The sequence below is a fragment of the Chryseobacterium sp. 14P4.3.2 genome (assembly GCF_057799275.1).
In genome coordinates this window covers 230,686-288,356 of record NZ_JBYOKO010000005.1, presented here as the reverse complement: position 1 = coordinate 288,356, position 57,671 = coordinate 230,686, and the positions used below count along the sequence as shown (strand labels likewise).

The following is a 57,671-nucleotide window of genomic DNA, read 5'->3' as shown; positions in this document are numbered from 1 at the left end:
CGGAAATGAGAACTATTATGCTCAGCAGGCAGGTAATGTCCTTTTTATTAGTTTAAGTTCTGAACATACCGGATCAGCTCAGCAGACCTGGCTTCAACAGATATTAACTGAAGCAAATAACGATCCTACAGTAGACTGGATCATTTCCCTGAGCCACAGACCTTATCAGGCTGAGCAGTATGTAGGAGATATTTCTACTTGGGTAAGAGAAAATGCAGTACCACTTCTGGTAACTTCAGAGAAATATTTAATGCACGTAGGTGCCCATCACCATCTCTATCACAGAGGGCAGCTGAAAAACAGCCCGGCTTACCAGATCATTTCGGGAGGAACTGCCTGGGATCAGTATTGGGGAATGTCGAACGAGCAGGATTTTGATGATGTTCAGAAAACACTGACAGACTGGACCTATCAGATCGTAGAAGTAGATGTGCCAACGGGAAAAGTAGACATTGAATGCTATTCTATTGGTGGTGTATATAATAAGAAAAATAATGTACTGGTAGATTCTTTTCACCGGTATAAAAATCAGCCCAAACCTGCAAAACCATCCATTACAAATACTTTCTCAGGGGCAACTACCTTACCTATTACCTTAAATGGTAGTGCATTTTCGTCTTCTAATGGTGAACTCTTAAATACAACACAATTCCTTATCAGTAAAACAGCCAATTTTTCTGTCATTGAAAAAGAGCTTTACCGTGACTTTGAAAACTGGTTCGGAAAAGAGGGAAACGGAACTCCGGATAAGACCAAAAATTTGAATGAAGGAGTAGATATCACAAAAGTTACCCTGGCACAGAATTCTATTCCAAACGGTATTTATTATGTAAAAACCCGCTACAGAGACAGAAACCTGGAGTGGAGTGACTGGAGTGATGTGAAACAGTTCGAAATTACCGGAAGCGTTGTTTCTAACCCTACATTTGCTTTAGATAAAGTAGAATATGCCCAAAATGAACCCATCACGGCTACCTTTACAGGAGGTCCTGGAAATCAGCAGGATTGGGTAGGGATCTATAAAAAAGGACAGACTCCGGCTTCGGCAACTTCTCAGGGATACCTATATACCACCGGGCAGACTGCAGGAACTGTTACTTTCAACAATGGTTTGGCAAATAAAGGACAGTATTTTGCAGGATTTTTTGCTAACGGCGGATATACGGAAATTACAGCAAGAAAAAATTTCTACGTAGGACCTAAAGTTCAGTTACAGGCGACTGCAGATACTTATCCTGTAGGCGGAACTGTGGTTATTAATTTTACAGATGGCCCTAATTTGCAGAAAGACTGGATCGGAATTTATAAAATGGGGCAAACTCCGGGAACAACAAATTCTATTAAATGGAGCTATGTGACCACTTCAGCAGGAACCCTTAATTTTACAGGTCTTCCGAAAGGATACTACTATGCTCACTATTTACTGGAAGATGGTTATAACGGAGTGGGAGAGAAGGTTTTCTTTAAAGTAGGAGATATTGTTACAGATTTATGGATCAATAAACCGGTGTATACATTAGGTGAAAATATCACTGCTTCCTGGACGGATTCCCCGGGAATTATCAAAGACTGGCTGGGTATTTATCCTCAAAATATTCAGACACCTGATGATAATTTTGTTTCTTATACTTATTTTGACGGAGTGACACAGGGAACGAAAACAATACAGGGAACAGCGGTACCAGCTACACCTGGAAATTATTATATGGTAATGTTTACCAACGATTCTTATACAGAAGTTTCAAACAGAGTACAGTTTCAGGTGGCTTCACCCACTTTAGGAACTGAAGAAACCAAAAGTACAGAGAAAAATGTAGTATTATACCCTAATCCAACCAAACCGGGTGAACCTACTTTCATTAAAAGTGACTATCCGATTGAGAAAATCGAATTGATTTCTGCATCAGGAGAGCTGCTTTATGTATCAAAAAATATTAATAACCAGCGTTTCTCTTTAGTAAATGAGAACCTTCCGAAAGGAGTCTATTTTGTAAAAGTACACGGGAGAAAACTTTTTACTTTAAAATTAATCATTCAATAAGATAATATAAAGGAAAGCCCTGAATAAAAAGGAATAAACATATATCTTTATATAATTCAGTTAATAAAGAATCGGGAAAAATGAAATTTTTCCCGATTCTTTATTTCAGTCATCCGTAGATTTAAGCGCCCAGACAATCAGGGGAGCCTGCATAAAAAGCCTGGCACATCTCCTGTTATCCGTATTCAGACCAAAAGAATCTCTTCTGTTTTTATATTGGGCAATATTACCTGGTAGAACGGCGGCGAAAAAGCCAGCCACAATTTTTCCCATTGTTTTTCTGTACTTTTTAGGCGTTGCTATTACCATGGTTCCTAATACTATTTCAGCAATCCCGGAATAGACAACTGTATCATCTTTTTTCAAAGGAACCCAGTCCGGAACCTGAGCCTGAAACTCCTTCCTGGCAAAAGTTAAATGGCCTATCCCTGCTGTGATAAGAAATGTACCAAGGGCAATTCTTGAAATGTCTTTTGTTTCCATATTATTTACTTTAAAGGTAATAGTATTATTTAACCAAAATTCAGACCAGATAAAAAACGCTTTTAAATATCAGGTTAATCAAAATACCATAGATATGATAAAATTTATTAAATTTAGCCAACAGAAAAATCTAATATTTCATGATAGATAAAAGAGTAAAAAATGCAAAGGAAGCCATCGACGGAATCAAGGATGGAATGACACTGATGCTTGGTGGATTTGGACTTTGCGGGATCCCTGAAAACTCAATTAATGCTTTGGTAGAAAGTGATGTGAAAGATCTGACATGTATTTCAAACAATGCAGGAGTAGACGATTTCGGATTAGGATTACTGCTTCATAAAAGACAGATTAAGAAAATGATCTCTTCTTATGTAGGTGAAAATGCAGAATTCGAAAGACAGATGCTTTCAGGAGAACTGGATGTGGAACTTACACCGCAAGGTACTTTAGCTGAAAAATGCAGAGCTGCTCAGGCAGGAATCCCGGCATTCTATACACCGGCAGGCTATGGAACCGAAATAGCAGAAGGAAAAGAAGTTAAAGATTTCAAAGGGAAACCACATATTCTGGAGAATGCTTACGAAGCAGACTTTTCTATCGTAAAAGCATGGAAAGGAGATCATGCCGGAAACCTTATTTTTAAAGGATCAGCAAGAAATTTCAATCATCCCATGGCAGGTGCTGCTACCATTACCATTGCTGAAGTAGAAGAATTGGTAGAACCTGGACAATTGGACCCAAATGAGATTCATATTCCGGGAATTATGATCCAGAGAATTTTTCAGGGAGAAAAATTTGAAAAGAGAATAGAGCAAAGAACCGTTAGAACTAAAGAATAAGCTTCTTAAAAGACAGTTGACAATAAAAAAAAGCGCTGAAAATAAATTCAGCGCTTTTTTTATGCTTCAGGAGTAAGTGTTTTTCTTTCCCCGATTTGCTGGCGCCACATGGCGTAATAGAGTCCTTTTTCGGCAATCAGGTTATTGTGAGAACCTGTTTCTACCACTTGTCCGCGTTCAAGCACATAGATTTTGTCCGCATGCATGATCGTACTTAGACGGTGGGCAATGAGTACCGTAATTTGTTCTTTTTCTTTTGAAATATCTTTTATCGTAGAAGTTATTTCCTCTTCCGTAATACTGTCCAGTGCTGAAGTCGCTTCATCAAAAATCAGCAAATGAGGTTTTCTTAAAAGAGCACGTGCGATAGCAATTCTTTGCTTTTCACCGCCACTCAGTTTCAGGCCGCCTTCTCCGATCACGGTTTCTATCCCTTTTTCAGCTCTTTCCAGCAGTGCAGTACAGCTCGATTTTTGCAGAGCAACAGCCAATTCCTGTTCGGTAGCCTTAGGGTTTACAAAAAGAAGATTTTCTTTAATTGTTCCTGCAAACAGCTGAGTATCCTGAGTTACAAAACCAATCTGATTTCTCAGTTCATCAAAATCAAACTCTTTACCATTAATTGAATTATATAAAATATCTCCTTCCTGAGGTCTGTAAAGTCCTACCAGTAATTTTACCAGCGTACTTTTTCCGGAACCGCTGGGTCCTACAAAGGCGATAGTTTCCCCATTTTTAAGATCAAAAGAAATGTGATTTAATGCTTTATATTGAGCAGACTGATGTTTGAAAGAAACATTTTTAAATTCTAATTCTTCAATAGCACCAATCTGTTTGGGATGTAGAGGTTTTTCTTCCACTTCTTTTTTCATTAACCGGTCGAAGTTTTGAAGAGAAGCTTCAGCTTCACGGTAAGAAATAATGATGTTTCCGATTTCCTGCATCGGCCCGAAAATGAAGAAACCATAAAACATAAGAGACAGATACTGCCCCGGAGTAACAATGCTTTTAAAAATTAAAAATAAAAGAGTCAGGGTGATCATCTGCTGAAGAAAATTAACCATTGTCCCCTGAATAAAACTTAAAGAACGGATACTTTTAACCTTTCTGAGCTCAAGTCCGAGAATCTTGTAGGTATTATTATTTAAACGGAGAACTTCCTGATTGGTTAATCCTAAACTTTTAACAATTTCTATATTTCTTAAACTTTCTGTGGTGCTTCCGGCCAGAGCAGTTGTTTCTGAAACAATATTTTTCTGAATCACTTTTATTCTTTTACTCAATAAATTCGTGATAAAGGCAATCAGGAAAATTCCACAGATATATACCGGCATAATAGACCAATGAAGGCGGATGGCATATACAGAAACGAAAATAATGCTTACTAAAATTCCAAAGAAAATATTGATAAAATTGGTAATGAATTTTACAGAATCCTCTCTTACTTTCGTTAATATAGACAAGGTTTCACCACTTCTCTGATCCTCAAACTCCTGAAATGGCAGTGCCATTGAATGACGCAGCCCGTCTGTGAATATTTTAGCACCAAACTTCTGGGTAATAACACTTACCACATAATCCTGAAAAGCCTTGGCAATTCTGCTTACCATTGCCGTTCCGATAAGTAGTCCCAAAAAATAAAACGCACCGTGGTAAATAGAAGTCCCGTATAAATATTCATCCAGATTTCTGGGTAAAAGTTTTTCCTTATCAAAAAAATTAGGATGAGTTACCAATTGATCAAGAATATTTCCTGTAATGGCTGGGGCAAATAAAGAAAAAACCTGATTTACAGTAGCAAGAAACAAGGAAATGGCAATCAGCCATTGGTAAGGTTTAAGATATTTTAAGAGTATTTTCATTCTAATAAATAATGTTGCAAAATTACAGATATTATTTTAACTAACAGTGTTAATTGTTAAGTGGGAATAAAGCCCTTTTGTATTCAAGTGAAAATAATTAAATTGCACTCTAAGTTTTTATTATGCTTACAAAAGAACAAATTGCCAAAAGAATTTCAAAAGAACTGAAAGATCGTTATTATGTAAACCTGGGAATCGGAATTCCTACTTTAGTTGCCAACTACGTTCCGGATGGGATTTCCGTAGAATTCCAGAGTGAGAACGGAGTTTTGGGAATGGGGCCTTTCCCTTTCGAAGGTGAAGAAGATGCTGATATCATCAATGCCGGAAAACAAACAATTACTATTTTAGAAGGAGGCTCATTCTTCGATTCTGCTTTCAGTTTCGGGATGATCCGCGGTCAGAAAGTAGACCTTACCATTCTTGGAGCAATGGAAGTTTCAGAAAACGGAGATATTGCCAACTGGAAAATCCCCGGAAAAATGGTGAAAGGAATGGGTGGTGCCATGGATTTGGTAGCTTCTGCTGAAAATATCATTGTTGCTATGATGCACGTGAATAAAGCCGGAGAAAGCAAAATCCTGAAAAAATGTACACTTCCTCTAACAGGAGTAAACTGTGTGAAAAAAGTTGTAACTGAATTAGCGGTACTGGATGTTACTCCAAATGGATTTAAACTGGTAGAAAGAGCACCAGGCGTTTCAGTAGAAGACATTATCAAAGCTACAGAAGCAGAACTTATTATTGAAGGAGAAATTCCTGAAATGCAATTCTAATCAGACTATAATAAATAAAATATCCGGCCTCACAAAGTGAGGCCGGATATTTTATATGACATAGGAAATGGGAGCGTTAAGAAAATTCTCCTGTCCGAAGCGCGAGACCAGCTTAGAACAGATTAACCCATACAGAATTCGCGCAAGTTTAGAATTTTTAGGGAACAGAATTTAATTTTAGCGGAGAGGTCCAGATCTTGAATTTTTGTTTCTTTTGTTTCAAGACAAAAGAATTTAAAACAAAAAAAGGAACTGTTTCATCAATGAAACAGCTCCTTTTATACTTTAACGGTTAGTATGTCATCTAACTTCTAACGTTTTATTTATTTCCTATCCTGAGCTCCAAAAACCTTCTGTAAAATACTTGTCGTTCTCATCGCAGGTGTATTTCTGATTCCGCTCTCTTTGTCTGCTACCATTTTGAAAACCCCATTGATGGTCTCCGTTGTAACATATTCATTCAGATCTGTGGTAACAGATTGTCCTGTAAAAGTATTGTATTTTGAGATCAGGTTCTTCCATACCGTGTCAGCACCTACTTTTCCTAAAGAAGCCTTTACTTTAGGCTGAAAAGCATTAAACAGCTGAGTCTGGGTTTTCCCCTGAAGATAGCTGGTTGCAGCATTATCATTTCCCAGCAGGATATTTTTAGCATCAGTAATCGTCATAGAAGTAATAGCGCTTGTAAAAATAGGGGCAGCTTGTGTTACTGCATCTTCAGCGGCTCTGTTCAAAAGCTTTACCCCTTCATCAGCAAGACTTCCCATGCCGATAGAACGTAAGGTGGTATCAATTTTTCTTAGTTTTTCAGGCATTAAGATTTTTACCGCCTCATTTTTAAAAAAGCCATCCGTTACGGCCAGTTTCTTTACACCATCTGTTACTCCAATATTTAAAGCTTCCTTCAATCCGGATGAAATCTGTGTTGAGGTAAGACTTCCAAGGTTTATAGGAGAACCTGTAGAATGGGCGGACGGAGTAGTGGCTGTTGCAGATGCTGTATTACCCGTTGTTTTTGCCGGAGTATTAAGATCTACACCAGTTTTGTCTTTAACCGTAGATTTTATCATATCTAAAAGCTGTGCCTGGGTAGACATTGAGAATAACAAACCGGCTGCCACAAAAATGTTTTTTTTCATCATATTTTTTTACAAATTTAAACGTTTTATTTTTTTAAGTCATCTATACTTATCAAAAAATAAACCATATAATTTAATACAGTGTAAAAAATTTAAAAGCTTTTGTGACTTTAATGATTAAAAACTTATAAAGAGTTTTAGAAAATAATTATCTTAGCTAAAACCTTTAACTGCATCCAATGATAAGAGCCTTGTCAGTTTTTTTCGCATTAATTTCAACCCTAATGTTTGCTCAGAATAAATTGAACTTAATTCCTTATCCTCAAAATATAAAGCTCAATGAAGGAAATTTTACGATTCCTAATGTTTTGCTTGTAAGTAGTGAACTTCCTAAAAATGAAACAGACTATTTCAAAAAAAGGATAGCCTCAGTATTACAGTCTAAGGATTCAAAGAATGCTGATGCTCAACTGGTCTATTCGCAACTGCCAAAAGGAGCTGCAGGAGAAGAAGAGTTTTATATTCTGGAAGTTTCACCTAAGCAGATTCGTATTCAGTCTTATACCCGGCAGGGATATTTTCTTGCCCTTCAGACACTGAGTCAGCTGCTTGAAGAATATAAAGATGTAAAGAAGATTCCGGCTTTAAAAATTGAAGACCAGCCGAATTTTGCATGGAGAGGAATGCATTTAGATGTATGCCGTCATTTTTTTACAGTAGATGAGGTGAAGCAGTATATTGATTATCTGGCGATGTACAAACTGAATACTTTTCACTGGCACTTGACAGATGATCAGGGATGGAGAATTGAAATAAAAAAATATCCGAAACTGACTCAGATCGGTTCAAAACGTAAAGAATCAATGATCGGGGCATATGTAGACAATACTTTTGACGGGAAACCTTACGGCCCTTATTTTTATACCCAGCAGCAGATCAAAGAGGTTGTAAAATATGCTCAGGACAGACATATCACCGTTGTTCCGGAAATAGAAATGCCGGGACATGCTTTGGCCGCTCTGTCAGCATATCCGGAGCTGGCCTGTACAAAAGGGCCTTTTGAAGCTGCAACAAAATGGGGCGTTTTTGATGATGTATTCTGTCCGAAAGATGAAACATTTACATTTTTAGAAAATGTTCTGGATGAGGTTATACAGCTTTTTCCATCTCAATACATCCATATTGGAGGTGATGAATGCCCGAAAACCAGATGGAAAGAATGTGCTCACTGTCAGGATCTGATCAGGAAAAATAATTTAAAAGATGAACATGGCTTACAGAGCTATTTTATCCATAGAATTGAAAAATATGTAAACAGCAAAGGCCGGAAAATAATCGGATGGGATGAGATCCTGGAAGGAGGTTTAGCTCCTAATGCAGCCGTAATGAGCTGGACGGGAGTGAACGGAGGTATTGAAGCCGCAAAATCTAAACATTTTGCCGTCATGACTCCGGGGGCTTACTGTTATTTTGATCACTATCAGGGAGATCCTCAATCCGAACCTAATGCTTTTGGAGGCTTTACCCCTTTGGATAAAGTATACTCTTATAACCCTGTTCCTTCTGAATTGAATGCAGAGCAGGCAAAATATATCATGGGGGTTCAGGCCAACTTGTGGACAGAATATATTTTAGACTTTAAGCAGGTACAATATATGATCTTTCCAAGATTAATGGCACTTTCTGAAGTAGGATGGGGAACCTCAGACCCTGAGAATTATAAAGACTTTGAAAACAGAGTCATCACCCAATTCAAAGTTCTGGATAAAATGAAGGTAAACTATGCGAAAAGTATTTACAATATCTCCGGAAAAGTAATCCCTGCAAATAATGGTATTGATTATGAGCTGTCAACTTCTCAGAGTTCGAGCGGAATAAGATATACGCTGGATGGAACCGCTCCTTCTCTGAATTCTAAAATATATCAGGGCCCAGTTCCGATTCCCAGCTCCTTAACAATTAAGTCAGCTTATTTTGAAGACGGGCAGTTGAAAAGCGCTGTTTCTTCCCAGAAATTTACAATTTCAAAAACGACCGGAAAAAATATAAGCCTTGAACAGCAACCAAGTGAAAATTATTCCTTTGGTGGTGCTTTTACCCTTGTAGACGGAATAATCGGCAATACCAGACAACTGGGCAAAACATGGCTTGGCTTTCAGGGGAAAGATGTGATCGCAACAATAGATTTCGGACAGAAAACAGTTTTTTCAGAAGTTTATTTTAATACTTTAGAGAATAAAGGAAGCTGGATTCATCTCGCAAAATCTGCGAAAATTTTTGTTTCCGATGATAATAAAAACTTTAAATTGATCAAGGAGATCAGCAAAGAGGAAATTCAGAATGCTAAAGGAAAGATCAGGCTGAATGTAGGAACTCAGAATGCAAAATATCTGAAAGTAAACATAGAAAACGCAGGAATTATTCCCCCAGGAAACCCGGGAGCAGATTCCAACGCATGGCTTTTTGTTGATGAAATTGGCGTTAATTAAGTAAGATTACAGTAAAAAATGAAGGATACTATACTTTCTTCAGAGTTTTCTTCGTCACCGGAGCTGGTAGAGAAGCTGTACCAGTATGGTACAACAAAGAGCTATCACGAGGGAGACATTATTTTAGACGAAAATGCTTCTATCCGTTCCATTCCTATCGTGATGAAAGGAATGCTAAAAGTCATCAGGACAGAAGAATACGGACGTGAAATTCTGCTCTATTACATCAAAGCGGGGGAAAGCTGTATTATGTCTTTTCTGGGTGGAATGCACAACGAAAAAAGTATTGTAAGAGCTGAAATAGAAGAAGATGCTGAAATCCTTTTTTTACCGGTAGACAAGGTTTCTTTATTTATTAAAGAACATCCGGAGTGGCTGGATTATATTTTCAGACTCTATCATAAACGATTCGAAGAACTGCTGGATATTATTAATGCCATTGCTTTCAAAAAGGTAGATGAAAGACTCCTGAACCTTCTTCAAAAAAAATCTGAGCTCTCCGGCTCTGAAACTATTCACACAACCCATGAGCAGCTTGCCGGCGAGTTGGGAACTGCCAGAGTAGTCGTATCCAGACTCCTTAAACAACTGGAAACAGTAGGAAAGCTGAAACTGGGAAGAAATAAAATTATTATTCTGAAAAATATCAATTCATAATACAGTTTTTTCATTAAAGCTACTCATATTACACCTTGTGGCGGTAAACCCAAGATTTAGCGGGATGGTTTAGCTATGCGAATTCTTATCATAAACATTTTTATAGGGTTATTATCATGAACCTCCATGCATCATTGATAGGTCCATATTTTTCTTATGTAACAAAAGTAGCAGTATCAGAAAAAAGAAAACAGGAACTTTACAAAAAGTTCAGGACCATTTTCTGATGTGTAAGATCAAAGTTTTAAATAAATTTATATAAAAAAAATGTTGGAGATCATAAAAGAACCATGGCCCTGGTATATTGCAGGTCCGTTGATTGGCCTTACCGTTCCCGCTTTGCTGATTATGGGAAACAAATCCTTTGGAATCAGTTCCTCGCTTAGGCATATCTGTGCCTCCTGTATACCGGCTGATGTGCCCTTTTTTAAATACGATTGGAAAAAAGAATCCTGGAACCTATTCTTTGTGCTCGGGATTTTTTTCGGTGGAATGATTGCCGCCAGTTTTATGCTTAATCCGGCTGAAATAAAAATTAATCCCAATCTGAAAACCGAACTGGCAGGCTATGGAATTACAGACTACAGCAATCTGGTTCCGGTCCAACTGATGAATTTTGAAAGTCTGCTGACCCTCAGAGGGTTTATTACGATGGTCGTCGGTGGGTTTTTGGTGGGCTTTGGAACCCGGTATGGAGGAGGATGCACCAGTGGACACGCAATCATGGGACTTTCCAATCTGCAATGGCCTTCCCTGGTCGCAACGATCTGTTTTATGATCGGAGGTTTTTTTATGGCAAATATTATTCTGCCGGTGATTTTATCCCTATAAGTATAATTTTAAAGAGCATTTGAAATAATGATAAAAGAAAATGATAAAAGCTGTCAGAATACTGCTGGTATGAATGAAAGTAATACTAACCGTCAATGGTACTATAACCTGAAATATCTTGTTGCGGGTATCTTGTTCGGAATTATTTTTGTGAAAGCAGAAGTGATCAGCTGGTTCAGAATACAGGAAATGTTCCGGCTGCAGTCCTTCCACATGTACGGAATCATTGGAAGCGCAGTGCTGGTAGGAATGGCTTCCGTATGGATTATTAAAAAGTTTAATATAAAAACAATAGATGGCGAACCTATTACACTCACTCCTAAAAAATTTAATAAGGGCCAAATTTATGGCGGATTAATATTTGGCTTTGGATGGGCTGTTACAGGAGCATGTCCGGGTCCGCTCTTCGCTCAGATAGGGACAGGAGCGTTGGCTGTATCGGTTACACTTTTGAGTGCCATTGCAGGAACCTGGGTATATGGATATTTTAAAGATAAACTGCCCCATTGATCATAATAAACGGATTTCATATTCAGGTGTAATTTTGTGCTTCATAGAATGTCAGTTTCCTGGTCACAGGACATAAAAAAGCCTGTTTTTTTATTCTAAAATTCTAAAAAGACTGTAGATGATTCTTCTACAGTCTTTTTAGCTTTTGTACCCGCTGGAAAATTGCTAATTTGTAAGCCTAATAAACCTGACATGCAAAGTAGACGAAACTTTATAAAAAGAACAGCAGCAGCTTCTCTTGCACTTGCTGTAAACCCTTTAGAATTAATAGCTTCTGAATTTCCGGAAAACAATAAATTTGAAAATAAACCCATTGTACTTTCTACCTGGAATTTTGGATTAAAAGCCAATGAAGAAGCATGGACTATTCTCGGAAAGGGAGGAAAAGCCTTAGATGCCGTTGAAAAAGGTGTTCGTCTTGTAGAATTAGACCCCAAAGAAAGAAGTGTCGGTTATGGCGGCCGGCCGGACAGAGACGGCAGAGTCACTCTGGACGCCTGTATCATGGATGAAAATTATAACATAGGTTCAGTAGCATGTCTGGAACATGTGAAAAATCCAATTTCTGTAGCCAGAGCCGTCATGGAAAAAACGCCTCACGTTATGCTGGTAGGAGATGGAGCCTTACAGTTTGCCCTTTCACAAGGCTTTAAAAAAGAAAATCTTCTTACCGCCGAATCAGAAAAAGAATGGAAAGAATGGCTGAAAACCAGTCAGTATAAGCCCATTGCCAATATTGAGAATCACGATACCATAGGAATGATAGCTTTAGATGCCCAGGGTAACCTTTCCGGAGCCTGTACAACCAGCGGAATGGCCTTTAAAATGCACGGCAGAGTAGGTGATTCCCCGATAATCGGAGCAGGACTGTTTGTAGATAATGAAGTAGGGGCGGCTACGGCAACCGGTCATGGCGAAGAAGTGATAAGAACAGTAGGAACACATCTTGTTGTTGAGTTGATGAGGCAAGGCAGAAACCCGCAGGAGGCTTGTAAAGAAGCGGTAGACAGAATTGTAAAAATTACTCAAAGAAGAAACAAAAATTTAAAAGATATTCAGGTTGGTTTCATTGCCATCAATAAAAAAGGAGAATATGGTTCTTACTGTATTCAGGACGGGTTTAATTTTGCCGTTTATGATCAGAAAGGGAACCGCCTTGAAAAACCGGAATTTGCTTTGAAATAAGCTGAGATCAAAATAATAATATTCTTATAACCAATTCATAACAAATATTAGAATAAATAGAACGGACTTTAGCCCGGGTACCCATTTACATCAGAATATATGAAAAAAACGATAATAGCTTCCTTATTTTTAATTGTAGCATGCAAGCAGGAAAACAAGGAGAAAGCAGTACAAACCAAGCCTCAGGTGAAAGAAAATGTAGTTGTAGAAAATAAATCCAGGGATTCTGAAGAAGCAAAAAACTGGCTGGAGAAAAACATTGAAGAGTATTTCAAAGATGACCTTGGAAATGAGGAAAAGAATATGCAGAAAATGACAACCAGAGATTATTTTGATTATAAAACAGATGCAATGAACGTTGATCTGGATGTAGATGGCAGTCTCACTGAAAAGGAGTTTCAGGATAAATGGAAAGATAAGTTTGATACGTCAAAAGCCGGAACAGGCGTTGGATTCTTAATCACAGGACAGGATTGGAATGAGATAAAGGTAACAAAATGCCAGCTGATTTCTGACGGTGATAACAGTTATTTATTTGACGTTATACTTACCGATAAAGAACTAAAAGCTGAATATCCGGTTAAAGTGAAGATTATAAAAGAAAACAGTTCCTTTTTAATTGCAGACGTAGTACAGTAAGAGCCGAAATAGAATTAAAATATACAGAAATTAAAATGCCAAAAATAGAAATAGCCTGCTTTAATCCTGAGTCAGCGATTATTGCTTTCGAAAATGGAGCAGACAGAATAGAATTATGTGCTGGTCTCAGTGAAGGAGGAACCACTCCGGAATTTGAAACCACAAAGAAACTTCGTGACAAAATAGATATCCCGATTTTTGTAATGATTCGTCCACGGGGAGGTGATTTTACCTATTCAGAAACAGAATTTGAAAAGATGAAAAACGATCTGGTTCATTTAAAGACTCTTGGTGTTGATGGTTTTGTTTTCGGCATTCTGGATGAGAATGATGAGGTCAGTATGCAACAGAATAAAGCTTTGATAGAGCTTGCTGCACCGCTTCCCTGTACCTTTCATCGTGCTTTTGACAGAGCTAAAACACTGGAAGATTCCTTAGAAAAAGTCATAGAATGTGGTTTTAAAACAATTCTTACGTCAGGTCAGAAACCCAATGTATCTGAGGGAAAAGGAAACCTGAAAAAACTGGTTGAACTAGCCGGTGGAAGAATAGAAATTCTTGTAGGAGGCGGTCTCCGTTCCTCAAATATTGAAGAATTAAGAGCGTTTACAAAAGCGGATTATTTCCACTCTTCTGCTATTACAGATGGCGGTGCTTTTGCCAATCCTGATGAGGTGGTTGCCCTTAAGAATAAATCATAAAACAAAACATACGATTGGAATTCAATCCGGTTTTTTCATTCACAGACATTAGCCTATCTGAAACGAAGTGACATACTGCATAATTTTAACGGTAAACCAATAAGGACGGAGTCCACAGCATTGTAAACAAACTATTGATGAATAAAATACTACTTTTTGCGTTGCTTTTCAGTCAGAATATCATTTTTGCACAATTTTCAGAAAGAAGCTTATCCTCTGAAAACTGGCAGTTCAGAAACCCGAAGCAGAAAAACTGGTTTCCGGCCAAAATACCGGGAACTGTTCATCTGGACCTGATGAATAATAAACTGATTCCTGATCCTTTTAAAGATGAAAATGAAAAGAAAGTACAATGGGTAGAAAATGAAGACTGGGAATATCAGACTACCTTCAGCATTTCGTCACAGGAACTAAAGAAGGAAAATATAGATTTGATTTTTAACGGACTTGATACCTTCGCAGAAATTTACCTGAATGGAAAACTGTTGAAAAAAACAGATAATATGTTTAGGAAATGGAAGGTTCCGGTAAAAAACTATCTGATAAAGGGAGATAATCTATTGCAAATCAATTTTAAATCTGCTGTCAGTACCGGAAAAGAGCTGGCAAAAGCAGTTCCCTTTACAGTGCCTGAGTCACCAAGAAGTTTTGTAAGAAAAGCACAATACCAGTTTGGCTGGGACTGGGGACCAAGGCTTGTAACAGCAGGAATATGGAAAGATATTAAGATTGAATACTGGAATACCGCGAAAATAGAAACCCTGAAGATTGAGCAGAAGAATATAGCCGATAAAAAAGCAGACCTGGCTCTTCATACTTCAATTGTGGCAGGCAAAGCAGGGAGATATAACCTTATCTTGAACGGTAAAGAGAATACCATTTCATTGAAAAAAGGACAAAACAGGATAGATATCCCTTTTACCATTCATAATCCAAAACTTTGGCAGCCAAACGGAAGAGGTGAACCCTATTTGTATGATATACAGGTTTCCTTACTCAAAGAGGCAAAAGTACTTTCAGAAAAGAACCAAAAGATGGGTTTAAGAACAGTAGAACTGATTCAGAAAAAAGATTCAAACGGAAAATCCTTTTCCTTTAAGGTGAATGGAAGCCCACTCTATATCAAAGGGACAAACTGGATTCCTGCAGATAGTTTTTTACCAAGAATTACGAAAGAAAAATACCAAAAGGTGATCAAAGATACCAAAGATGCCAATATGAATATGATTCGTATTTGGGGAGGCGGGATTTATGAAGATGATGAATTTTACAAAGCCTGCGATGAAAACGGAATTTTGGTGTGGCAGGATTTTATGTTTGCAGGAAGCTTTTATCCCTCAGATGAAGCATTTTTAAACAATGTAAAAGAAGAAGTGAAAGATCAGGTGAACAGACTTCAGAACCATCCGTCCATAGCCTTGTGGTGTGGAAATAATGAGATTGATGAAGCGATTGTCAACTGGGGATATCAGAAGCAGTTCAGGTATTCAAAGAACGATTCACTACAGGTTTGGAAGGATTATAAAAAGCTGTTTCATGATGTTATTCCTGCTGCCTTAAAAGAAAATCTTACCGCAGATAAAAATATCTATTGGCCAAGTTCTCCATCAATCGGGTGGGGGCATAAAGAAAGCCTTACAGAAGGAGATTCTCACTATTGGGGAGTCTGGTGGGGAGAACAGCCCTTTGAGATTTATAACGAGAAAGTAGGACGCTTCATGTCTGAATATGGCTTTCAGGGAATGCCTACCCTTGAAACTGCCAAATCAATGTTTTCCGGTACTCCGGAATTAAGGGTGGAAAACTCAACGGTCAAAGCTCATGAAAAACATTCCAGAGGCTGGGATATTATTAATGAATACTTAAAGCGTGATTACAAAATCCCCACTGACTTTGTGAAATACAATTATGTTTCCCAGCTGCTGCAGGCCCGCGGAATGCAGATTGCCATTGAAGCTCACCGCCGTGCAAAGCCTTATAATATGGGAACTTTATATTGGCAGCTCAATGACTGCTGGCCCGTGGTTTCATGGTCTTCCATTGATTATCTTGGGAACTGGAAGGCATTTCACTATCAGGCTAAAAGAAGTTTTGAACCTATATTGATATCCGTAGCAGAGACTGATAAAAACTATGATATTTACTTTATAAGTGATTTGCTTAAAGATTTGAAGTTTAGTTTAAAAATAGAATTGATTGATTTTGAAGGGAAAAAGCTTTGGGAGAGCAGGAAGTCCGGTGACCTGAAGGCAGATGCCAGTGAAAAAATATCGAGCATTACAAAATCACAGTTAGTCCAATTTGACACATCAAAAGCTGTTTTAAAAATCACCTCTGAAAATGATTTAAAATATGAAAAACTGTTCTTTTTTAATAGACCAAAAGATTTAAAACTTTCAAAACCTGACATTACAATCAGAAAAATATCTCCGGTGGAGATAGAAGTATCTGCAGATGTTCTGGCAAAAGATGTTTATCTGATTGGAAATACTCATTTCAGTGATAATTTTTTCGATCTCCTGCCTGGATCATCCAGGAGAATTATCCTTTCAAAACCTTTAGAAAAAGTTGAAGTCATGAGCCTCTGGGAAGTCATGAACAACTAAAATTATTTCCGGATTTTAGGCTTCTGGAAATCTGGAAGGGTTGATATGTAAAAGAAACTTTTACTAACCCCCTATTATTCCTGCTTTAATAGAAATCATACCCGAGAAAATATAAATTTTACTCTTCCAACTCAAAAATCAGCCGTAAATTTGCATCATATTTCTTTATAGTTATGGTAAATTTTGTTCTGATTGCAGTTTGCATTATTGCAGGAATGATATTCAAAGCAACAAAATCTATCCACCCTGATGCCCACAAGGGGATCAATACCTGGATTCTTTATCTTGCTCTTCCGGCAGTTTCTTTTAAATACCTGCCTAAAGTAAAATGGACAACGGAAATGCTGTTTCCTATTGCAGCTACTTTTTTAATTTCTGTATTTTGTTTCTTCTTTATGATGTTTTACAGCAAGCGCAAGGGGTACTCAAGGCGTTCAAGAAGCAGTTTAGAACTGGCAAGTGGTTATAGTAATACTTCTTTCATCGGATTTCCTCTGATCAGTGCTTTTTATGGAGAAGGGCTGCTGAGTATTGCCATTATCTGTGACCAGACTATGTTTTTTGCCCTTTCTACATTAGGAATTATAGCAGCTGTAAAAGGAGGAAGCAGATCAGGTAAGGTAAGTGCTGTATTTATTTTAAAAAGACTGGTAACCTTTCCACCGTTAGTGGGCTGTATCTCTGCTTTAGTGTTGTCACAATTTATAGATTTTACAGCTGCAGAGCCTTTCTTTGATAAGCTAGCTGCCACAGTAAGCCCCTTAGCTTTATTTTCAGTTGGACTGCAGCTAAAATTTAACGGATGGAAAAAACTGATCCCGCAAATGTCTATGTCTATGCTTTATAAATTGATTCTGGCTCCGGCAATCGTTGTGGGACTGGCTTTATTATTTGGCATCAAAGGGGATATTGCAAAAATTACCATCTTTGAAGCAGCAATGCCTACCCTGATTACTTCAAGTATCATAGCAGAGCAGTTCAGACTCAATACAAAACTTATCAACCTGATCATTGGTGTCAGTATTATTGTAGGATTTTTTACTTCTGCGTTTTGGTATGAGATGACTCAGCTTTTATTTTAGCTTAAAGTCATAAAGGAAAATGGAGTCAATATTATTCTGCCACTGTTCAAGAGAAAGACTGTTGCTTCCAACGGGCATAATGGAGGTTGAAGAATATAAAGGAGATCCTTTTAACCTGATTTTAGCTTTAAAAGTCATTTGCTTTCCGGTTTTTTGTACTGTTTTAAGTATGAAATACGGATTATTCATCATTTGTGCTTCACAAAAGGTAAATTCAATACTGTTATCAGTTATTTTATCTTTTTCAAAATTTTTCAGAACTTTCATCATATCCGGTTTATCACTGATACTTTGTTCATCAGTAATTTCAAAACCATTGATAGTATTACCTTCTATATGAGTTTTTAGGAGCAGTTTTTTTCCAATTGGAATTGTTATCTCAGTCTTTTTTATAGCTGTTTTTTCCTGTGCCTGAATAATTAATAAAAGAAACAGGAAGAACAGAGACAATACTTTTTTCATGGTTATAAAGTTTTAATTGAAAATATTGGTTTTTAAAAGAACGATAAAAATATAAATAATTGCAATTCTGTGAAGAAAAATCTAATTTTACACTTTAAAAAATTCCCTTGCAATACGCTCAAATTGTTTTACCACTGAACCTGAAAGGATCTTTTACCTATAAAGTTCCTGAAGAACTGATATCTGAAATACAACCCGGAATGCGGGTATTGGTACCGTTTGGAGGAAAGAAGATTTATACAGGAATTATATTTGAACTTCATAACAATGCCCCTGAGAATTTTGTCGCAAAGGATGTGATCAGTATGCTGGATGATAAGCCAATCCTTCCTGAGGAACAGATTCGTTTCTGGAACTGGCTTTCGGACTATTATCTGTGTAGTCTTGGGGAAATTTACAGGTTTGCTTTTCCTTCCTCATTAAAGCTGGAAAGTGAAACCTATCTAAAACTGAAACCAGGTGCTGTTATTGATTTTGAAAATCTGGATGTGAGTGAAATGTACCTTATTCAGGCACTGGAAGTTCGGCAGCTGATTAACCTTACAGATATTGAGGCTTTTATTCCTAAAAAAGAGATTATTAAAACCATCAACTCACTTATTGACATGCAGTATATTGAGATTGATGAAAAAATTGCTGAAAAATATAAAGCGAAAGAGGTTTCCTATGTAAAAATTAATGATGAGGTTTTGAGGAACCAGAATCTTACAGAAATTCTTTTAAAACTTAATAAAGCTCCCAAACAGAAAGATCTTTTCCTTTTGATTCTGGAAAAACAAACAGAACATCCGGATATTCATATTAAGAAAGCCGGACTTTTTGAAGATGGTTACTTTGGAAGTTCTCACTTCAAAGCGCTTGCAGATAAAGGCTTTGTGGAGGAATATTATATGCAGAAGGACCGTATAGAAAGCTATGAAGGAGAGATTGAAGAACTTGAAGAACTTTCCGAACAGCAGAAAATAGCTAAATCCGAAATTGATGAAGCCTTTGAAGAGGGGAAAAATGTTCTGCTTCATGGAGTCACTTCGTCTGGAAAAACCCATATTTATTTAGAGAAAATAGAAGAATGTATACAACAGGGAAACAATGTACTGTTTTTACTTCCCGAAATATCTCTTACTAAACAGATCACCCAGAGATTAGAAAAAAAATATGGCAGGCAGTTGGGATTCTACCATCAGAAGCTGACTGATTTTGAAAAGGTGGAAGTATGGAGAAGAATTAAGCAGAATGATATCCGTGTTCTGATTGCTACCCGTAATGCTTTGTTTTTACCTTATCAGAATTTAGGTTTGATTGTTGTAGATGAAGAACACGATTCTGCATACAAACCAAAAGAAGTATCTCCTTATTTTAATGCTAAAGATGCAGCATTGGTATTGGGAGGGCTTTATAAGGCGGGAGTGATCCTTGGATCTGCAACCCCTTCTGTGGAAAGTTATTACAGAGCCCGAAAAGATAAGATAAAATACGTATTTCTGAATGAAAGGTTCGGGGAGGTCAGTCTGCCGGAATATGAACTTATCAATTTCAAGGAAGCTCACGAGTCTAAAAAAGTTTCCGGAAATTTCTCTTTAAGGCTTATTGAAGAAATAAAGAAGACAGTAGACGAAAAAAACCAGGCTATTGTCCTTCACAACCGTCGTGGCTATTCTAATGTAATAGAATGTGAAAGCTGTGGATATGTGAACTATTGCTCCAATTGTGATGTGGTGATGACTTACCATAAGGCAGCTAACGAGATGAAATGCCACTACTGTGGACAAAAAGCTTCAAAACCTAAGACATGCCCTAAATGCCAATCCGAAAATTTAAATGAAAGAGGCGTTGGAGTAGAGCAGATTCATGAAGAAGTTTCTAAACTTTTCCCCGAAAATGAAGTGGATAGAATGGACGTAGATTCTATGCGTAAAAAATTTGCTTACGAAAAGCTGTATGAAAAGATAGAAGATAGAGAGACCGATATCATTGTAGGAACACAAATGATATCTAAAGGACTGGATTTTGACCATATTGAACTGGTAGCGATTCCAAAAGCAGATTCTATGCTGTATGTACAGGATTTCAGGGCAGAGGAAAGGGCCTATCAGCTGATCACACAGGTTTCCGGAAGAGCAGGAAGAGTATCCGGAAAGGGAAAAATTCTGATTCAGACTTATAATCCTGAACATTCCGTATTTCAGCTTATTAAGATGAACAATCCGGCGAAGATCTATAAATACATTCTTACAGAGCGCCAGAAATTTCACTATCCGCCATTTACTAAGCTTATTATGATTGAGCTGAAGCATATCAGAGATGAAAAGGTAGACCGTGCTTCTCAGTTTCTGGGATCTATCTTAAGAAAATATCTGCCGGAAGATTGTATTTTGGGACCGGAAAGGGCCCAGATTGCAAGACTGAATAATTTATATCAGTTTCAGATTTTGCTTAAGCTACCGAGGGGTAAAAATTATGAGAAGTTTAAGGATCTGGTTTTGATAAGTCTAAAAGAATTTGATGAAATCACTGCTTATCAAAGCGTTAAAAAAGGGGTTTTTGTGGATTTTTAACAATTTTTAACAAACTTTACAGTCTTTTATAAGCTGGCTATAGGCTTTTGTATGACAATAATTTCTACTTTTGGACGTTGATTAAGTGTTTGGCTTTTTTATTGAATGATTTAACTTATCATTTTTTATAGAGTCAAAACTATAGAACAAAAAGAAGATAGATGGTAAATTACAGAAAATATATTTCAAGTGTAGCGGTGTTGGCTTCCGGTTTTTTCCTGGCTCAGTCTACCGTTTCTACCGTTCTTTATTCTCAGAATTATGACAATCAGAAAAGCAGTTTACATCTGCCCTCACCGGTTAGTTCGGTGGTGGAAAAAGCTGTTTTGTCAGCAAAAGAACTTGTAGATATTAATGTAAACACAATGATGGCAGATCCTGTGCTGAAAAATGCAAGCTGGGGATTCGTTGTGTATGATCCAAAAACGAAGAAAGTAATCTCTTCGTACAATGAAAATACTCCTTTGGTTCCGGCTTCTACTACTAAATTATTGACTACAGAAACCGCAATGAATCTGTTGGGCGAGAACTACCGCTGGATGACCCAGCTGGAGTATTCAGGAACTGTGGATGAAAACGGAGTTTTAAATGGGAATCTTTATGTAATTGGAAGCGGGGATCCTTCGTTAGGAACCAATAAAGCAGGAGCTTCATCTTACAGAGACATTATCTCAGATTTCATAGGAGGTGTTTCAAGAGAGGGAATCAAAAAGGTAAATGGTGATATTATCATTCAGACAGCGCTTTTCAAAGGCAATATTTCAATGCTTCCGGAAAATGTTGTATGGTTGGAAAACAATAATTACTACCTGCCTGCAGGAACAACTCGTGGAATAAACCCTGCAAATGAAAAACTGATCGTTAAAAAAGGAGGTTTCTCTACAGAAAAGAAATTTTTCTACGTTTCTCCTTATGCCCATCAGATGGTATATGCTGAAAAATATGAAGGAGACGGAGTATTGACAACCAAACTTCCGGATGCACCGGCTTACCTTGCTAATTCTTTCAGAACGACTTTGGTAAAAAGCGGAATCCCTGTTACCGGAAAGGTAACTCCAAAAATGACAGATGCAGCACCAGAGAACAGAAAAATGCTTTCAGCGTATCAGTCTCCCACTTTAGGTGATATTATTTATTATACAAATCAGCACAGTGACAATTCATTAGCTGAGTCTTTGCTGAAAACTGTAGGATTCCAGAAAATAGGTGATCAGACTTCAGAATCGGGAAGAATAGTAGTAACAGGACATCTGAAAGATGCCGGCTTTGACATGTTGGGCCTTAATTACATTGATGGAAGCGGGCTTTCAAGAAGTAATAATGTGACTCCTATTTCTCAGGTGAAGTTTCTAACTTCCTTAATGGATCAGAAGTATTACAGGTCTTATCTCACTTCTTTGCCAATTGGCGGACAGTCTGGAACTTTGAAAAGAATGTTCATCGGAGGAGGTAATGGTCAGATATTTGCTAAAACGGGAACTTTAAACAAAGTAAAAACACTGGCGGGTTATCTAAAAACCAATTCCGGAAAAACATTGGTTTTCTCCCTAATGGTCAATAATTATTCCGGATCAGTAGATATGGTGAAGAAAAGAATGGAGAAAATTCTTGAACCGGCACTGGAACTTTAATTTTTTTTTATTTTATATATTATAATAGCCTTTTAATCATTGATTAAAAGGTTTTTTTTATATTTGGTTAAATATTTTCTAAGCATGACAAAATTGTACCTTTTGATATTGGGATTTTTGATATCCCAACCGTTCTACGGCCAGAAACAGGATCAAAACATTGATATGAAAGGTTTGATTGAAAAGGAAAAGAAGTCCTTTACTCACAAAATGAATATAGGGAACGTGAATGCCAATACCCTGAATTATGACCTGCAGTACCAAAGAATGGACGTTACCCTGGATCCGGCAGTTTATAATATTTCAGGTTCTGTAACTTCTCACTTTAAACCTACACAGAATATGGGAAGCATTTATTTTGACCTTTCCAATACACTGACGGTTTCGCAGGTGAAATATCACGGATCGAATATCACCAGCTTTCAGCAGCTTTCCACAAAGGAATTAAAGATTGATTTTCCGGCATCTATTCCGGCCAATACATTAGATTCTCTTACTATATATTATTCTGGAGCCCCGTCTACAGGTAATGATGCTTTTAAAACAAGCCTTCAGGGAGGAATACCTGTTCTTGCGACTTTAAGTGAGCCCTATGGGGCACAGGACTGGTTTCCTACCAAGCAGAGTATGAATGATAAAATTGACCGATTTGATTTTAAAATTACAACACCTCAAAACTATAACGTAGCAGCCAACGGGAAACTGATGTCAGAAACTTTTCCTACAGGAAGTACAAAGCTTACCTTCTGGAGAACGATGTATCCTACACCCGCTTATCTGATTGCACTGGCTATTACTAATTTTGTTAAACTGACTGATACAATCGGAAACCCTCCGTTTCCTTTTGTCAACTATGTCTATCCATCTACCAGTTCCAATGCAACAAGTATGGCGAATATTACCTGGACAAAGCAGGTAATGAATACTTTTGAGACCTATTTTGGTGAATACCCGTTCCGTAACGAAAAATACGGTCATATGGAATTTATGTATGGAGGAGGAATGGAGCATCAAACGATGTCTTCTCTGGGAGGCTGGAGTAAAACTCTTATTGCTCATGAGCTTGCCCATCAGTGGTTTGGAGATAAAGTTACCTGCGGGGCATGGAATGATATCTGGCTGAATGAGGGGTTTGCCACTTTTGGAGAACACTTGGCCAATGAAAAACTACTGATGCCCAATACAGATTTTATGAATTACCTGAATGGGCAGATCAGTTATATTACCGGAAGTCCCGGGGGAAGCGTTTATGTTCCGGATAGCGGACTTTCAAGTATCAACAGAATTTTCGACAGCAGGCTTACTTATGCAAAAGGAGGTTATGTTCTGAGAATGCTGAAGTGGATCTTGGGAGATGCCGCTTTTTACCAGGCGCTTAAAGAATACCATGCAAGGCCTGCTCTTGCTTACAATTATGTAAGGACTTCAGACTTTAATACTTCATTACTTCAGTCTACAGGAAAAGATTTTACTGAGTTTTTTAATGATTGGGTGACTGGCGAAGGATATCCTACTTATGCTATCAAATGGCAGCAATCTGGAACTCAGACTTTGTTTAAAGTTAGTCAGACACAAAGTAGTCCTACTGTCAGTTTTTTTGAAATGCCTCTACCTGTTAAAGTAATCGGAACGGCTGGGCAAACTGCTTATTTGGTGCTTAATAATACTTCCAATAACCAATACTTCCAGGAGTCTGTATCTTTCCCGATTGCAAGTGTTCAGTTTAATTATGAATACCAGATTCTGGAAAAAAACTCTACCGTGACTCAGGATAATACATTAAGCATATCGTCAGTTGAGAAAGATAACTTTGGCTTATATCCGAATCCTGCAAAAAATGAATTATATATAAAGGGAATTAATAAGACTGTTGAGTTTTCCATTCATGCTCTTGATGGAAAACTGGTAGGAAAAGGAACGTATCAGCCGGGTAAGGCAATAGGAATCTCAGAATTGGTTCCGGGCGCTTATATTTTTACGGTTGATGAGAAAAATATCAAGTTTATTAAACATTAATGATTTCTGACAAGCCCCTTATTGGGTATAATATTCTTGATTGATAATTATAAACGAAGCTTTCATATTTGAAAGCTTCGTTGTTTTTTGATTGATCTGTTGGCCTTTCTAACAGCTTTTCGTACTTTAAAATCAAACCATTTCTGTCTAAATACATTTCGCATTACATTATCAAAATGTCTGATCAGAACAAGGTTTTTAAAACCTCTCCATTTTTCAAGCCATCCTGAAGGCAGGGCTCTGATAGAAACAGAATAACCTTCCGTTTCATATTGTATATAATGCCACCATCCGGAAGGAATATAGAGGGTTTCTCCCGGTTTAATAACAGCTTCATAGCCGTTTACATATTTTAATCCCGGAAATTCCGCATAGTCAGGCTCTTTAATATTAGTAATGCTATGAAAATTATAGGGAAGTTTGTAAAGTAAATCAGACTGTTCCCAAGGGAAAAGCCATATTTTTTTGATTCCCTGAAACTGGGTGATAAAAACGTGAGACATATCAATATCAACATGGTTTCTGGTAATTGAACCCTCGCCTCCGAAGAACATAAAAGGAAGCCATTTTAAAATTTTTCCTTTTGTAACATCATTATAATGAATATCATTTTTAAGCTCGGGTTTAATGGTTAATAAATTAAATAAGAAAAGGCGGTGCTCGGTAGGAGAGGAGGTAATCAAATCAAGATACTCTGAAAAAGTGCTTTGTCCTATCGGTTTGCTGGCTACTCGGTCCAGTGATTCAATCTCGCTACCGTAAATATTGACTTTATGTTCGCCTGCAATTTCTTTAAAATAATCATAATTCCACTTTTTAAAAGCAGGGCTTTCCGGATCTGCAAAATCTTGAAGAATAACCGGAATTCTTGGCTTCATATGCTTCTTGATAAAGGTTTCGGGACTTATTTTTTTTATTTTCTGTGCCGGAACTAATTTCATACGCTCAAATTTTAAACAAATATAGGTATTATCCTACTGAAATTATAGACTAATATCGTTAAAACTGAATATAGCACCAATTTTTTAGAATTAAACATATAAAAGGTTTTATTTTGCGGCCTTTTTAGTAAATTAGCACATCTAAAAAATTACTAAAATGATCTCTGAAAAATACCTTCAACATTTACAGAATGAACTTCAGAATATTGAGAGTGACGGACTTTACAAAAAAGAAAGAATCATCACTTCTCAGCAAAGTGCAGAAATAGAAGCTAATGGTAAAAAGCTATTGAACTTCTGTGCGAATAATTATCTGGGATTATCCAACAATCCGGAAGTAATGAAAGCTTCTCAGGATATGATCCAGTCTCATGGGTATGGAATGTCTTCTGTACGTTTTATCTGTGGTACACAAGATATTCACAAGGATTTAGAGAAAAAGATTGCAGATTTCTTAGGTCTTGAAGATACAATTCTTTATGCAGCGGCATTTGATGCGAATGGTGGAGTTTTTGAACCATTATTTACAGAAGAGGATGCTATTATTTCAGATGAATTGAATCATGCTTCTATCATAGACGGAGTTCGTCTTTGTAAAGCCGCAAGATACCGATATAAAAATAACAATATGGCTGATCTGGAAGCTCAGTTAATTGCAGCTTCTGAAAAGAATCACCGTTTCAAAATCATCGTTACAGACGGAGTATTCTCTATGGACGGGATTGTTGCAGACTTAAAAGGAGTTTGTGATCTTGCTGATAAATATGATGCTTTGGTAATGGTAGACGACTCTCATGCAACAGGATTTATTGGGAAAACAGGCCGTGGTACTCATGAAGCAAATGAAGTAATGGGAAGAGTAGATATTATTACTTCTACATTAGGAAAAGCTTTGGGTGGTGCCTTAGGAGGATTTACTTCCGGTAAAAAAGAGATTATTGATATGCTGAGACAGCGTTCAAGACCGTATTTGTTTTCAAACTCTTTAGCTCCAGGAATCGTAGGCGCTGCTTTGAAGGTATTGGATATGATCTCTGACGATACATCACTTCGTGATAAAGTAATGGAAAATGCAGACTATTTCAGAACAGAGATGAAAGCAAAAGGCTTTGATATTCCGGACGGAGATGCTGCGATTGTTCCTGTGATGCTTTACGATGCTCCGCTTTCTCAGAAAATGGCTGAAAAGCTAATGGATGAGGGAATCTATGTAATTGGTTTCTTCTACCCTGTAGTACCGAAAGGAAAAGCAAGAATCAGAGTACAGTTATCAGCTGCTCATACCAAAGAACATCTGGATAAAGCGATTGCTGCTTTTGAAAAAGTAGGAAAAGAATTAGGAGTGATCTCTTAATCGTTGAATTGGTCCAATCAATGAAAATATAATGTTCGGCTCGGGCAGCTTTGCTGCCCCGAGCCGAACTATTTTTTTATAGAACTCCATTTTAATTAGGTTTTCCTGATCAAAAGAAATTTATTTTTAACAATTATATAATAAGCTTATCTTTGCTGTTAATTTTTTCTGAATGCTTTATACAATAATCAAAGCGCTGCACATTATTTTTATGGTGAGTTATTTTGCGGGAATTTTTTATCTCGTGAGGATTTTCGTTTACTATAAGGATACCGATGAATTTCCGGGAGAAAAAAAGAAAATTCTTAGAGAGCAGTACACATTTATGGCCAGAAGACTCTGGAATATCATTACCGTTCCGGCAGGAGTCATTATGACAGTATGTGGATTGGTCATGATCGCCTTAAATCCGGGGTTGATGAAAATGGGATGGTTTCATTTAAAACTTACCTTTCTTATCGGGCTTGCTGTTTACCATTACTGGTGCTGGAAAAAAGTACTTCATTTAAAGGTACTGAACGGAGACCCATTAGAAACTGCCAATATCAAACTGAGACAGGCGAATGAAATTGCGACATTCATTTTGTTTCTGGTCGTATTCACGGTTATTTTAAAATCAATGGCAATTGAATATTGGTGGCAATTAATTACAGGATTTTTCGTTCTTGTATTTCTGATCATGATGACCGTAAAACTTGTAAATAAAAATAAAAAAAACAAATAATTGTGGAGTAGGATATCTATCTTTTCTACACTTTACTAAAAAACTATGATTGCAATTTTAAAGAAAGAACTTTGGAGTTACTTTGGAAACTGGAGCGCATGGGTGATCATTGCCGCTTTCAGTTTGATAGCGACCCTTTTCCTGTTCTTTTTCGACAACGATTCTAATATTTTTGAGATCGGAATGGCCTCGCTGCAGAGCTATTTTGTATTGGTTCCATGGCTGCTGATGTTCATCATCCCGGCGCTTTCCATGAAAACTTTTGCTGAAGAACAGCAAACCGGAACATTGAACTGGCTTTTTTCACAACCTTTAAAAATTTCAGATCTGGTAACAGGAAAATTCCTTTCCGTATGGATCGTGGGGATTTTATGTCTGATTCCTTCTTTGATCTACCTTTATACGGTATATGTGTTAGGAGTTCCGGCAGGGAATATTGACCTTGGGATGACTCTTGGAAGTTACCTGGGGCTGATTATGCTCATTGCCGCATTTTCCGGAGTGGGAATTTTGGCATCTTCATTATCACAAAACCAGATTATGGCTTATCTTCTGGGTGTTTTCATGTGCTTCATTATGTACTTTGGAATCGAACAGCTGGCGAGCTACAAACTTCTGGGAGGAGCAGATTTTCTTCTTCAGAATATAGGATTTTATCAGCATTTCTTAGGCTTCACAAGGGGTCTTATTGATTTTAAGGATGTAGCTTATTTTATTCTGGTCATTGGAGCTTCATTAGTATTGTCCAATCATTTTATAAACAAAAAGAAGTAGAATTATGAAGAAGATCAATGCTAAATCTCCACTGGGAATTTTCTTATTTGTGATTGTTCCCCTTGTTATTATCCTGGCGTATTCAGGGATCAGATTAGACCTTACAAAAGAAAAAAGATATACTCTTTCCGACAGTACCATCAAAGTGCTGGAGTCTGTGAAAAAGCCTCTTACTGTTGAAGTGTATCTTGAAGGTGACTTTCCGGCGAGCTTTAAGCAGCTTCAGAGCGAAACGAAGTTCATGCTGGAAGAGTTCAGAAAAGTCAATTCAAAGATTGATTTTAAATTCATCGACCCGATTAAGACAAAAATGTCTCAGGATACCCTGATGGCGATGGGAATGGAACCTTCTATTCTTCCGGATATCAAAGATGGAAAGATCTCACAGATCACTCTTTTTCCCTATGCTGTTATTAAATATGGAAATGATGGGGCATCTATACCTTTGGTAGTACAGCAGGCAGGTATAGACGCAGATCAGCAGCTTACCAGATCAATTGAAGGTCTTGAATACAGCCTTGTATCCAATATTAAGAATATTGCAGTTGATAAGAAAAAGAAAATAGGGATTCTGGTAAATCATGATGAATTGAGTGCTGAAGAATTTCAGGGATTTGTGCATCTGGCAATGGAAAACTATGATGCAGGACCTATCATTCCTAAGAACCAGGCCGAACTTTCACAGGAAGATGTTCCTTTGCTAAAGCAGATGAGTGCTTTGGTGATTGCAAAGCCAAGAAAAGCTTTTACAGATAATGAAAAAGTAATCCTTGACCAATATATCATGAATGGCGGGAAAACGCTTTGGATGATTGATGCCGTAAATGCTGAAATGGATACACTGACAAGGTCTAAAAAAGTAATGCCTTTCCCGGTAGATATCAATATGACAGATTTCTTTTTCAATTATGGGATAAGAATCAATCCCGCTTTGGTAAAAGATGTTAAGAAGTTTGCTTTGCTGAGACTTGTAACAGGAGAAGTAGGCGGAAATCCCCAATATACAAGTCTGCCATGGCCATATTACCCATTGGGAATTGCTGAAAGTAATAATCCGATTACTAAAAATATTAATCCTGTAAAATTTGAATTTCCAACTTCTATCGATACGTTAGGAGGAAGAAAGAATATCAAAACAAAAGTTCTTTTCGAATCCAGTGAAAGAACATTGCTGAAACAGGTTCCGAATTATGTTGATCTGAAAGAAATTGCAAGCGTAGACAGCCTTGGGCAAATGGAAAAGCCAAGCACACCCAAAATCTTTGCTGTAGCACTGGAAGGGAAATTTAACTCTGCTTATGCATCAAGAATTGAAAGGAAATCTTATCCTGGATTTAAAGCTGCAAGTCCTGAAAATAAAATGATCGTTATTGCAGACGGAGATGTTGGAAGAAATAAAGTAATCAAAGGGAAACCGCTTCCGCTGGGAGTGGATCTGCTGACTAACGAACAATTTGGAAATGAACAGTTCCTTAGAAATGCATTAGATTATCTGTTAGATGACAGTAATCTAATGGAGCTGAGAAATCGAAATATTGAAGAACGACTTCTGGACAGGCACAGAATCACCGAAGAAAAAACCAACTGGCAGTGGTTGAATTTATTACTTCCGCTGGTGATTATAGGTTTGATAGGAGGGTTATTCTTCTGGTTGAGAAAGAAGAAATTTGAATAAAAAAAGAGAAGCGAAAGCTTCTCTTTTTTGTTTATATCCAGTGTGAAGCCTCTTTGCTTTCTTAGATTTTTTAGTTTTTACACAGTGACTTTTTATTTGTGCCTTTATATAAATATAGATAAAATGATTTTTTATCATTATCATTTAAAAAAATAGTGATTTCTTTCAGGAAATACCTATTCTCTAAAATCCGTATTTATACGCTAATAGCATTCTTTATTTCTCTCTAGTTTTGTATGATAAGTGTAAATAAATATCACAAAATCATACTATCATGCCAACAAAACGACATAACAGATTTCTCCTCCAAATGATGGATGGAGTAAGTAATTTACGAATTGTAATAACAGAACATAGCATTTCTTCAGGGGAGCCCTGGGAAAATATACCGGATATTATTCAGAAGTCCGGAAATACGTGGGAAATAGATGTTCAGGCGGGAAGGCATGGGACTGATACAGTTGCCCAATGGTTTAAAAATAAAATATCAGGCGGTAATGCCATTGGCTGCAGTTCTAATGACGCATTGCCTGGCAAACTGAATTTTGCATTTACCTGTACACTGTCTTTTGATTATCAGAACAGACATTGTGAGTTATATGATATTCAAATAGGGCAGGGGCACAATTCAAAACTGGAAAATAACTGGTGGATTGGCAGCCGGAATCTTAAAAAAAATTCAGGAACTTATATTTTGGAAACGGGTGAGAATATTTATTTCAAATGTAATATTTTGGTTTCAGGAGTCAATCAGTTTTATTGCAAGTTTAATGCTTCTGAATGGATGGGTAAAGTGAATCAAAAAAACTCATTGAAAGCTTTGAGTATCCCGGGAACCCATGACTCGGGTACTTACAAAATTTCTTCTGCAGCCTTTGGAGCACGGTGTCAGAATTATGATATCCAGCAGCAGCTTGAGAACGGAATTCGTTTTCTGGATATCAGATTGGTAAATTCTTCATACTCATCTGACCCATTAAGTCTCTATCACGGTATTATCTCCTGTGATGTTACATTTGGTGAAGTATTGAATGCTTGTCAGACATTTTTGAAAAATCACCCTTCCGAAACTGTTTTAATGTCCGTCAATAATGAGAAAAGCGGACAGGATATTTCTGAAAATTTCATGTATTATCTTAAAAAATATAACGGTCTCTACTATCAGGGAAACTCTGTTCCGGACCTGGGACAGGCCAAAGGAAAGATTGTGTTTTTTTATAGATTTGATCTGAATACCGGAAACTCAGGAATAGATAAAAGCAAAGCAGGAGTGAGATTCGGACCCTGGAAAGATGATGTTACTTTTGAAAGTGAAAATGCACAAGGACAGAAGTTTTATATCGAAGATAACTATCAAAGTTATGACACCCATAAAAAAGTAAAGTATGTACAGGAAAATCTGGAAAGAGCTATGAAAAAAGATTCGGCAAACGAGTCTATAATGTATGTGAGTTTTAACAGTATTGCCTTTGGAGCATTTCATCATACACCCTACCAGTACGCCTGGGGTGGAATAGGAGTAGATCCTGCTATGAATCCGTGGTTGAAGCAATACACAAATTATTCCGGGCAAAGGCGTCTGGGAATTATTCCTCTGGATTTTTATAACAATGGGGGAGGAAATCCCATTGAAACCGGGCTTGTTGAAAATATTATTAAGTCAAACCATTAATCAAAACAAAAAAGAGAAACTTGAACGTTTCTCTTTTTTGTTTTGATTAAATATTCTGTTAATTTTCCAATACAGGAATAATGTGATCCCATTTCAATTGTTTTGCATAGTCTAAAGCTGTTTTTCCATTTCCGGATAGAATATTTTTATCGGCTCCGGCCTTCAAAGCAACCTTTACAGTGGTGAGATTTCCTGCAATAGTCTCTCTGTGAAGAAGAGTCAGACCATGGTCGTCAATATTGAGGATTTCATCAGGATATTGTTGCAAGAACTTATCGAATTCATCCTTCATATTTTGGCTCATAGGATGTTCAATAAGGTTTTCAGGGTTTTCTTTCTGGTTATTAACCACCTGAATGTCGTTGAAGTCACCAAAGTCGAGCTGCCAGGCTTCATCATGATCCTTTCTTTCTGCCTCAGACATATCAGCACGCATTTTCTGAATCGTAAATCCACCGTAGGTTTTCGGAAGTACGGGTGATGATGATGAAAAGAGTTTGGAGAGTCCTTTAGGCTTCTGCACATTCGGAGTTATCGCAAAAAGCCAGTCGGTAAGATGACTTAAAGGTATCTCTACATAATCGCCCACCTGAATATTTTTAAGCTCATTAGGTTCATTGATCAGGTAGCCTTTGATACTGTTACCGTCAAAAAAAACTTCGTTGATCCACATATGCTCAGCAAGATTTTCTCCTGTCTGTTCATCCTGCTCTTCAAAAAGAGTCTTTACACAGGCTACATCAAGCCCGGGGATAATTCTTCTGTATTCCCACGATTGCTCACGCCAGAAATACTTAAAAGTATCCTGTGCTTTTTGATAGGCTTTAATCATTTCCGGGTCATTTCCGTCTGTAAAAAAAACTGGACTGTCTTCCATTATAATAAATTGTGATTAGGTGATAAAAAAATAATTATTTTTGATAGGCTTCCTTAGGTAATAATGTGGCGGTTCTGTAATAGCTGATGTCGGATGAAAATTGTTCCTGAAGATCCTGAAAGGTATCATAATCATAATGTTTCCAGTTTTCCTCGTGGTCAGGATCAGAAGTTTTGTCGATGGCAAGTTCCAGTTTCCCGTCTTCCTGATAGCTGCATTCTATCGCTGCATATATTTCTCCGCTTTGATCAGATGTATACCAGCATTTAACCGTTTTTTCAAGTTGGGGCTCGGCTGTTTCATTGTCAATAACCTGAGAGCATATAAAATTTTCAGGATCATCTGTTTTGAAGACAGTCTTTGATATTAAAGGCATATCATCTACAGAAAGCGAGTAAAGTTTGTTGGTAGAAATAATAAAATGACCGCTTGTTTCTCTTTTTTCAATATCAAAAAAGTCAGATTTTTCTTTCAGGTAATCCAGTACCTGTTCCTCGTTTTCGTGATCACTTAGAAAGTAGTTGATATTGTATATACTATCTTCACTGATGAATTCTATTTCTTTCAGGAAATCCGAACCTTTGTCATAGTAATACAGATGATATTCATTTAGCTTCGCAGCATTGCTTTTGGATATGACTTCTCCAAAAATGTTTTTGTACACTTTTTTCATTTTTAATCATGTTAGTTAGTTTCATTTATTAGTTTAAGTGGTATGAAGCAAAGATAAGTTTCTTTTTTATCTTATCCTTTAGTGTATATTAGTATAATTTTCATAAGGATTTCATATATCCTTTATAAAATCCTCATATTCGTAGTAAAACCTTTCAAATCCGTCCATTTTGTCGTAAAAGAATTCAAAAATTTCTTGCCATGTGTTTTTGTTAAATACTGATACACTGTGTTTTTCTACCCAGATTCTGCTAATAACTTTGCCATTTTCCAGGCTGTAATATTCTTCTTTATGAAACTCTCCGATGAAGTCTTTTAAAATATCTTCCAGCGACCAGATTTTTTCATAGTAAGCATTCCGGAAGATTTCATCTTTCATTTCAATATCTAACGATACTTCTACTTTTTTATTATCTGCAGAGAATTTGAATGCCATATCCTTGACTTTGGTATCATAGAGAATCCATTTTCTTGGAAAAGATTTTCCAAAAGCTGTCCAAAAGTCTTTTTTTAACTGCTGTGCTTCTTGTTTACTGAACATAAGACAAACATAATGATTTAATGGGAAAAAGGCAAAATTGTTGGGACAAAGAAAGCGGATAAGGTGACGTAATTTATTTTAAACCTTATTTAGCCAATTTATTACTCGTCATAAAAATAAAGTCTAATGAAATAAGATTCTGGAGAACCGTTTTTTGTTGCAATAAAAGGTGAGGGTAGTAGGGTTTTGTGTATAATGTGCTTATTTTCAATTTTTTATAGCTTCTGGTCTTCTTTATTTTTTCTACTTTTCTAACCTTTTTCAAATATTAAACAATTTTCTTACTTTTGCTGTAATGCTTTCAAAAAAATCTCAATATGCGTTTAAGGCACTTTCATATCTTGTAGAAAAAAGAAATGAAGGGCCTATTCTTATTTCCGAAATCGCGGAACACAAAAAGATTCCTTTAAAGTTTTTGGAAAATATTCTGCTTGAACTGAAAAAAGCGGAGATTCTCGACAGTAAAAAAGGAAAAGGGGGAGGATATTTCCTCAAAGAAAAGCCTGAAAATGTAAAACTGGCCAAGATTATCCGTCTTGTAAACGGCCCTATTGCCATGCTTCCCTGTGTAAGTCTGAATTTCTATGAAAAATGTGAAGACTGTAATGAAGATCACTGCGGGCTCCATGATGTACTGATCGAAGTTAGGGATGCCTCTTTAAATATTTTAGAGAAAAAAACTTTAATGGATCTGGTTGACTAAACCTGATCCTTTTTTTTGAATTGTTAGTCTATCTTTTTGGTAGGATAATTATTTTATCAGATATTTGCAATGCTTCAGCTTTATCTCATGCGGATGGTGGATGAAGATGTAAATACACCGAAACGATATATTATATATGGTAATTTCAAGAAAAGTCCAGGTAAGGCTTAACTTACTTTTTGTAACCGTAGCAATTTTAGGTATTGCCGTATTTTCTATGTACGAATTAGGGTATCTGGATGAGCTTTTAAACATATTAGCCAAAGACAATTATATTTTCTACTGGATGCTGTTAGTAGGTGTTTTTGCAGAAATTGTTGCAGGATCTATGGGAATGGGCTACGGCGTAATTTGTACAACGACACTTTTACTCCTCAATATTCCCCCACATATTGTAAGTGCCAGTATTCATTCTGCAGAAAGTTTTACAACGGCTGCAGGAAGTGTAAGCCATATCAAACTTAAAAATGTAAGTAAAAACCTGGTTAAGAAACTGGCGATTCCTGCTGTTATCGGTGCCGTTATTGGAGCTGTTTCCTTAACATATCTGGGAGAATATTATGCCAAAATTACAAAAACACTTATTGCATTTTATACATTATATCTCGGGATACAAATCTTATCAAATGCTTTCAAAGGAAAACAAAGTAAGGCACTGAAAAGAAAAACAAACCTCACAAGACTTGGTATAATCGGTGGTTTTATAGATTCATTCGCAGGAGGAGGATGGGGGCCTCTGGTTACCGGAACACTGATCAAAAATGCCTTTACCCCCAGATTTGCAGTAGGAAGTTCTACCGTAGCCAAGTTTATTCTGACTGTAACTGCTGCAGTTACTTTTTTCTTTACCCTTGGTATTCAGCATTGGAACATTATTCTCGGGCTTTTGATAGGAGGAATTATAACGGCTCCTTTTTCCGCTATGCTTACCGCCAGACTTCCTGTGAAGAAGATGTTTCTGATGATTGGACTTCTGGTGATTATCATGAGTTCCATAACTATTTATAAATCAGTTTTCAATTAAAAAACATGTTAAATGTTCAAAAATAAAAGCATTAAAAATATATTTGGTTTTGAAAATATTCTACTTTTACATCACTAAATATTAGAACATGAATTTACATATCATTGCACTCTTTAAATTTAATGAAAACTATCTGATGGATGCGGTAGAGCTGTTTCAGAACCTTGTGAAAGAAACAAGAAAGGAAGAAGGCTGCCTGCAGTATGACCTTATTGAAGATAAAGATAATAAGGGGACTTTTTTCCTTATTGAGCTATGGGAGAGTGTAGAACACCACAACAGACATATAGGGCAAGATCATCTGCTGGATTTCCGTAAAGATGCTTCCAGAATGATGGAGAGCTCGACGGAAGTTTATAAAGGATTTAAAATCTATTAAATAATATAAAAGGCGGTTTCAAGAAGTTGAAACCGCCTTTTTATTAGAAAAAATAGAAAGTATTAAAATAAAAAATTTATTTCACGATAAGCTTTTTCGTTTCCGAACTGCCTCCGTAAGTGATTTTTACAAGGTAATTACCTGAAGTAAGATGTGATAGGTTCAGATCTTGTTTGTAGAACCCAGCCTGGTTAGACAGTTCCGCAGAATAAACCTGCTTACCGGTAAGGTCATAAACTTCCACATTACCTTTATTGCCTGCTTTTTGTTTTACATCAAACAATACGGTAACATGTTTGTCAGAAGTTGTTGGATTAGGATAGATTCCGAAGCTTGCATTTTTACCTACCTCAGTGATACCTAATGTTTCAGTAATTTTTTTGTATTTGAAATACATATTTCCTGTAGTGGCTCCTCCGTTGGTTGTGAAGTACATTCTGTAGTAATCACTTCCTTTTTTAACGTAGTATACTACATCGTTTTTTACTGTTCCAATCCCTTTCCAGGAGTGCCCCACAGTTGTTATAGCAGATGAGAAAGCGGTACTTGCAGGTATGCTGTACGCAGCTGTTTGCTGTGTTTCCGGCTGTACCATGGCCACTTTGATATTTGGACTTTGAATAGCTCCCGAAAGAGGATACATCTGAAGACCATTGTAAAAAGTATAATATTTTGTAAATACCAGATCCCATGCATTTTTGGAAGGTTCCATATTGGGAACTTTTGCTCCTGTGTCGAATGAGAAATAATTAAAGAAGGCATCATCAGTTCCGTTGGTAATTGTTCTGGTCTCCGTTTGCCCCCAGGTACTTCCGTTCCATTTAGAATACTTAAATGTATAACCTGCAAATGCGTCTAAAATTGCAAATTTGATATAGGCTCCGTTTGAGTATTTTAAAACAAAAATTGCTTTTCCATCAATATGATGATTTAATGTATTGTATACTCCCCATCCTGTTGCCGGAAGAAATTGATCAGTAATCGGTCCCTGTTCGAAGGCTCCCTGACTCAAATCTGTTGTCTGATCCGGGTTATAAAGAGGTGCTCCCCAAGAAGATTCATTACTTATACTGATAGTATCCCAGTCTGCCAGATTGGTTGAAGCTGCATATACTTCAATATCTTTAGCATCATTAATTCTTGATCCAAATGCAAAGTTTGAATTTCTATAAAAAGCAACATCCCATGTATTAGCAGGCTGAGGAACCATATTACCATCTTCCAGATTAACAAATACACGGTTTTGGTATCCGCTTCCCATAGACATATTTACTTGTGTATACCCTAATGCATCAGTTTGCGCTAAAACAGTCTGCTGAACCGTTAGTGCAAGCATCGAAGCCAAAAATAGTTTTGTTTTCATAATTTAATTTTTTTGAATCCTTATTTAGAATTATTCTACAAAAGTATATAATTATTTTTAATCAGTCTAAATAAAAACATGATTTTTGTCGTGTTCACTTTTGATATAAAGTTTTCGGGGAGAATAAATAAGTGTTAATCATCATTCTTACCACTGGTTATTATTATGATAGAGGCAGGACTATCTTTTCATAAAAAAAGCCGGCTGGAAATCTTCCAGCCGGCTTTATAAAGGTATATGATTGTGTAATAAACCTTATTTTTTGATGAACTTAGATTGTACTACTGATCCCTCTGCAGTTTCAATAAGAACATAATAAACTCCGGTTTGAAGTGTACTGATGTCAAATCTTTGTCCATTAAGCTTCCCTTCTGTAGCTTTCTGCCCGGTAGCAGAGTAGATCTGGATATTTTTTGGCGCTTTTGCTGTAACAAATTCCAATGCCGTGTTCTCTGAATTAACAGCAAATTGCAGAGCATTTTTCGTTTTAACATGATCAGAAACACCTAGCGTACCGCTGGCAGCAGTTAATACTACATCATCCATACGCAATGCTACGTGGACTGTAGATGCTGTGAACTTGAATGCGATATATTGGAATGAAGACTGTTGTACATTGAAAGTTGTCGTAGCATCTGTACTTGATGTAAGGTTTACAGTAGTTCCGATAGGAGTAAAAGTAGACATATCTGAAGGGCTTGCTACAAGACCAACTTCAAGAGTACCCGTTCCTCCTGGCGTACCACCAATAAGAGCCGAACTGAATGATAAAGTCTGAGTACCATTTGGAGCAACAATTTGTGGAGTTATCAAATAAAATGCCTTACTTCCTGCAAAAAATGAATAAGCCTGAACAAAATTGTTCCCAGTTCCCGGTTCTACTGTAAGCATTGGTACCCAGCTAGGATTAGCAGGATTAGATGAAGCAGGAATTACTGTACTCCATCCATTTTGAGGTAATGATGCCGTACCGGTAGTGAAAGAACTAAAAGTTTCATTTATTGAAGATACTTGTGCATTTGCTGTGAAAGCCGTAAACATTAATGTTCCTAAAAGTAGTTTTAATTTCATGACATTATTTTTATTTAGAATTATTCTACAAAAATAAGTATTAATTTTTAACTATTCTAAATAAAGCATTATATTTGCCAAAATTTTTACTCTATGAAGAAGAAGGTGCTTTCCGTTCTATCATTATCCATAGTATTATGGATGAGTGCACAAGAAAAAGATTCTCTTAATCAGAAGAAAATAGAAGAAGTTGTCGTTACAGGGCAATATACCCAGCAATCTATTAATAAATCTATTTATAAAGTTGAAGTAGTTGATGCAGAACAAATTAAAAGAATGGCTGCCACCAATGTAGCCGACGTTCTGAATCAAAGCTTAAATATTCTTATCACATCAGATCGTAACTCAGGTAATTCTACAGCAAGTCTTATGGGACTAGGTGGAGAATATACTAAAATTCTGGTAGATAATATTCCTATCGTTGGAGATATAGGTCTAGGAAATAATATAGATCTTACAAAACTGAATGTAAATAATGTTGAACGTATTGAAATTGTAAGAGGCTCCATGGGAGTAGATTACGGAAGTAATGCAGTAGCAGGGGTTATTAATATTATTACCAAAAAGAATAGCACCAAAAAGTTGACCCTCAATGCTTCTGTACAGGAAGAAACGGTAGGTAAAGAGTATGATTTTTATAAAAAAGGAGAAGGAAGACATATACAAACATTGAACATAGGGTATAATATTGATGAACACTGGTATGTAGGGGCAAATATTAATCATAATGATTTTCAGGGATTCAAAGGAACTCAGGAAGGATATAAATATTTTGGACAAGATAAAAAAAGAGGATATCTGTGGCAGCCTAAAGACGTATTGAATGTTGATGGTATTGTACGATACAGTAAAAATAAAACGTCCATATTCTATAAATTCGGTTTTGTCAGCGAAAAGCTGAACTATTATAATCCAATTGTTGGAGAACTTTATTTAGGCGAAGGAAACAGAACTTATGTTTCTACAGACAGAGATTACCTTACTACAAGATATGTGAATCAGCTTAATGTTCAGACCAAGTTAGGGGCGATCAATTATACCGGAGATTTTTCTTATCAGACTCAGGACAGAAAATACAGAGATTTCACCTATGACGTTCCAAAACGTGAGGTAAGAGGTGATAAGAATGAGTACCAGTCATACAACAAAGCAGATATTATTTATTCAAGAGGAGTTTTCAGTAATTTCCTTGATAATGATAAAATTGATTTCCAGTTAGGATACGAATTAGATCATACTTCAGGTTATGCAGGATCTATTGCAGGAAGTTTTGCCGGAAATAATGTGACCAGAAAAATATTCAACTATGCAAATTTCATTTCTGCGGAGTGGAATGCAAACAAATGGTTATCCATTCGTCCCGGTTACCGTCTTGCACTTAGTGATAAATTTGATACCCAGCATAACTACTCCTTAACGGTGAGAGGAAAGGCTAATGAAACTACGAATATCCGTTTGGTAGTAGGAAGTGCAAACCGGTTTCCAAATTTTGACGAACTGTATACTTATTTCGTAGATAGTAATCATGATATCCGGGGAAATGAAAATTTAAAACCTGAGGAAGGATTTACAGCTTCATTAAATGCAGACAAAAGGTTTAATGCAATCTCCGGATGGAATTTCAAAGTGGGAGCGAGTGCTACTTACATGAAGCTTAAAAACAGGATTGAAGAATTAATCGTTAATCAGCAGCCATTACAATATAAATATATCAATATAGATAAGTTTAAATCTTATTTATTTGAGGCCAACTTTAGTGCTCAGAAAGATCAGTTCACTTTAGCTGCCAATGCATCTTATTATGGAATTTCAAAAGAATTGTCTTCAGGTGCAGTAAAATCACCAACTGACTTTTTCTATACTTTTGAAGGGAAAGTTGCCGGAAGCTATACTTTACCAAAAGTCAATACCAATTTCTCATTGTTTTACAGATATGTAGGGAAACTTCAAATGTTCGTTCTTGTTCCGGACCTTGCAAACCCTTACTATGAAGTAGGAGAAAGAGGAAACTTCAATATGATGGACTTTATTGTTTCACAACCTTTCTTCAACAGGCATCTTGAAGTAAGTGCAGGTGTTAAAAATATTTTTGATGTATCATCTGTGAGAGATAGTACAGTTGCCGGTACTGCTCACGGTGCTGCAGATCCAACTTCTAATTTATTCTATGGCAGAAGTTACTTTGCCAGATTAAGTTATAACTTCTAAAATCTAAAAAATGAAAAAAATACTGGTTTATCTTTTACTAGGAGCGTCATTTATTTCTCAATCTTGCATCAATGATAATGAAGATCCGATAGCAATATCTAAGACGGATGGCTACGTTGTTGACCCTGCCGTAGGAGGACCCAGCCAGCCTAATCAGGTTTGGTTTGATTTGGGTACAAATACTCAGATGGTTACTAAAAGAACAGACTGGGACCTTGGCTTTTATTCAGGAAGTGAATTTAAAGTTATTCTCAATCCATCAATTATGATGGGAGCCGGAAAAATTGCCAATGCAACCAATATAGATTTAGTTAAAGAATCAGATGTTACTGCCTTAATGAACCAGGTACAGGTAGCCAATTATAATCCTGCCAATATTAGCTATATTGATGATGTTACCGGAAATTTTCCATCTGGTTATACTGCCATAGAAGAGATTAAGGTGATCGATGCTGATAACCCTGTTTATTTAGTTAATATGGGTAAAAATATTTTTACAGGTACAGTTCCGTTAGGTACAGTTACTACAGGAGGAGACAGCAGAGGCTGGATGAAAGTACAGGTAGTAAGACAGGGAGATGCTTATAAAGTAAAATATGCAGAACTTAATTCTACAACGCATACTGAAGTGGTGATTAATAAAAACTCAGCATATAATTACAGCTTTTACAGCTTAAAAAATAAAACAACAGTTACTGTACAGCCGGAGAAGAAAAATTGGGATATTTGTTTCTCTGTATTTGTTAATTCAATCGCAGGAGCAGGTAGTTATATTTATGCAGATTTTACAACGACTAATAACCTTGGTGGAGTTGGAGCTTATGAAGTGAAAGTAACTGCACCTACAACAGGAGCAGCTGCATTTACCAATTTTAAACTTTCAGATATTGATAAATCAAAATTTGTTTATAAAGATCAGCGGGTGATTGGTGGCAACTGGAGAGAAGTAGGACCGGATGGATATCAGGTAAAAGGTGATGTTTTCTACGTAATTAAAGATGCAGAAGGGTATTATTTCAAGTTAAGATTTACCAGATTAACCAACGAAAAGGGAGAGCGTGGATTCCCGCAGTTTGAATACAAACCTTTATTTTAATCAATTTAAGAAATCAAATAATAGTATATCATGAAAAAATTCATTCTTGCAGCCTCTGTTCTTGTAGCAGTATACTCTTGTAAAAAAGCAGAAGGCACAGCAAAAGAAAATACAACAGAAGCAGCTTCGGAAGCGCCGAAAAGCAACAATAAAATTGTAACATTAAACGGTGGAATTACGGAGATCGTAAGCGCTTTGGGCCACGAAAAAGAAATCGTTGGAACAGACGTTACCAGTACTTATCCTGCCTCTTTAAAGACTACAGCAAAAGATTTGGGACACGTAAGATCAATGACCATTGAACCTATTATGGCGGTAAGCCCTACTTTGATTCTTGCTTCTGATAAAGATATCAATCCTGAATTATTAGGTAAAATAAAGTCTTCAGGGATTAAAGTTGACGTTTTTAAACAGGAATACACTGTTGACGGGACCAAAAAATTAATCGAAGAAGTTGCGAAAGCCCTTGGAAATACTGAATATCAGAAATTAAATGATAAAATTGACGCAGACCTTAAACAGGTTCAGCCAATTGCTAAAAAGCCGAAAGTATTATTCATCTATGCCAGAGGTAATATGCTGATGGTATCAGGTAAAAATACACCTATGGCATCATTGATCAACCTTGCAGGTGGAGAAAATGCAGTAAATGATTTCGAAGATTTCAAACCATTAACTCCTGAAGCAGTTGTAAAAGCTAATCCAGATGTATTATTCTTCTTTGAAACAGGCCTTCAGGGAGCTGGAGGAAACGAAGGCGCCCTTAAAATGCCGGGAGTTTCCCAGACCAACGCAGGGAAAAATAAAAAAATCATCGCAATGGATGGAGGTTTAGTATCAGGTTTCGGACCTAGACTAGGAGAAGCAGCAGTAGGATTAAACAAACTTTTAATTGAAAACGCAAAGTAAACTATACTTTTATCTTATTATAAGTGCCATATTGCTGGTTATTCTGGCAGTGGTGGCACTTTATATTGGGGTCTATGATTTTAATGGTGTTTCGCCGTTTACGGTTTTAAGCCAGTTTATTAAAGGAGATCCCGCTCTGTCATTGAGTGATAAATATGTTATATGGGAAGTAAGAACTTCCAGAATTATTATGGCCATTCTGATAGGAAGTATGCTTGCCGTTTCCGGGACTACACTGCAGGGACTTTTTAAAAACCCACTGGCAACAGGAGAGGCAATCGGGTTAACATCAGGAGCAACACTATTGGCTGCATTTGCTATTGTTTTGGGAGGGCATTTTAAAGAGTATCTTCCTGAAATTGTACACTTCTCATTAGTAGGTATTTCTGCTTTTATAGGAGCTTTACTGGCGATGATGCTGGTGTACAGGATCTCTACCAGTGCAGGAAAAACAAATGTTGTCATGATGCTGTTAAGTGGTGTTGCCATTACTTCTATCGGTTTCTCTATTACAGGATTTCTTATTTATATTTCAAAAGATGAACAATTGAGAGATCTTTCATTCTGGAATATGGGAAGTCTTGCAGCAGCTACCTGGACCAAAAATATCGTTTTGGCAGTAGTCATTGTCATTTCTTACACCGTCCTGCTCCCAAAAGGAAAGGCACTCAATGCAATGATGCTGGGTGAAAAAGATGCTCAGCATTTAGGAATTAATGTAGAAAGACTGAAAAAGCAGATCGTAATTATTACCTCTTTGATGATAGGAACCTGTGTGGCATTTTCAGGAACTATTGGATTTGTGGGTCTTATTGTACCTTATATTTTAAGACTTTTATTTAAATCCAATTATGTGTTTATATTACCATTGTCAGCAGTTCTGGGCAGTATTTTACTTTTGATTGCCGACACTATCAGCAGAAGTATTGTGGCACCTTCAGAACTTCCTATTGGTATTCTGACCTCTTTGATCGGAGGACCTATTTTTATTGCTATTTTAATTAAATTTAAAAAATCACTCTAATGATAAAAGCACATCAGATCAATTACCATCACCGGAATTTTAAAATTCTGGATAGTGTTGATGTCTCTTTAGATTACGGTGAATTTTTAGCAATCGTAGGACCAAATGGAGCAGGAAAATCAAGTCTTCTGAGCATTTTGGCAAATGAGGTAAAAGATGGTAAATCTAAAATACTATTTAAAGATAAACCTATCGGAGATTGGGAAGTGAGAGAATTGTCTCAGCATAAAGCTAAGTTTTCCCAGCACAATTCCAATGAAATTCCTTTACAGGTAAAAGATGTTGTCATGATGGGAAGGTATCCGTATTTTGATGCCCAGCCCGGAAAAGAAGATCTTGAAGCCATGAACAATATGATGTATGAAACCGATATTTTTCATTTGAAAGAAAGGGAATATAACACCCTTTCAGGAGGAGAAAAACAGCGTGTACATCTTTCAAGAGTAATGGCTCAGCTGCAGAATGAGATCACCCACAAATTAGTTTTTTTGGATGAACCTTTGAATAATCTTGATATAAAACATCAGTACAAAGCACTGGAGATCATTAAGAACTTTACTAAAAAAGCCAACAGTGCTATTGTTGTTCTGCATGATCTGAATCTTGCCGCACAGTTTGCAGATAAGATTTTATTAATGAAATCAGGAAAAGTTTCTGCCTATGGAACCCCGGAGGAAGTGTTTACTGCAGATAATATCAGCAAAGCGTATAACTTTCCATGTACCATATGCGGACATCCTATTACTAATAACCCAATGATCATTTTTGGATAACCATGGAAAAAGAAGAACTAAAAATCCTTGCACAGAATCTTGCCAATCCTCAGGGTGATAAAGGTATTGAGATCGGTGAAATGATGAATGCCACTAACATCGGAATGACGTTAGAAAGTATCAGAACACTTCTGATTGAAGACAATGAACATATTCTTGAAATAGGTCACGGAAATGCAGGCCATCTGAAAAATATTTTAAAATTAGCCGCCAATTTGAAATATACAGGAATTGATGTTTCCGAAACAATGTATAACGAAGCCAGAAAATTGAATAAGGAATTCAGCAGCCAGGCAGACTTTATATTGTATGAAGGAACAAAACTCCCTTTTGAAAATGAAGTATTTGATAAGATATTTACAGTCAATACCGTCTATTTCTGGGAAAATCCAGTAGATTTTTTAAATGAAGTTTACAGAGTTTTGAAGGATGACGGAACTTTCGTTCTTACTTTCGGACAAAGAGAATTCATGGAGAAATTACCATTTACAGAATACGATTTTACATTGTATCATAATAATGAAATGGAAGAGCTGGTCTCTAAAACTCATTTTAAAAGAATGAAAATCTCTGAAAAGGAAGAAAATATAAAAAGTAAAACCGGAAACGAAACAATACATAGAATTTATACAGTTTTAACCATAAAAAAATAAAATAATGAGCACATTAGTTAATGATTTAAAGGAGAAATGGGAAGCTCTGAAAGCAGAAAATCCACATATAAGAATAAGAAATGCTGCCGCACAGTTAGAAGTAAGTGAGGCAGAATTGTTAGCAACAAGCATAGGTGATGGAGTAATTGTCCTGAACCCGGATTTTCAAGGTATCCTTACTGAAGCCGGGCAATTAGGAAAAGTAATGGCTCTTACACGTAATGATGAATGTGTTCATGAAAGAAAAGGAACTTACCTGAACGGAGATTTCAGCAGCCCTCATGCACAGCTTTTCGTAGGTGAAGATATCGATCTTAGAATTTTCCTTAACCACTGGAAATTTGCTTTTGCAGTAGTAGAAGGAGATAAGAAAAGTCTTCAGTTTTTCGGTAAAGACGGATTAGCTCTTCACAAAATTTACCTTACAAAAGAAAGTATCGGAGAAGTTTTTGATACCATCGTGGAAAAATTCAGGGCAGAAGATCAGAATCAGGTATTGACCTTTGAAGCTGTAGCTCCAAAGCAGGCAGAAAAAGCAGATGCTGATATTGATGTTGAAGGATTCAAAAAAGCATGGACAGAACTGAAAGATACTCACGACTTCTTTATGATGACAAGAAAATTCGGAGTAAGCAGAACTCAGGCATTAAGATTAGCTCCGGAAGGATTCGCTAAGAAAATTGATAATGCAAAAGTGGTAAACGTTCTTGAAGATGCTTCTGAAAAAAATACACCTATCATGGTTTTTGTAGGAAACAGAGGTATTATTCAGATCCACACGGGAAATGTAAAGAAAACACTTTGGCATCAGCAGTGGTTCAATGTAATGGATCCGGATTTCAACCTGCATTTGGATGTAACAAAGATTGCAGAAGCATGGATCGTTAAAAAACCAACTGAAGACGGTGAAGTAACAGCTATTGAAGTATTCAATAACGAAGGTGACTTTATTGTTCAGTTTTTTGGAAAAAGAAAACCAGGAATTCCTGAACTTCAGGAATGGAAAGATCTTGTTGCTGCGTTAGAGCAATAATAATTAGATGATTTGAATGGGGCCGTTTTGTTTGTAAAATGCAAAGCGGTCTTTTTTATTGTAAAAGGAAGAAAAAGCAAAATTGCAAACTCGCCGTTTACCGAAAAAAATACATAATTTGTGATTAAAATTTGAACGATAAAAAAGATATAAAATGAAGAATATTTTCATAATGATTCTGCTGGCAGGTTTCTGTACTTTCAATGCACAGGATTTTAAAGCTTACCAGTTTTATGATAAGAAAGGAAAGGAAGTAAAGACAGATAAACTGATTAAGGAACTGGCTGATTATGATGTGGTCTTTTTTGGTGAAAATCATAACAGTTCTATCAATCACTGGCTGCAGCTGAAAATTACAGAGGCATTATACGAAAAGAAAAACGGTCAGCTTATTTTAGGAGCAGAAATGTTTGAAAGAGACAACCAGCCTCAGCTCAATCAGTATCTGAATGGGAAATTTGATGCTAAAACATTCAAAGATTCTGCCCGTTTATGGAACAATTATGCTACAGACTATAAACCTCTGGTAGATTTTGCAAAAGATAAAAAGTTAAACTTTATTGCAACGAATATTCCAAGAAAATATGCTTCACAGACCTCAAAAGAAGGACTTGAATCATTAAATAAACTTACCGATAAAGAGAAAACATATATTGCACAATTGCCTATTAAAGTCACTTTAGATACCCCCGGATATCCGGAAATGAAAAAAATGATGGGCGACCATGCAGAAGGAACAAAAGTGATGAATTTTATTTCTGCACAGGCAACGAAAGATGCAACCATGGCAGAATCTATCCTGAAAAACTTCCAGGCAGGAAAAACTTTTATCCATTATAACGGGAACTATCACAGCAAAGAATTCGGAGGAATTTACTGGTATATCAAACAGAAAAACCCAAATCTTAAAATGGCAGTAATTTCTGTTTTTGAATCTGAAGATCCAGCATTGAAAGTACCTGCAAAAGACTATATCCCGACAGATTTTAATCTGATTATTCCAGCTGATATGACAAAGACTTTTTAATTTAAAACATGAATACGGCCGGGCTAAAGCCCAGCCGTATTTTTTTTAAAAACAACGGCTTTAGCCAAAACATAAAATTCCAGAATTAGTCAAAGAATCTTAAATCTGAGCTTTAAGTATTATCATATTTGTGATACAATATTTACCTTTGTATTACATTCCATCAACATGAAGAAATTATCCGTTCTGTTCATCCTTTTTGCCGGCCTGATCAATGCTCAGAAATTAACATCAAACGAACTTGAAATTATCAATCAGGGAGATGTGAAAACCGCGTTACCCATCTATCAGACAACAGATGATCATCAGCATAGAACATTACTGAGTCTGTCTGCAGAAGCAGACCCCCTTGATGCTAATACAGCTACCCTGGTAAAAAGAATGAAAGAATCACTACTTTCAACAGATGGAGGAGTAGGTATTGCAGCTCCACAGGTAGGAATCAACAGAAGAATAATCTGGGTACAGCGTTTCGATAAAGAAGGATATCCCTTAGAATATTTTATCAATCCGGTAATTGTATGGAAATCTGATCTTCAAAATCTTGGCCCGGAAGGAGATCTTTCAATTCCTGATTTCAGAGATCAGTTTTATAGAAGCAAAGTTATTCAATTGGAATATGTGGATTTGAAAGGACAGAAATATACAGAAATAGTGGAAGGATTTACAGCCGTTATTTTCCAGCATGAGATCGACCACCTTTTCGGAATCCTGATTTCCGATAAAAAGGAAAAAGAGAAAAACAACTCTTACAAAAAGGTAGATGCCTATCAGAAAAGCGATGTGAACAGGAGATAGATTTTCAGATAATAATATAATAAGTTTCTAGAAAAAAGATAAGTTAAATAAAAAGCCACGGTATAGTGTTAATTACCAAATGGTTTTTGAGTACTGCAGGTGATGTTTTTTCCGGGATTCACTCCAAAATATTTACAAAAGTAGCGGTAGTATTCATAACGGTATTCTGTCTTGGGTTGTGTGGTAGATTGTCCGCATTCAATACCGCCATTAATGATATTTACAGTAGTGCCAAAACCAGAGGTTCTTCCACTTTCTTTATCCTTTTCAGTGGGCTGCCATTTTCCGGTCATCACATCATGGCAAGAAGGTTTAGGTAGTTGAGGCGTCATCCAGAACCAGATGGCAGAAGCAAAAGATAAAACATTGTTGTTGGCTAGAAGTCCGGGACTTTTTAAAAGTATATTTTTATCACCAAACCAGGCTTCACTAAATTGCCCGTAGTTGTAATTCCAGCTGAGCTGTTTAGGACCACGACCATAATAAGTTTGTCCTGCTACCGGAGGGTAGTTGACCTTAGAAGCATCAGAATAATTATTCTCACTCCCCTTATTATTTTCTTCGATAAAATAAAGCCCCCATTTATAATAACCTCCTGGAGCATTATCCCAGCCACCGCTCGTTTCCTGAGCAATATTGGCCAAAAATGCAGCGAGCTCTCTCTTCTGATCTTCCTGTGTCCCTTCATTCAGAAAAATGGGGAAGTGGGTTGTCGCTTTTATAAATGCCTGGTAAGAATAAAAGTCCTTGTGGCTGCTTTCTTTTCCCTGTATATTATTCCTGTTGGGAAATAGCAAATTCCAGGTTTTAGCATCTATAAGTCGGGTAATATGCTCAGCTATTTTAGGATCACTAATCTGTTGTAAAGAATTATTTCCTTGGTTTTTTTGTGCATAAGACTGGTTGTAAGAAGCCAAAATAAGTCCTAAATAAACTGTCACTGTTGGTAGTGTTCTCATCATTTATATATTATATATTGGATTCCTTCCTTTGTTAAAAACTTAAATAGATGGGCTGTTGTGAATAACCTGCCGATTTCTCATATAAGCTTTGACTAGGGGGTAGGACTTTTATTATTCTTTTATAGCTTTTGACAAATCTGCACAGTACAAATATATAAAATTCATATCTCTTTATTTATCAGTTGCTTCAAAAATAAAAAGGAGCTGTTTCTATGGAAACAGCTCCTTTCATTATAACTATGCTTAAAAAAATTGGATTAACCGTTGTTAGTTACTGATAACTTCACTTCTATATTATTTCTGGTAGCATTAGAATAAGGACAGATCTGGTGTGCCTTTTCTGTCAACTCCTGTGCCTCTTCAATAGAAACTCCAGGGATGTTCACATCAAGCTCTGCAGCCAGTCCGAAACCACCATTTTCAAGTTGGCCAATGCTTACCTGTGCCGTTACTGTAGTTTCTCCCGTCTTTACTTTAGAAAGACTGATTACTCTGTTCAAGGCACTATCGAAGCATGCAGAATATCCTGCTGCAAAAAGCATTTCAGGATTAGTAAAATCATCATTTGCTCCTCCTAAACCTTTGGGCATTCTTACCTCAAGATCCAATACTCCGTTTTCACTTTTTACATGACCGTTTCTGCCTCCTTTGGCAGTAACCTGAGTTGTATATAATGTTTTCATTTATTTTTCTATTTTGTTTAAGATTTTTAAAACTGTTTCTTTAAGCTGTAAAAGTTCTTCCGGCTGAATATCGATTTTTTTCTGAATTTTTCCGGGAATCTCACAAGCTTTTTCACGAAGCAGATGACCAGCTTCATTTAAAAATACTTCAACCACTCTTTCGTCTTCTTTCTTTCTTTTTCTTACAATAAGTCCTTTTGCCTCCAGTCTTTTAAGAAGAGGAGTCAAAGTACCACTGTCCAGAAACAGCTTCTCACCGATGTGTGTTACGGTAAGCCCGTCACCTTCCCATAAAACCATCATCACAAGATATTGAGGATAGGTGAGATCAAGTTCATCAAGAAAAGGACGGTAAAGCCCGGTAATCTCTTTGGCGATCACATATAAAGGAAAGCAGATCTGGTTTTCTAATTTGGGTGTTTTCGGATTTTCCATAAGTTTTAAGTACGAAGAGTTGATGAAGGTATTACATTTTTATGATAAACTCATCCATTGGAACTCTGACTTTTTTCATAGAAGACAACCAGTCGTTGGCTTCGTCACGGTATCCAAGATATAGAAGGCTTACACTTTTTAGGCCTAATTGGTTTAATCCCAGTACTTCATCTACAACCTGGTTGCTGAATCCTTCAGCCGGAGTACTGTCTATTTTAAGTTCTGCTGCCTGTGCAAGAGCAATTCCTAAGGCAATATAAGTCTGGCGGGCAGTGTGTGCGAAATGTTCTTCAGGAGTTTGTGCTCCGTACATCTCTTTGATTTTGTCTGTATAACTTCCGAAACGTCCTCTTGGAAGCTCTCTTACATCCGTATGATGATCGTAAACTTTGTCAATTTTTTCATTAGAATAGCTGTCCCAGGCTGCGAAAACAAGAACATGAGAAGAATCTCTCATCACTTCAGGATTCAATGCTCCTGCCACCATTTTCTCTTTCAATTCCTGATTTTCCACTACAATGATTCGGAAAGGCTGTAATCCCGATGAAGTAGGAGCAAGTCTTGCAGATTCTAAAATAGTGTTAAGATCTTCTTGTGAAACTTTTTTGGTTGGGTCATATGCTTTTACAGCGTGTCTCCAGTTTAGGTTTTCTATTAGTGACATTTTTTCTTTTTTAAATTAAACTACTTGGTGATTATTCATCTTTACATTCTAAAGTAAACATGAAATGATAATGCAAATATACAATTTTTTAAATTGCGTGCAATTTAATTTTGAAAAATTTGATTGTGCATGTTGAAAATTAATTAAACAACTTTTTTGTTGTTTAATTAATTTTTGATTTATCTTTGCCATCAAATAAAGTTTGTATGATCAATAATGAGTGGAAAAGGAGAATTACCATTTTATGGATTGGGCAGTTTTTTTCTCTGATAAGCAGTTCGGCAGTAGGCTTTGCAATTATTATATGGTTGAGTCTAAAGACAGGTTCTGCTGAAATATTGGTTTTTGCGGCAATTGCAGGTTTGCTTCCCCAGGCTTTGATAGGTCCGTTTGCCGGAGTATATGTAGACCGATGGGACCGTAAAAAAACAATGATGCTTGCTGATGGTTTTGTTGCTGCCTGTACATTGGTGATGTCTGTCAGTTTTTATATGGGGTATGAAAATATTGAATTGGTCTATATTATATTGGGGCTGCGTTCTGCCGGTTCCGCATTTCATATGCCGGCGATGCAGGCTGCTATACCGTTACTGGTTCCCAAAAAAGAGTTGCTGCGTATTGCCGGGATAAGCCAGATTATAAAATCAGTGTCCAATATTGCCGGACCAGCGCTGGGAGCTCTGGCTGTAGGTCTTTTAACTATCGGAAATGTTCTGCTGCTGGATATTGCAGGCGCAGTATTAGCTATAGTCTCCTTATTTTTCATTTCGGTTCCTTCACCAGGGTGGGAAAAGAAAAGTTCATCAAGTCTGAAAATGATGTGGGAAGATATGAAAGGTGGATTTCTGGTCGTTATCAGAAATAAAGGACTGAGCTTTCTATTCCTTTACTCTATTATTGCAGGATTTTGTATTATGCCAATTTCAGTACTGTTCCCTCTTATGACAATTGAAAATTTTAATGGCGGAAAATTTGAAATGAGTGTCATAGAAAGTACCTGGGGAATAGGAGCATTGATCGGAGGAGGAATACTCGGAATTTGGAAACCTTCCGTACGTAAAGTTATTATTGTGAATATATCCCATATCTTAATAGGACTTTCCTTTTTATGCTCAGGCCTGTTGTCATCGGAAAAGTTTTTGCTTTTCGTTGTTTTAACGGGGCTTGGCGGAGTTGCTGCTTCATTTTACAGCTCAGGATTTACGGCTATAGTACAGGAAGAAGTACATTCCGGGATGTTGGGGCGTGTGTTTTCGATGTATTTTAGTATAGAAGTGCTGCCCACTATGCTGGGGCTTGTTTGTACAGGCTTCATTGCAGATTTGATTGGAATTGGCTCAGTTTTCGTGATCTTGGGGTTCATTATTTTCTTAGTTGGGATTGCTTCTTTTTGTACCCCGGCCCTAATGAATTTGAACAAAGAAAAAAGCTCATAAAAGACAGGACGAACCAGAAGAAATAGCGAATGCAGTTCTTTTTCTGGCCTCGGAAGAAGCTTCCTATATCCATGGAGCAGAAATAAAAGTAGATGCCGGAATTTCTGTGATAAGATAAACCGGAATATTCCAGAGATTATTTCACCTCATTAATCTGTCTGATGATGTTGGTTTTATTTTCTATCCCAATATTAAAAGCTTTACTTTTCTTAAAACTTTGGTTAGCTTTTTCCATAATGGTTTTATAATCAGTAGATTTTTTTGAAATGTAAAAAACCTGAGCACTTATTCCAATAGAAACCCGTGCAAAATCTTCCGGTTTGTCAGGGTCTTCTGTAATATTAGTGATCGTAGAATTATTATACCAGGTTAAGTTCTGTGAACTTGAATTTCCGGAGCAGGATGCAATCATAAAAAATAGTAATAATAAGTATGATAAGGCTTTCATAAGGTAAATTATTAATTAAAAGCTCCTGCAACTGATCAATAATCAATGCAGGAGCTATATGAAAAAGAATTAAAATCCGCAATGTCCTACGCTAGGTGCAGGAGATGGTGAGCAGCCTGAAAGTGATGAGAAGGTAGTCAGAACACAATTCGTATTCACATAATTATTGTCATACAATAGAGAACCTGACGGGCTTCTGTAGTAAACATTTCCTGCTGTGTTAGCAAAGGATGAAACAGAAGTGGAACCGCAGGTAGAATTAGTACATGCACTTCTCCAAGCTGTGTCAGTCACAGGTCCGGTTGAAAATAATGAAGGATCTATTATCCTTTTTTCCACTACTCCTGAAGCATTTTTAAAGCTTACAAGTATGGCAACGTGATATACCCATGATACACAGCAGCTACCGGTAGAAGCTCTAAGATTTCCATATACAAACTGCTTTTCACAATCATACCCTGCATTGATCAGGATTTGTCTCATTTTATGAGCCCTTGCATAGCAGCCATCTACCGGATATCTGAACGTAATACATGGTGATGATGCTGTAGAAGTTCCGCATGACTGGTTTTTAATCTGTGCAAAAAGGCTGTTTAAAGTCGCAAGGTCCGGAATAACAGAAGCAAGTTTATTACTCTGTCCCTTCTCTGTTTTTTCCTCTTTTGTGAAAGCAGATTTGAAAAAACGGATATCTTCCTCTGTTGCTTTTTCTACTTTTGCAATTTCATTGGTATTGGATTTAAGGAAAATGTGAATTGGTGACTCATCTTTTACAGCCTGTTGAATCATGGAAATGTAGCTTTCATTTTCTTTGCTGTCCTTTATTTCATAAGGCTGTGCTGAAATAATAAATGAAACTTTGAACTTCCCGTTTTCTTTTTCTATCCCTACCGGAACAGTTCTTCCGAAGTCTTTCATGCCAATTTCAGAAGACTCCTTAGAGGTTAAATTTTGATCCTGACCAGCGCTCGAATCTGAGCAGGCATTGAATGACAGCATGGTCACGAATACCATCATGGATAAAAGGAATTTTTTCATAATTCTCATAGTTTGGTGGTTAATGGTGTTTTTAATGAACTTAAAAATTTAATAATAGTTCACTATTTTGTGATAATAAAAGTAGCAAAAATTAGAACACACGCAAATATTTTTTCATAAAATTTTAAATATCATTATTAAATTGGTAATAAAATGAAATTTTAAGGTAATGTCTTTAATTTTAAGATAAAAATATTTCTACGAATGTGGGAAGAAAAAAAGGTAAACATCAGATTAAAAGACTAATCCAAAGAAATAGAAGAAGAATGCCAGAGTGTATATAATTCTGATAGGCTGTCTGACATTCGTAAAAAGCTGAAATCAATGTGATATTGATTTTTTTAGAATACGGTTAATAAATAAAAAATTCCCTATACATCAATAACAGGAATGTATAGGGAAAAGTTTTTTATATTGATTTGTAGATTAACTCAGCCTGAAAAACATCTGCAAAATGCTTTCTTATTTTCGCTTTAATATCTTCCATTTCTTCTGGTGCCAGCTCTCTTTCAAGCTCTCTCTTCAAAGAAGTTACCTGCTTATCTTTGATACCACATGGAATAATGTATTCGAAATACCTCATATCTGTATTTACATTCAAAGCAAAACCGTGCAGAGTCACCCATCGGGAAGCTTTTACACCCATTGCGCAGATCTTTCTGGCATAAGGCTTTCCTGGATCCAGCCAAACCCCGGTTTCTCCCTGTGAGCGCTCTCCTTTGAGGCCATATTCAGCAATTGTTCTGATAATCACTTCCTCCAGATTCCTCATATACAGATGGATATCGGTAAAGAAGTTTTCAAGATCAAGAACAGGATAACCCACAATCTGCCCGTAACCGTGGTACGTAATATCTCCGCCGCGATTGGTTTTTACATAGGTAGCTTCAAGCTCTTTCAGCTTATCAATACCGGCAAGCATATTTTCTTCATGTCCGCTTTTTCCTAAGGTATAAACATGTGGATGTTCCACCAAAAGAAAATGATTAGAAGTGGTAATGTGCTGCTCAGCAGGTAAATCCCTGTTTTTAATTTTAGTATCAATAATATTTTTCATCAGCATTTCCTGATATTCCCAGGCAGGCTGATATTCTTTGATTCCTAAATCTTCAAATTCTACGGCTTTATTCTGATTTGTATTCATTTCAATTTTTGATATACAAATTTAGTGAATTTTACCCTTTTATGGAATGGATAAAATCTATAGCAGTCTTCTTCCAGTCTTTATCCTGTAATAATATATTGACAAAAGCTGTTCCGATAATTCCTCCATCAGCTTTTTCGGTTACATTTTCAAAATCTTCTCTTGACTTGATTCCAAAGCCAATCATCACAGGGTTTTTAAGAGGAAGAGCAGCTAATCTGTTCAGGTAATTTTCATTTTTCAAAACAGCATTTTCATTTCCTGTAGTAGAGGAAGAGCTTACAGCATACAAAAACCCCGAACTTAAAGAATCAAGATACAAAATCCTTTCATCAGAGGTTTCCGGAGTAACAAGAAACGTAAAATTAAGATTATACTTTTTTAAAACCTGCTGGTAATTTTTTTCAAATTCAATTGGAGGAAGATCAGGAAGGATTAATCCTGAAACACCGCTTTCGGAACAGGCTTTACAAAATTTTTCAAACCCAAAGCTTAGAACAGGATTGATATAGCCCATTAAAATGATGGGAATTTTTATTTTGTCTTTAATTGTTTTTAACTGAGAAAGAAGCTTTTCTATTGTCATTCCGTTCTGCAAAGCCAGCTCGTGCGCTTTCTGAATAACAGGTCCGTCCGCTACCGGATCAGAATAAGGCATTCCAATCTCAATCATATCTGCTCCGGAATCCTGAATAAGCTCTATAATATCAGCCGTATTATCCAATTGCGGAACACCTGCTGTAAAGTATATGTTTAGTTTTTTCATGTTTTTTTCTTTTATTGTATTAAAGTATCATGTACTGTGTAAAATGTAAAAAGTATAATGATAAATTAGAAATACATAGTACATTTACATCCGACATTTTACAGATTTTTCAAATACGTCTCCATATCCTTATCACCTCGTCCGCTCAGGCAAATGACTATAATATCATTTTCACTGAATTTCTTTTTATCCAGAACCGCGAGTGCATGAGAGCTTTCCAATGCAGGAATAATCCCTTCCAGTTTTGTCAGTTCGAATGCACATTTTAAAGCTTCATCATCATTGATACTGAAAAATTCTGCACGGTTTTCTTTGAATAGATGTGCATGAAAAGGCCCGATTCCAGGATAATCCAGTCCTGCTGAAATAGAATGGGGCTCAATAACTTGCCCGTCCGCTGTTTGCATCACAAGGCTTTTGCTTCCGTGAAGCACTCCCAGAGTGCCCAGAAATGTGGTGGCAGCAGATTTTCCTGAATGTACTCCCAAGCCACCGGCTTCAGCGGCAATGATCTTCACTTCTTTTTCATCCACAAAATGATAAAAAGTTCCTGCAGCATTACTTCCTCCGCCTACACAAGCGATCACATAGTCAGGATTTTCCCTTCCTATCTTTTCTTTTAGCTGTTCTTTGATCTCCTTTGAAATAATACTTTGAAATCTTGCTACAAGATCAGGGAACGGGTGAGGGCCTACCACACTTCCGATCACATAATGAGTGGTCACTGGATTATTAATCCAGTCTCTTAATGCTTCATTCACAGCATCTTTTAATGTTTTAGAGCCTGAGGTGGCTGCAATAACTTCTGCTCCCAGCATTTTCATTCTGGCAACATTAGGAGCCTGTCTCTGAATGTCTACTTCTCCCATATAGACAATACATTCAAGACCAAGCAGGGCACATGCTGTAGCGGTAGCAACCCCATGCTGTCCTGCTCCGGTTTCTGCAATAATCCTGGTTTTGCCAAGACGCTTTGCCAACAGAACCTGCCCCAAAGCATTATTGATTTTATGAGCTCCCGTATGATTGAGGTCTTCTCTTTTTAAATAAATTTGAGTGTTGTATTTCTTACTTAGATTTTTAGCAAAATAAAGAGGAGTGGCCCTTCCCACATAATTGGTAAGCAAATCCTGGTATTCATTCTGAAAATCTTGAGACTCTATGATGTCAAGGTAGTTTTTTTGAAGTTCTTCTACATTCGGATACAGCATTTCGGGGATGAAAGCTCCTCCAAATTCTCCATAATATCCATTTTCATCGGGGTTTTTATAATTCATTTCTTTATTCTTTAGTGATTAAATAAGCATTGTTTTGATCGCTCAGCTGACTGAGCAGTTCTTTTCTTTTTTCTGAAACATGAAAAATTAAAATATCATCATCTTCAGAATTGATCCATTCAGAATCTATACTTTCTTTGATGGCTTTAGCCTTGTCATATAAGAGTTCAATACTGCATTTTTCATAAAACGGGCGGAGTTCCTTATGACAGAACCCTAAAGTTTCAATATTTTCCCGGACCACATGCTGCCGGAACAGCTCAACAAGTTTTGCTCCATATCCTTTTTTCTTATATGCAGAAACAAGTCCTACAGCTTCTGCAAACGATAGTTTTTCTCCCGATATTTTCAGGGCAAAATCAAAATTAAGACGGATAAGCGCCAGTATATTTTCATGAAGATCCAGGAGGAAGTGAAACTCAGATTTGTTGAAAAACACACGGAAATAATCTGGCTTCATGGTGTCCCAGGAAGAGATATTCCATAACTTTAAGATATGCTCTGTCTCGATTTCCGTTAAGTCTTTTGCCTGTTTGATCTGATATTTCACAGTAGAGGATGTGGGAGTCTTTATGGGAAATGAAGCTATGAATTTTTCTATTCTGCTGGTATCTTTATTACCAGGTTCTGTTTCAAATTTTGAATTGATATCCAGAGCAAATGGTTTCTGCTTGAGATGTTCAATATTTCCAATGTTTTCTTCTGAAATACCGCCGCTAAGGAAATAGGGAAGTGGGATTTCAAAATCATTTAACAAGGTCCAGTCGAATTGCTTTCCCGTTCCTCCGAAGGCTTTGCTGTCTGTGTCGAAAAGGTAGTAGCTGATAGGCTGAGGATGGTCAGTTTCTGATTGATTTTTAAAAATCTGTATTATTCTATTTTTGCCCTCTGCAGTATTACTGCCGATTCTTATGACTTTAATGATTTTAATTTCAGGCTTTAATTTTTCTCTTAATTCAATAATAAAATCATTACTTTCATCACCATGAAGCTGAATAAAATGGAGTTCGGCTTTTTCAGCGATCTCTACTATTTTATTAATTTCTTCATTTACAAAAACACCTGTTTTCCCATGATGGT

Annotated in this window: 53 protein-coding genes and 2 pseudogenes (2 of these 55 only partly in view); 34 read left to right on the top strand and 21 right to left on the bottom strand. The window is 36.8% G+C overall.

Annotated elements, in window-relative coordinates; all coding sequences use genetic code 11:
• Positions 1–2,041: the 3' portion of a fibronectin type III domain-containing protein gene (locus AC27VX_RS10590; protein WP_488695481.1), read on the top strand. It extends 698 nt beyond the left edge of the window; 2,041 of the gene's 2,739 nt are visible here — the last part of the coding sequence; the start codon falls outside the window, past its left edge; its stop codon occupies positions 2,039–2,041.
• Between the two features lie 105 nt (positions 2,042–2,146).
• On the opposite strand, the gene AC27VX_RS10585 is transcribed toward AC27VX_RS10590, so the two are convergent.
• Entirely contained in the window at positions 2,147–2,524 is a 378-nt protein-coding gene (locus AC27VX_RS10585; RefSeq protein WP_300688058.1) for a DoxX family protein, read from the bottom strand.
• 140 nt (positions 2,525–2,664) lie between these two features.
• On the opposite strand from AC27VX_RS10585, the gene AC27VX_RS10580 reads away from it, so the two are divergent.
• Positions 2,665–3,366, top strand: coding sequence for a CoA transferase subunit A (locus AC27VX_RS10580; protein WP_236858300.1), 702 nt, complete (start codon positions 2,665–2,667; stop codon positions 3,364–3,366).
• Between the two features lie 59 nt (positions 3,367–3,425).
• Here AC27VX_RS10580 and AC27VX_RS10575 read toward each other — a convergent pair whose 3' ends face one another.
• Positions 3,426–5,228, bottom strand: a complete 1,803-nt coding sequence (locus AC27VX_RS10575) for an ABC transporter ATP-binding protein (protein ID WP_300688061.1) — start codon at positions 5,226–5,228, stop codon at positions 3,426–3,428.
• Positions 5,229–5,350: 122 nt separating this feature from the next.
• Here AC27VX_RS10575 and AC27VX_RS10570 point away from each other — a divergent pair, with 122 nt between their 5' ends.
• Positions 5,351–6,004 carry a CoA transferase subunit B gene (locus AC27VX_RS10570; RefSeq protein WP_236858306.1) on the top strand — a complete coding sequence of 218 codons (654 nt, stop codon included), beginning with the start codon at positions 5,351–5,353 and terminating at the stop codon, positions 6,002–6,004.
• 323 nt (positions 6,005–6,327) lie between these two features.
• On the opposite strand, the gene AC27VX_RS10565 is transcribed toward AC27VX_RS10570, so the two are convergent.
• The gene (locus tag AC27VX_RS10565) at positions 6,328–7,146 is read right to left on the bottom strand and encodes a DUF4197 domain-containing protein (protein WP_236858308.1); all 819 of its coding nucleotides are present in this window, start codon (positions 7,144–7,146) and stop codon (positions 6,328–6,330) included.
• 221 nt (positions 7,147–7,367) lie between these two features.
• On the opposite strand from AC27VX_RS10565, the gene AC27VX_RS10560 reads away from it, so the two are divergent.
• From AC27VX_RS10560 to AC27VX_RS10520, 9 genes are all read left to right on the top strand, one after another.
• Positions 7,368–9,572, top strand: a complete 2,205-nt coding sequence (locus AC27VX_RS10560; protein WP_488695477.1) for a glycoside hydrolase family 20 protein — start codon at positions 7,368–7,370, stop codon at positions 9,570–9,572.
• 18 nt (positions 9,573–9,590) lie between these two features.
• Positions 9,591–10,229 (top strand): Crp/Fnr family transcriptional regulator, encoded by a 639-nt coding sequence (locus AC27VX_RS10555; RefSeq protein ID WP_488695475.1) that lies wholly within the window; start codon positions 9,591–9,593, stop codon positions 10,227–10,229.
• A 267-nt stretch (positions 10,230–10,496) separates the two neighbouring features.
• Positions 10,497–11,060: a YeeE/YedE family protein gene (locus tag AC27VX_RS10550; protein WP_488695473.1), complete on the top strand. Its 564-nt coding sequence runs from the start codon at positions 10,497–10,499 to the stop codon at positions 11,058–11,060.
• Positions 11,061–11,087: 27 nt separating this feature from the next.
• Positions 11,088–11,570 carry a DUF6691 family protein gene (locus AC27VX_RS10545; protein WP_488695471.1) on the top strand — a complete coding sequence of 161 codons (483 nt, stop codon included), beginning with the start codon at positions 11,088–11,090 and terminating at the stop codon, positions 11,568–11,570.
• Between the two features lie 192 nt (positions 11,571–11,762).
• On the top strand, positions 11,763–12,755 hold the full coding sequence (locus tag AC27VX_RS10540) for an isoaspartyl peptidase/L-asparaginase family protein (RefSeq protein ID WP_236858345.1): 993 nt from the start codon (positions 11,763–11,765) through the stop codon (positions 12,753–12,755).
• 99 nt (positions 12,756–12,854) lie between these two features.
• Positions 12,855–13,394 carry a hypothetical protein gene (locus AC27VX_RS10535; RefSeq protein ID WP_236858347.1) on the top strand — a complete coding sequence of 180 codons (540 nt, stop codon included), beginning with the start codon at positions 12,855–12,857 and terminating at the stop codon, positions 13,392–13,394.
• A 35-nt stretch (positions 13,395–13,429) separates the two neighbouring features.
• Positions 13,430–14,095: a copper homeostasis protein CutC gene (locus AC27VX_RS10530; protein ID WP_488695468.1), complete on the top strand. Its 666-nt coding sequence runs from the start codon at positions 13,430–13,432 to the stop codon at positions 14,093–14,095.
• A gap of 137 nt (positions 14,096–14,232) precedes the next feature.
• Positions 14,233–16,701, top strand: a complete 2,469-nt coding sequence (locus AC27VX_RS10525; RefSeq protein WP_488695466.1) for a beta-mannosidase — start codon at positions 14,233–14,235, stop codon at positions 16,699–16,701.
• Between the two features lie 173 nt (positions 16,702–16,874).
• Entirely contained in the window at positions 16,875–17,783 is a 909-nt protein-coding gene (locus AC27VX_RS10520; protein WP_488695464.1) for an AEC family transporter, read from the top strand.
• Here AC27VX_RS10520 and AC27VX_RS10515 read toward each other — a convergent pair.
• Positions 17,775–18,245: a hypothetical protein gene (locus tag AC27VX_RS10515; protein ID WP_236858355.1), complete on the bottom strand. Its 471-nt coding sequence runs from the start codon at positions 18,243–18,245 to the stop codon at positions 17,775–17,777. The two genes, AC27VX_RS10520 and AC27VX_RS10515, sit on opposite strands and share 9 nt — an antisense overlap.
• A 107-nt stretch (positions 18,246–18,352) precedes the next feature.
• Between AC27VX_RS10515 and priA the strand changes: the two genes are divergently transcribed.
• From priA to AC27VX_RS10500, 3 genes are all read left to right on the top strand, one after another.
• On the top strand, positions 18,353–20,800 hold the full coding sequence (priA, locus tag AC27VX_RS10510) for a replication restart helicase PriA (protein ID WP_488695462.1): 2,448 nt from the start codon (positions 18,353–18,355) through the stop codon (positions 20,798–20,800).
• Between the two features lie 161 nt (positions 20,801–20,961).
• Entirely contained in the window at positions 20,962–22,431 is a 1,470-nt protein-coding gene (gene dacB, locus AC27VX_RS10505; protein ID WP_236858371.1) for a D-alanyl-D-alanine carboxypeptidase/D-alanyl-D-alanine endopeptidase, read from the top strand.
• Between the two features lie 84 nt (positions 22,432–22,515).
• Positions 22,516–24,447, top strand: a complete 1,932-nt coding sequence (locus tag AC27VX_RS10500) for a M1 family metallopeptidase (RefSeq protein WP_236858379.1) — start codon at positions 22,516–22,518, stop codon at positions 24,445–24,447.
• A 62-nt stretch (positions 24,448–24,509) separates the two neighbouring features.
• On the opposite strand, the gene AC27VX_RS10495 is transcribed toward AC27VX_RS10500, so the two are convergent.
• Positions 24,510–25,388, bottom strand: coding sequence for a cupin-like domain-containing protein (locus AC27VX_RS10495; protein ID WP_236858386.1), 879 nt, complete (start codon positions 25,386–25,388; stop codon positions 24,510–24,512).
• Between the two features lie 157 nt (positions 25,389–25,545).
• On the opposite strand from AC27VX_RS10495, the gene kbl reads away from it, so the two are divergent.
• The 5 genes from kbl (at position 25,546) to AC27VX_RS10470 (ending at position 31,587) form a co-directional block, all read left to right on the top strand.
• The gene (gene kbl, locus AC27VX_RS10490) at positions 25,546–26,742 is read left to right on the top strand and encodes a glycine C-acetyltransferase (protein ID WP_236858388.1); all 1,197 of its coding nucleotides are present in this window, start codon (positions 25,546–25,548) and stop codon (positions 26,740–26,742) included.
• A 172-nt stretch (positions 26,743–26,914) separates the two neighbouring features.
• Entirely contained in the window at positions 26,915–27,466 is a 552-nt protein-coding gene (locus AC27VX_RS10485; RefSeq protein WP_300688089.1) for a CopD family protein, read from the top strand.
• A 45-nt stretch (positions 27,467–27,511) separates the two neighbouring features.
• Positions 27,512–28,240, top strand: coding sequence for an ABC transporter permease (locus AC27VX_RS10480; protein WP_236858392.1), 729 nt, complete (start codon positions 27,512–27,514; stop codon positions 28,238–28,240).
• Between the two features lie 4 nt (positions 28,241–28,244).
• Complete coding sequence (gene gldG, locus AC27VX_RS10475; protein ID WP_300688098.1) at positions 28,245–29,915, top strand: gliding motility-associated ABC transporter substrate-binding protein GldG; 1,671 nt, start codon at positions 28,245–28,247, stop codon at positions 29,913–29,915.
• Positions 29,916–30,189: 274 nt separating this feature from the next.
• A complete protein-coding gene (locus AC27VX_RS10470; protein WP_300688100.1) occupies positions 30,190–31,587 on the top strand; it encodes a phosphatidylinositol-specific phospholipase C in 1,398 nt (465 codons plus the stop codon).
• A gap of 58 nt (positions 31,588–31,645) precedes the next feature.
• Here the strand turns inward: AC27VX_RS10470 and AC27VX_RS10465 are convergent, their stop codons facing one another.
• From AC27VX_RS10465 to AC27VX_RS10455, 3 genes are all read right to left on the bottom strand, one after another.
• On the bottom strand, positions 31,646–32,464 hold the full coding sequence (locus AC27VX_RS10465; RefSeq protein WP_488695458.1) for a DUF2314 domain-containing protein: 819 nt from the start codon (positions 32,462–32,464) through the stop codon (positions 31,646–31,648).
• A 34-nt stretch (positions 32,465–32,498) separates the two neighbouring features.
• Entirely contained in the window at positions 32,499–33,137 is a 639-nt protein-coding gene (locus AC27VX_RS10460) for a hypothetical protein (RefSeq protein WP_236858400.1), read from the bottom strand.
• Positions 33,138–33,248: 111 nt separating this feature from the next.
• Positions 33,249–33,677: a DUF4268 domain-containing protein gene (locus AC27VX_RS10455; RefSeq protein WP_236858401.1), complete on the bottom strand. Its 429-nt coding sequence runs from the start codon at positions 33,675–33,677 to the stop codon at positions 33,249–33,251.
• 295 nt (positions 33,678–33,972) lie between these two features.
• On the opposite strand from AC27VX_RS10455, the gene AC27VX_RS10450 reads away from it, so the two are divergent.
• The 3 genes from AC27VX_RS10450 (at position 33,973) to AC27VX_RS10440 (ending at position 35,783) form a co-directional block, all read left to right on the top strand.
• A complete protein-coding gene (locus AC27VX_RS10450; RefSeq protein WP_109620007.1) occupies positions 33,973–34,380 on the top strand; it encodes an RrF2 family transcriptional regulator in 408 nt (135 codons plus the stop codon).
• Positions 34,381–34,516: 136 nt separating this feature from the next.
• A complete protein-coding gene (locus AC27VX_RS10445; RefSeq protein WP_236858402.1) occupies positions 34,517–35,404 on the top strand; it encodes a sulfite exporter TauE/SafE family protein in 888 nt (295 codons plus the stop codon).
• 88 nt (positions 35,405–35,492) lie between these two features.
• Positions 35,493–35,783: a putative quinol monooxygenase gene (locus tag AC27VX_RS10440; RefSeq protein WP_236858403.1), complete on the top strand. Its 291-nt coding sequence runs from the start codon at positions 35,493–35,495 to the stop codon at positions 35,781–35,783.
• A 76-nt stretch (positions 35,784–35,859) separates the two neighbouring features.
• Here the strand turns inward: AC27VX_RS10440 and AC27VX_RS10435 are convergent, their stop codons facing one another.
• The gene (locus AC27VX_RS10435) at positions 35,860–37,146 is read right to left on the bottom strand and encodes a T9SS type A sorting domain-containing protein (RefSeq protein ID WP_488695454.1); all 1,287 of its coding nucleotides are present in this window, start codon (positions 37,144–37,146) and stop codon (positions 35,860–35,862) included.
• A gap of 255 nt (positions 37,147–37,401) precedes the next feature.
• On the bottom strand, positions 37,402–38,217 hold the full coding sequence (locus tag AC27VX_RS10430; RefSeq protein ID WP_488695452.1) for a T9SS type A sorting domain-containing protein: 816 nt from the start codon (positions 38,215–38,217) through the stop codon (positions 37,402–37,404).
• Positions 38,218–38,310: 93 nt separating this feature from the next.
• Here AC27VX_RS10430 and AC27VX_RS10425 point away from each other — a divergent pair, with 93 nt between their 5' ends.
• The 9 genes from AC27VX_RS10425 (at position 38,311) to AC27VX_RS10385 (ending at position 47,738) form a co-directional block, all read left to right on the top strand.
• Positions 38,311–40,425 (top strand): TonB-dependent receptor plug domain-containing protein, encoded by a 2,115-nt coding sequence (locus tag AC27VX_RS10425; protein ID WP_236858406.1) that lies wholly within the window; start codon positions 38,311–38,313, stop codon positions 40,423–40,425.
• A 10-nt stretch (positions 40,426–40,435) separates the two neighbouring features.
• Positions 40,436–41,521 carry an HmuY family protein gene (locus tag AC27VX_RS10420; RefSeq protein WP_488695450.1) on the top strand — a complete coding sequence of 362 codons (1,086 nt, stop codon included), beginning with the start codon at positions 40,436–40,438 and terminating at the stop codon, positions 41,519–41,521.
• Between the two features lie 30 nt (positions 41,522–41,551).
• Entirely contained in the window at positions 41,552–42,430 is an 879-nt protein-coding gene (locus tag AC27VX_RS10415) for a heme/hemin ABC transporter substrate-binding protein (RefSeq protein WP_488695448.1), read from the top strand.
• Positions 42,414–43,454 carry a FecCD family ABC transporter permease gene (locus tag AC27VX_RS10410; protein WP_488695446.1) on the top strand — a complete coding sequence of 347 codons (1,041 nt, stop codon included), beginning with the start codon at positions 42,414–42,416 and terminating at the stop codon, positions 43,452–43,454. The genes AC27VX_RS10415 and AC27VX_RS10410 overlap by 17 nt, the downstream gene beginning before the upstream one ends.
• Positions 43,454–44,227, top strand: a complete 774-nt coding sequence (locus tag AC27VX_RS10405; protein WP_236858410.1) for a heme ABC transporter ATP-binding protein — start codon at positions 43,454–43,456, stop codon at positions 44,225–44,227. The genes AC27VX_RS10410 and AC27VX_RS10405 overlap by 1 nt, the downstream gene beginning before the upstream one ends.
• A gap of 2 nt (positions 44,228–44,229) precedes the next feature.
• Positions 44,230–44,880 (top strand): class I SAM-dependent methyltransferase, encoded by a 651-nt coding sequence (locus tag AC27VX_RS10400; protein ID WP_236858411.1) that lies wholly within the window; start codon positions 44,230–44,232, stop codon positions 44,878–44,880.
• A 4-nt stretch (positions 44,881–44,884) separates the two neighbouring features.
• A complete protein-coding gene (locus tag AC27VX_RS10395) occupies positions 44,885–45,913 on the top strand; it encodes a hemin-degrading factor (RefSeq protein ID WP_236858412.1) in 1,029 nt (342 codons plus the stop codon).
• Positions 45,914–46,067: 154 nt separating this feature from the next.
• Complete coding sequence (locus tag AC27VX_RS10390; protein WP_300688125.1) at positions 46,068–46,940, top strand: ChaN family lipoprotein; 873 nt, start codon at positions 46,068–46,070, stop codon at positions 46,938–46,940.
• Positions 46,941–47,108: 168 nt separating this feature from the next.
• Complete coding sequence (locus AC27VX_RS10385) at positions 47,109–47,738, top strand: peptide deformylase (protein WP_236858414.1); 630 nt, start codon at positions 47,109–47,111, stop codon at positions 47,736–47,738.
• Positions 47,739–47,806: 68 nt separating this feature from the next.
• Here AC27VX_RS10385 and AC27VX_RS10380 read toward each other — a convergent pair whose 3' ends face one another.
• From AC27VX_RS10380 to AC27VX_RS10365, 4 genes are all read right to left on the bottom strand, one after another.
• Positions 47,807–48,700, bottom strand: a complete 894-nt coding sequence (locus AC27VX_RS10380; protein ID WP_488695443.1) for a chitinase — start codon at positions 48,698–48,700, stop codon at positions 47,807–47,809.
• 257 nt (positions 48,701–48,957) lie between these two features.
• The gene (locus AC27VX_RS10375) at positions 48,958–49,383 is read right to left on the bottom strand and encodes an organic hydroperoxide resistance protein (protein WP_236858416.1); all 426 of its coding nucleotides are present in this window, start codon (positions 49,381–49,383) and stop codon (positions 48,958–48,960) included.
• Positions 49,384–49,818: a MarR family winged helix-turn-helix transcriptional regulator gene (locus AC27VX_RS10370; protein ID WP_236858417.1), complete on the bottom strand. Its 435-nt coding sequence runs from the start codon at positions 49,816–49,818 to the stop codon at positions 49,384–49,386.
• A 31-nt stretch (positions 49,819–49,849) separates the two neighbouring features.
• A complete protein-coding gene (locus AC27VX_RS10365) occupies positions 49,850–50,482 on the bottom strand; it encodes an NAD(P)H-dependent oxidoreductase (RefSeq protein WP_488695440.1) in 633 nt (210 codons plus the stop codon).
• A gap of 206 nt (positions 50,483–50,688) precedes the next feature.
• On the opposite strand from AC27VX_RS10365, the gene AC27VX_RS10360 reads away from it, so the two are divergent.
• Together AC27VX_RS10360 and AC27VX_RS10355 are read left to right on the top strand one after the other, a co-directional pair.
• Complete coding sequence (locus AC27VX_RS10360; protein WP_488695438.1) at positions 50,689–51,918, top strand: MFS transporter; 1,230 nt, start codon at positions 50,689–50,691, stop codon at positions 51,916–51,918.
• A pseudogene (locus AC27VX_RS10355) lies at positions 51,917–52,036 on the top strand (SDR family oxidoreductase); the annotation flags it as partial. The gene AC27VX_RS10360 and the pseudogene AC27VX_RS10355, both read left to right, overlap by 2 nt.
• An 18-nt stretch (positions 52,037–52,054) precedes the next feature.
• Here the strand turns inward: AC27VX_RS10355 and AC27VX_RS10350 are convergent.
• The 7 genes and pseudogenes from AC27VX_RS10350 to AC27VX_RS10320 form a co-directional block, all read right to left on the bottom strand.
• Positions 52,055–52,366, bottom strand: a complete 312-nt coding sequence (locus AC27VX_RS10350; protein WP_488695436.1) for a hypothetical protein — start codon at positions 52,364–52,366, stop codon at positions 52,055–52,057.
• Positions 52,367–52,435: 69 nt separating this feature from the next.
• The gene (locus AC27VX_RS10345; RefSeq protein ID WP_300688134.1) at positions 52,436–53,404 is read right to left on the bottom strand and encodes a protein-glutamine glutaminase; all 969 of its coding nucleotides are present in this window, start codon (positions 53,402–53,404) and stop codon (positions 52,436–52,438) included.
• 409 nt (positions 53,405–53,813) lie between these two features.
• Positions 53,814–54,548 (bottom strand): lipoyl(octanoyl) transferase LipB, encoded by a 735-nt coding sequence (gene lipB, locus AC27VX_RS10340; protein WP_236858422.1) that lies wholly within the window; start codon positions 54,546–54,548, stop codon positions 53,814–53,816.
• A gap of 31 nt (positions 54,549–54,579) precedes the next feature.
• Entirely contained in the window at positions 54,580–55,329 is a 750-nt protein-coding gene (gene trpA / locus AC27VX_RS10335; RefSeq protein ID WP_488695509.1) for a tryptophan synthase subunit alpha, read from the bottom strand.
• An 83-nt stretch (positions 55,330–55,412) separates the two neighbouring features.
• Positions 55,413–56,591: a tryptophan synthase subunit beta gene (gene trpB, locus AC27VX_RS10330; protein ID WP_236858424.1), complete on the bottom strand. Its 1,179-nt coding sequence runs from the start codon at positions 56,589–56,591 to the stop codon at positions 55,413–55,415.
• A 4-nt stretch (positions 56,592–56,595) separates the two neighbouring features.
• A complete protein-coding gene (locus AC27VX_RS10325; protein ID WP_488695507.1) occupies positions 56,596–57,141 on the bottom strand; it encodes a GNAT family N-acetyltransferase in 546 nt (181 codons plus the stop codon).
• A gap of 39 nt (positions 57,142–57,180) precedes the next feature.
• Positions 57,181–57,671, bottom strand: a pseudogene (locus AC27VX_RS10320) (phosphoribosylanthranilate isomerase) (its annotated part continues 181 nt past the right edge of the window); the annotation flags it as partial.

Coding starts and splice junctions, on each gene's coding strand:
- AC27VX_RS10585 (WP_300688058.1), bottom strand. CDS start 2,524: ATGGAAACAAAAGACATTTCAAGAATTGCCCTTGGTACATTTCTTATC.
- AC27VX_RS10580 (WP_236858300.1), top strand. CDS start 2,665: ATGATAGATAAAAGAGTAAAAAATGCAAAGGAAGCCATCGACGGAATC.
- AC27VX_RS10575 (WP_300688061.1), bottom strand. CDS start 5,228: ATGAAAATACTCTTAAAATATCTTAAACCTTACCAATGGCTGATTGCC.
- AC27VX_RS10570 (WP_236858306.1), top strand. CDS start 5,351: ATGCTTACAAAAGAACAAATTGCCAAAAGAATTTCAAAAGAACTGAAA.
- AC27VX_RS10565 (WP_236858308.1), bottom strand. CDS start 7,146: ATGATGAAAAAAAACATTTTTGTGGCAGCCGGTTTGTTATTCTCAATG.
- AC27VX_RS10560 (WP_488695477.1), top strand. CDS start 7,368: ATGTTTGCTCAGAATAAATTGAACTTAATTCCTTATCCTCAAAATATA.
- AC27VX_RS10555 (WP_488695475.1), top strand. CDS start 9,591: ATGAAGGATACTATACTTTCTTCAGAGTTTTCTTCGTCACCGGAGCTG.
- AC27VX_RS10550 (WP_488695473.1), top strand. CDS start 10,497: ATGTTGGAGATCATAAAAGAACCATGGCCCTGGTATATTGCAGGTCCG.
- AC27VX_RS10545 (WP_488695471.1), top strand. CDS start 11,088: ATGATAAAAGAAAATGATAAAAGCTGTCAGAATACTGCTGGTATGAAT.
- AC27VX_RS10540 (WP_236858345.1), top strand. CDS start 11,763: ATGCAAAGTAGACGAAACTTTATAAAAAGAACAGCAGCAGCTTCTCTT.
- AC27VX_RS10535 (WP_236858347.1), top strand. CDS start 12,855: ATGAAAAAAACGATAATAGCTTCCTTATTTTTAATTGTAGCATGCAAG.
- AC27VX_RS10530 (WP_488695468.1), top strand. CDS start 13,430: ATGCCAAAAATAGAAATAGCCTGCTTTAATCCTGAGTCAGCGATTATT.
- AC27VX_RS10525 (WP_488695466.1), top strand. CDS start 14,233: ATGAATAAAATACTACTTTTTGCGTTGCTTTTCAGTCAGAATATCATT.
- AC27VX_RS10520 (WP_488695464.1), top strand. CDS start 16,875: ATGGTAAATTTTGTTCTGATTGCAGTTTGCATTATTGCAGGAATGATA.
- AC27VX_RS10515 (WP_236858355.1), bottom strand. CDS start 18,245: ATGAAAAAAGTATTGTCTCTGTTCTTCCTGTTTCTTTTATTAATTATT.
- dacB (WP_236858371.1), top strand. CDS start 20,962: ATGGTAAATTACAGAAAATATATTTCAAGTGTAGCGGTGTTGGCTTCC.
- AC27VX_RS10500 (WP_236858379.1), top strand. CDS start 22,516: ATGACAAAATTGTACCTTTTGATATTGGGATTTTTGATATCCCAACCG.
- AC27VX_RS10495 (WP_236858386.1), bottom strand. CDS start 25,388: ATGAAATTAGTTCCGGCACAGAAAATAAAAAAAATAAGTCCCGAAACC.
- kbl (WP_236858388.1), top strand. CDS start 25,546: ATGATCTCTGAAAAATACCTTCAACATTTACAGAATGAACTTCAGAAT.
- AC27VX_RS10485 (WP_300688089.1), top strand. CDS start 26,915: ATGCTTTATACAATAATCAAAGCGCTGCACATTATTTTTATGGTGAGT.
- AC27VX_RS10480 (WP_236858392.1), top strand. CDS start 27,512: ATGATTGCAATTTTAAAGAAAGAACTTTGGAGTTACTTTGGAAACTGG.
- gldG (WP_300688098.1), top strand. CDS start 28,245: ATGAAGAAGATCAATGCTAAATCTCCACTGGGAATTTTCTTATTTGTG.
- AC27VX_RS10470 (WP_300688100.1), top strand. CDS start 30,190: ATGCCAACAAAACGACATAACAGATTTCTCCTCCAAATGATGGATGGA.
- AC27VX_RS10465 (WP_488695458.1), bottom strand. CDS start 32,464: ATGGAAGACAGTCCAGTTTTTTTTACAGACGGAAATGACCCGGAAATG.
- AC27VX_RS10460 (WP_236858400.1), bottom strand. CDS start 33,137: ATGAAAAAAGTGTACAAAAACATTTTTGGAGAAGTCATATCCAAAAGC.
- AC27VX_RS10455 (WP_236858401.1), bottom strand. CDS start 33,677: ATGTTCAGTAAACAAGAAGCACAGCAGTTAAAAAAAGACTTTTGGACA.
- AC27VX_RS10450 (WP_109620007.1), top strand. CDS start 33,973: ATGCTTTCAAAAAAATCTCAATATGCGTTTAAGGCACTTTCATATCTT.
- AC27VX_RS10445 (WP_236858402.1), top strand. CDS start 34,517: ATGGTAATTTCAAGAAAAGTCCAGGTAAGGCTTAACTTACTTTTTGTA.
- AC27VX_RS10440 (WP_236858403.1), top strand. CDS start 35,493: ATGAATTTACATATCATTGCACTCTTTAAATTTAATGAAAACTATCTG.
- AC27VX_RS10435 (WP_488695454.1), bottom strand. CDS start 37,146: ATGAAAACAAAACTATTTTTGGCTTCGATGCTTGCACTAACGGTTCAG.
- AC27VX_RS10430 (WP_488695452.1), bottom strand. CDS start 38,217: ATGAAATTAAAACTACTTTTAGGAACATTAATGTTTACGGCTTTCACA.
- AC27VX_RS10425 (WP_236858406.1), top strand. CDS start 38,311: ATGAAGAAGAAGGTGCTTTCCGTTCTATCATTATCCATAGTATTATGG.
- AC27VX_RS10420 (WP_488695450.1), top strand. CDS start 40,436: ATGAAAAAAATACTGGTTTATCTTTTACTAGGAGCGTCATTTATTTCT.
- AC27VX_RS10415 (WP_488695448.1), top strand. CDS start 41,552: ATGAAAAAATTCATTCTTGCAGCCTCTGTTCTTGTAGCAGTATACTCT.
- AC27VX_RS10405 (WP_236858410.1), top strand. CDS start 43,454: ATGATAAAAGCACATCAGATCAATTACCATCACCGGAATTTTAAAATT.
- AC27VX_RS10400 (WP_236858411.1), top strand. CDS start 44,230: ATGGAAAAAGAAGAACTAAAAATCCTTGCACAGAATCTTGCCAATCCT.
- AC27VX_RS10395 (WP_236858412.1), top strand. CDS start 44,885: ATGAGCACATTAGTTAATGATTTAAAGGAGAAATGGGAAGCTCTGAAA.
- AC27VX_RS10390 (WP_300688125.1), top strand. CDS start 46,068: ATGAAGAATATTTTCATAATGATTCTGCTGGCAGGTTTCTGTACTTTC.
- AC27VX_RS10385 (WP_236858414.1), top strand. CDS start 47,109: ATGAAGAAATTATCCGTTCTGTTCATCCTTTTTGCCGGCCTGATCAAT.
- AC27VX_RS10380 (WP_488695443.1), bottom strand. CDS start 48,700: ATGATGAGAACACTACCAACAGTGACAGTTTATTTAGGACTTATTTTG.
- AC27VX_RS10375 (WP_236858416.1), bottom strand. CDS start 49,383: ATGAAAACATTATATACAACTCAGGTTACTGCCAAAGGAGGCAGAAAC.
- AC27VX_RS10370 (WP_236858417.1), bottom strand. CDS start 49,818: ATGGAAAATCCGAAAACACCCAAATTAGAAAACCAGATCTGCTTTCCT.
- AC27VX_RS10365 (WP_488695440.1), bottom strand. CDS start 50,482: ATGTCACTAATAGAAAACCTAAACTGGAGACACGCTGTAAAAGCATAT.
- AC27VX_RS10360 (WP_488695438.1), top strand. CDS start 50,689: ATGATCAATAATGAGTGGAAAAGGAGAATTACCATTTTATGGATTGGG.
- AC27VX_RS10350 (WP_488695436.1), bottom strand. CDS start 52,366: ATGAAAGCCTTATCATACTTATTATTACTATTTTTTATGATTGCATCC.
- AC27VX_RS10345 (WP_300688134.1), bottom strand. CDS start 53,404: ATGAAAAAATTCCTTTTATCCATGATGGTATTCGTGACCATGCTGTCA.
- lipB (WP_236858422.1), bottom strand. CDS start 54,548: ATGAATACAAATCAGAATAAAGCCGTAGAATTTGAAGATTTAGGAATC.
- trpB (WP_236858424.1), bottom strand. CDS start 56,591: ATGAATTATAAAAACCCCGATGAAAATGGATATTATGGAGAATTTGGA.